Source organism: Plantactinospora sp. DSM 117369 (assembly GCF_053764795.1).
Genome location: NZ_CM132446.1, coordinates 9,904,457 through 9,953,659 on the forward strand (window position 1 = coordinate 9,904,457; position 49,203 = coordinate 9,953,659).

Consider the following 49,203-nt stretch of genomic DNA (forward strand, 5'->3'; position numbering starts at 1 on the left):
GAGCGGGGCCCGGGCGATCGCCGCCATCATCTCCGGGGTGGGACGGGTGAAGGTGTCGCTGCGCAGTTCCACGGTGGTACGGACGATCGTGGACGTCATCGGTGCGCCTCCTGAACGGCGGGGCCGGGAATCGGCGAGGGCGGTGGGACGGGCTGGCTCGCGGCGCGCTGGGCGAGCAGGGCGCCGCAGAGCACGATCACGCCGCCGAGCAACTGGACCGGGCTGAGCCGCTCGCCGAGTACCAGCCAGGCGACCAGGGCGGCTATCACCACCTCGACGGTGGCGATGACCCCGGCCACCGGGGCGGAGAGCAGGCGTACCGCGCCGATCCCGGTGGTGTAGGCGAGCACCGTGCTGACCACGACGATCCAGCCGACCAGGACGAGGACCGGCAGGACCGTACCGGCGACGCTGGCCTCGCCGAGCAGTGTCGACCACGGCAGTTGCCAGGGCTGGGCGACCAGGCCCAGCACCACCGCGCCGACCGCCATCCCGCCGGCGGCCAGCGCCAGCGCGTCGCCCTCGCCGGCCAGCCGGTCCGACAGCACGAAGAAGGACGCCTGGCAGGCGGCCGACCCGATGCCGGCGAGCAGCCCCAGCAGGTCCAGTTGCAGTCCGCTCCAGACCTGCACGACCACGGCGATGCCGCAGACCGCGAGCAGGGCACCGGCGAACGCCTCCCGGGGCAGCCGGGTACGCCGGACCAGCACCAGCCACCCGATCACCAGCGCCGGGGCGAGGTATTCCAGCAGCAGGGCGATCCCGACCGGCAGCCGGGACACCGCGAAGAAGTAGCAGACCTGGACCCCGGCGATGGAGAGCAGGCCGTACCCGACCAGCAGTGCCCGGTGCCGGCGGACCAGGGTGCGCAGCGCCGGACCACGGATCGCCAGGGCGAGCGGGACCAGCAGCACCGCCGCGCCGGCCAACCGCAGCCAGACGGTGTCCAGCGGGGTGAGGCCGGCGTCGATCACCGCCTTCGCGGCCGGTCCCGAGGTCCCGAAACTGAACGCGGCGGACAGGGCCAGGGCCAACCCGGGTACGGCCGCGCGGGGCACGGCGGGCCGGACGGGTGTGGAGGTCGCGGTCATCTCAGCTGTTCTCCCATTCGAACTGCGCGGTCAGCCGCCGGAGTTCGGCGTCGGCGACCCGGACCGCCACGGCCGGACTCTCGGCGCAGGACAACACGTGCCCGACCCGGTCGGTGAAGTCGCCGCGCGGCCGGTAGTGGTCCCCGGCCCGGGGCCGGGCCACCACCTCGACCGTGCGCGGATCCGACCCCGTCGGCGCGGCCGGTACCCGGCGGAACCGACCGGCGCGGTCGAACAGCAGGAACCGGATCGAGGCCGCCCGCCGGTGCGCGGGCACCGGCGGCGCGACGGCCTCGCCGACCACCTGGGCGAGATGCTGGCCGATCAGGTCGATGCCGGTGGCGAGTTGGACCAGCCGCGGAATGTTGCCGCCGGCCAGTCGCGGGTTCACCTCGATCACGTACGGGCCGTCGGCGGCCAGCCGCAGCTCGACGTGGACCGGGCCCCAGCCGATGCCGAGGGCGGCGACGGCCCGTTCGGCGGTACCGCGTACCGCCGCGTCCAGCTGGTCCGGCAGGTTCGCCTCGACGTCGTGGCCCACCTCGACAAACCAGGGCGGGGAGCCGAGGTGTTTGCGGACCACCACCAGCGCCCGGCCGTTCCAGACCTCGACCGACACCTCGGGACCATCGACGAAGTCCTCGACCAGTACGCCCGCGATCCGGGGCATTCCGCGCTCGTTCACCCCGCCGGCCAGCAACTCCGCCGCCGCGCCGGCACACTCGGCCGGATCCGCGCAGAGCCGTACCCCGACCGAGCCGGAGCCGTCGACCGGCTTGACCACCACCGGGCCGCCCCGGCGCTCCGCCGCCGCCCGGGCCTGCTGCACGGTCGTGCAGAGCCGCCAGCCCGGCACCGCGACACCGGCGGTCGACAGCACCCGGCGGGAGAGTTCCTTGTTCCGGCACCGGAGCACCGCCTCGGCCGACGGGTGCGGCAGACCCAGTTCCTCGGCGGCGCGGGCGGCGACGACCACGAAGTACTCGCTGCTGCTGGTGATCCCGGCGACCCGCTCCGGGCCGACGCTGCGGCACCACCCGGCGACCTCGGCCGGGTTGCCGGTGTCCAGGGTCGCCACCTCGTCGTACCGGTCCAGCCAGGGCCGGTAGCGGCCGGTCTCCCGGGCCAGCAGCGCGGTCCGGTACCCGAGCGCGGTGGCCGCCTCGGCGAACAGCCCTCCGGTGCCGGTGGTGTTGCTCTCCACGAACACGGCGTACCGGTCAGACACCGACGCCCTCCTCGACCAGCGGGCCGACCGGCTGCTCGACGGCGGCCGGGGCGACGGTGCCCCCGTCGGGCTGGTCGTCGTCGACCCGGTCGTCGTTGCCCTGGACGTCGCCGCCCTCGGCGTCGACCTGGTCCAGCAGGCGCTGCCGCCAGTGCGCCGCGACGTCGAGGTGCCCGGCCGCGGCGGCCGCCCGGCCCCGCAGCCCGGCGTGCAGCCGTGGCCACAGGGCGGCGAAGGACTCCGGCCCGGGCCCGCCGCCGAACCGGGCGGCCCGGACGGCCTCACCGACGTCGAGCGTGTCGAGCAGCTCCGCCGCCCGCCGCTCGATCGGCGGGCCCGGCTGGACCGGACGGCCGGACTCGATCCCGGTGATCAGCCGGCCGACCACCTCGTGCGCCCGCCGGAACGGATGGCCCTCGACCACCAGCCGGTTCGCCACCGCGGTGGCGGTGGTCCAGTGCCCGGCGGCGTGCCCGGCCATCCGGTCGACCCGGGGCCGGGCGCCGGAGAGGTGCATCCGGAGCAGTCGGAGCACGTCGATGGTGTGCGCGTACGCCGGCCACGCCTCGGCCATCGCCTCCGTGCCGACCTCGATGGAGTTGGTGAACGGCGCGGACCGGGTGGCGGCGAGCACCGCCGTCTGGGCGCCGAGCACCCGGGCCGCTCGGCCGCGTACGTGTTCGAGCAGGTAGGCGTTGCGCTTCTGCGGCATCGCCGAGCTGGATCCGACGAGGTCGTCCGGCAACCGGAGCAGGGCCGGCTCGGCGCTGGTCCAGAGTTGCAGGTCGAGCGCCACCCGCGAGGCGGTCACCGCGACCGAGGCGGCGATCGCGAGCACCGCCGAGACGGAATCCCGGCTGGCCACGGCGTCCAGCGCCACCGGGTGCGGCGCGGCGAACCCGAGCAGCCGGGCGGTCAGCTCCGGGTCGATCGGCAGGTCGGTGCCGGCCATCGCACCGGCGCCGAGCGGGCAGCGGGACAGGTGCGGGATCTCGGCCAGCAGCCGGTCCGCCTCGCGGCCCAGTGCGGCCGCCACCCCGGCCAGGTAGTACCCGTAGGTGATCGGCACCGAGGGCTGGAAGTGGGTGAATCCGGCGAGTACGGCCGCCCGGTGCCGGCGGGCGGCGTTCAGCGCCACCGCCTCGGTACGCAGCGTCTCGCGCAGTACCGCCGCGTGCCACTCCCGGAGGCGTAGCGCGCAGATCGTCGCCTTGAGGTCGTTGCGGGACCGGCCGCTGTGCAACCGGCCGGCGACCTCGGCACCGGTGACCTCGGCGAGGTGGGACTCGTAGAGCAGGTACAGCCCGCGTGGCGCGTGCCGGCCGCGCAGTGCCCGGTAGCCGTCCCGGTCCAGGTCGTCGATCGCCGCGATCAGCCGGCCCGCGTCGCCGGCCCCGATCAGCCCCCGGCTGCGGAGCATCACCAGGTGGGCCCGGTCCACCGCCGTCATCAGGTGCAACTCGTCGTCGATCGCCGCGTCGGCCGTCTCGCCGAAGACGATCCGGCGCGCTCCCGGCAGGGCCGCCCGGGTGAGTCGCCCGGTCCCCGGGCCCGCCGCGTCAGCCACCATGCACCCCGCCGGCCGCCGCCTCCACCAGGCCGGCGGCGTACGCCGCCGGGCGCCGGTCCCAGTGCAGGTAGCTCCACCCGTCGAGGCCGTCGCGCGGGTCGTCGACCAGCCGGGGCGCGGCCGGGACCTCGGGCTCGGTGTTCCGGTGCAGCCACTCGTCGGAGTAGACCGTGTCCTGGTAGCGGTGTCCCTCGTCGGGCAGCAGCACCACGTGCAGCCGCCCCGGGTCGCGCCGGGCGTACCAGGAGGCGACGGCGTAGCCGGCGCCGCTGGTCGGACCCATGTAGACGGCGTGCCGGCGGTGCAGTTCCCGGGTGGCGCGCACGGCGTGGCCGTGGGAGAGCCAGTGCACGTCGTCGAAGACGGTGTGGTCGACGTTGGCCGGCATCAGGCTGTTGCCGAGCCCGCGCAGCGGACGCGGCCCGTCCGGCTGGCCGAAGATGACGCTGCGGTGGGTGTCGACGCCGACCGCCCGCAGCTCGGGGCAGACCTCGCGGAGGAACCGGGCCGTACCGCACATGCTGCCGCCGGAACCGACCGTGCCGACCAGTACGTCGATCCGGCCGAGCCGTTCGAGCAGCAGGTCCGCCACGGCCGAGTACGACAGCGGGTTGTCCGGGTTGCGGTACTGCTCCGGGCAGAACGCCGCCGGGTCGTCGCGCAGCAGCCGGACCACCCGGTCCAGCCGGGGTTGCTGGTAGCCGCCGCCCGGCGCCGGCTCGGTGACGATCTCGATCTCCGCGCCGAGGTCCCGCAGCCGGGCGGCCAGCCGGTCGTCGATGACCGGGTCGCTGACCAGGGTCAGCCGCCAGCCGTGCAGCGCCGCCTCGATCGCCAGGGCCAGCCCGAAGGTGCCCGAGGTGGTCTCCACGATCCGCCCGCCCGGGCGGAGCCGGCCGTCGGCGGCGGCCCGCCGCAGGATGTACCGCGCGGGTACCAGCTTCATCAGGGTGAACGCCGCGCCCACCAGGTTCGGCCCCAGCCGGACCAGCTTCGGCATGGCGATGGCGTCGGAGTAGGTCCCGGAGAAGACGTCCGGGTACGTGTCGGCGGCCCGGCCGGTCATCGGTGCACCGCCCGCCAGTGCGACTCGTACGGCGCGTACCGGTAGGTCTCGGCGATGCCGAGGCTGGCCAGTCCGGCCCGGCACCGTTCGCTGGCCGCCCGCGCGGCGCGCGGATCCCGGCCGTCGAAGAGCACACCGGCGACGGTGCCACTGTGCGCGACCTGTACGCCGACCGCGCCCACCGCCTCGGCGAGCCGACGCAGCTCCGGCATCAGCGGCAGCGGGACGAACCGCTGGTTGATCTCGGCGCTGCGGGTGGCCACCCGACCGAGCAGTACCGGGTCGCCGTGCCGGACGGCGTGCCGGGTCGCCCCGAGCAGCGCGCCGAGCTGGGAGATCTCCGCCGGGGTGTACTCGGCCGGCGGCAACTCCAGGGTGTCCACTCCGGTCGGTGCGAGTACGCACCCGACGACCAGCAGCGGCGGCAGCTCCGGGCCGAGCACGTCGAGGACCCGGCCCTCCCGGTGGGCGAAGAGCGGCACCGAGCCGGAGAACATCACCGAGTCGGCGGCGTACTCCGCGGCGATGGCCAGCCGGGCCACCGTACGGCCCGGGAGCCGGTGGCCGGCGGCGTCCGAGACCGCCCGGATGGTGGCCACCACGTCGGCGGTGGACGAGCCGAGCCCGAGCCCGACCGGGATGTCCGAGCTGAGCGAGACCTGGCAGCCGTGTTCGACTCCGAGCAGGTCCAGGGTGAGCCGGGCCGCCCGGCCCGCCTTGGTCTTCCATTCGGGCTGGACCACGATCCCGGCCTGGTCCGGCGACAACTCGGCGCTGGCCACCGCGGCGACGTCCGGCAGCGGAAGGGTGACCAGGGCCCGCACCAGCGAGCCGTCGATCCAGAACGCGCCCTGGAGCAACTCGCCGTGGTGCCCCCGGCACATCCCGAGGCCGGTGCGCGGTGTCGGGTCGAGGTTGTCGACCGCGGGGTTCCCCCGCCAGTCGATGATCCGTTCGTCGAGGAGCGACATCAAACCCCCAGCCAGGTTACGGACACGTCGTCGGCCGGCAGTCCGGGCGCACGCGGGAGTCGGCGCAGGTCGCGCGCCAGATCGGATCGTGGGTCGTGGATAGCGGTGGCACGGGTTGCCGTCGTCGAAACCCGTTGTCGAACACCGCAGCCCCCGTGCGTCGGTGCCGGAACATTCCGTTCGGTTGGCGAGTCTAGGGGAGCCGACCGAACCGCGACAAGCCTTATCCGGATTTGGCGTCGCGCGTTTCGATGTGACGCTCGGTCAGCGGGCGCCCGGGTCGGGCCGGAGCGAGAGCGGCGTCCGCTCCGGCCGGACCGTCCACGCCGGACGCCGATCCCCCGGGCGCTCGGGCGGCCGACCGGAGCGGAATGCGGTTCGACATGCGGATCGTGGTCGGCCGATCGGTCCGGTCGGTCGTCGGGCACCCGGCGCCGGATGCCTACCCGAGCCGGCCGTCCCAGGATTCGGGAGATGGGGCGCAGGAGACAATCTCACGTTCCGTATGCCTCGATCCCGACCACGAGGGGGCGCACACAGAGTGCAGAGGGAGGCGGGATCAGCCAAACGTGATCATCTGACTACGTTGGGTACTGATGGACCTCGATCGACCGCCACCCGACCGGGGAGACGGGTTGCCTACCGTCCTATCCGGGGTCTAACGTCCGGCCGAGGTAATCGCATCCGTCGATTGTTCACGGAATGCGGACCGTTGTATCCCGGCCAACGTCGCATGCGGGGAGGCGACAGGCGATGGCGTACTGACAGTTCTCTCGATCACCCGACGAATTACGTCGGAGGCACCGTCGGCGACAATTCCCGGCGAGCGCCCGAACGGCCGACCCACCGAGTCCCCGGGCACCCGCGACCCAGCCGCGCGCAACGGCTGTTACCTGCGGTTTTTCCTGGCCGACCATCGGTGAAGAGCCACGCTCCACACCAGCCACAGTGGCGTGGCTGACCGCCCATGTCGACGATCGTAGGTCTGGCTACGAGACGTCGTGCCGTACTCCACTCGGCCAGGATGGCTCAGGTGAACACGATGAAAACGGATTATGAACCCCTGTTCCAGGTACGTGCGGAAACCGGGATAGCGGCGCCGCCGGACGTGGTGTACGCGATCGTCACAGACCTTTCCCGAAGTGGCGAATGGAGCCCGGAATGCATCGGCGGGAAATGGATCTCCGGCATTCCCGGCACCGTCGGCGCGATCTTCCAGGGAGACAACCGGCGCGATCCCGAGGTGGTCGCCTGGGCACCGGTGGTACGCGGAACCTGGAGCACCACCTGCGAGGTGGTCGACGCCGAGCCGGGCCGGATCTTCAGCTGGGCGATGCGGGACAGTTCCGGGTGCCGGCAGGACAGCGTCTGGACGTACGAGTTCACCGGCGCTGGCGACGGCGGTTGCCGACTGGTCCACCGGTTCCGGATGGGCGCGCCGACCGAGGGCATCCGGTCGATCACCGCCGGGCTCACCCCGGCCGACCGCCAGCGGTTCTTCGCCGACTGGACCGGCAAGTTGGCCGACGACCTGGCGACGACGCTGGCCCGGATCAAGACCGTGATCGAGACGAGCGGGACCGGGCCGGAGTCCGGCACCCCGCGCTGACCCAGGAAGGATCGACATGCTGCTGCAACGGATCGGCAACTCTGGCATCGGGCTGGGTACCCTCCTCGACCGGGCCGCCGCCCGACACCCGGCCAACGTCGTCGTCCTCGACCACGACCTGGACGTCGCGCCCGAACTGGGCCGGCGGTGCACCGTCGCCGAACTCGCCGACCTGGTGGACGACGTCGCGTCCCGGCTCTGGGCGGCGAAGGTCCGCCCAGGTGAACGGGTGGTGGTCTACAAGTCCGACGGCTTCGACATCCCGCTCCTCGCCTTCGCCGCGGCCCGGATCGGCGCCGTACCGGTGCTGCTCTCACCCAAGCTGGACGGCGGTACGGCCGCGGAACTGCTCCGCCGGGCCCGGCCGGCGTACCTGCTGACCGACCGCGCCAAGCTGGACGCCGAACTCCCGCCGACGGTGCACGAACTGGCCGAGCGGGTGCTGCTGGCCGCCGGTGAGCACCCGGACGCCGTCGGGCTGCACGGGCTGGCCGGTACGCCCCGGGTGCCTGCGGTCACCATGCCGCCGGACCACCCGGCGCTGGTGACGCACACCTCCGGGACGACCGGGATCCCCAAGATGGCGGTGCACACCGGCCGGACGCTGCTGGCCCGGTACCGCCCGCAGGCGACGGCGGCGGCGCTGGTGCGGCGGCGGGAGACCGTGGCGGTGCACGTCTCGTTCGTGCACTCCCGGATGGTCAGCGCGATGGCGATCACCCTGCTGCGCGGCGCGCCACTGCTGATCCTCGCCGACGAGGACCCGGCCCACGTCGCGGAACTCTTCGCCCGGCTGCGCCCCGGCGTCATCGAGGCACACCCGAACTCCTTCATGCTCTGGGAGGAACTGGCCGACGACCCCCGCGAGCCGCTGGCCAACGTGCGGTACTTCAGCAGCACGTTCGACGCCATCCACCCGCGTACGATCCACCGGCTGTTGAACGCCTCCCGTCGCCGCTCGCCACGGTTCGCCCAGCTCTACGGCCAGAGCGAGACCGGCCCGGTGGTCGGCCGGACGTACACCCGGCGCTGGACCGGCGGCACCGACGGCCGCTGCGTCGGCATGCCGTTCCCGGGGATGACCGACGTCCGGGTCGTCAGCCGCGACGGCAGGCCGCCCTCCCCGTCGTCACCGGGCTACATCGAGGTACGCAGCGACGGGCGCGCGGTGACCTTCCTCGGCGAGCCGGAGCGCTACCGGCAGCAGGTCGACGGCGACTGGTGGCGGATGGGTGACGTGGGCTACCGGACCCGCTGGGGCTGCCTGCACCTGCTCGACCGCGAGGTCGACATCGTCCCCGGCTTCGGCAGCACGCTGGTCGCCGAGGACACCCTGCTGGCCCGGCTGGCCGACCTCACCGAGGTGGTCGTGGTCCCGGACCCCGACGGGCGGGCCGTACCGGTGGTCTGCACCCGCAACGACCGGCCACTCGACCTGGAGGCGTGGCGGACGGCCGCCGCCGACCTGCCGCCGATGGCCCCGCCCGTGCACTGGCGGCTCAACGAGCTGCCGCACACCGCGACCACGAAGATCAAGCGGCTCGAACTGGCGCGGATCCTCGCCAGCCGGAACGGCGACCGGTAGCGGCGCCATGGTCAGCTACGACATGGCCGGACGGGTCGCCGTGGTCACCGGGGCGGCCGGCGGGATCGGCGCGGAACTGGTCCGGGCGCTGGCCCGGCAGGGTGCCAGCGTCGCCGCCGTCGACAACGACGCCGAACGGCTGCGCGCGGTCACCGCGACGATCCGCGCTGCCGGAACCGTACTGGCGTTTCCCGGCGACGTCACCTCCAGCATCGCGGCCGAGGGCCTGACCGGTGCCGTCGAGGGCCGGCTCGGGCCGATCGACTTCCTGGTCAACGGGGCGGGCGTGCTGCACACCGGCGAGGCCCGGACGCTGACCGACCTGGCCTGGGCGACCACCTTCGCGGTGAACACCACCGGGGTGTTCAACGTCTCCCGGGCGGTGGTGAACCGGATGGTGCCGCGCCGGCGCGGGGCGATCGTCACCGTGGCGTCGAACGCCGCCGGCACGCCCCGGGTCGGGATGGCCGCGTACGCCGCCTCGAAGGCCGCGGCCACGATGTTCACCAAGACGCTCGGTCTCGAAGTGGCCCGGTACGGCATCCGCTGCAACGTGGTCGCGCCCGGATCCACCGACACCCCGATGCTCAGCAAGCTGTGGACGGACGGCAACGGGCGCCGGCAGACGATCGAGGGAACCCCGGACGTCTTCCGGCTCGGCATCCCGCTCGGCAAGCTCGGCCAGCCGTCGGACGTGGCCAGCGCGGTGCTGTTCCTCCTCTCCGACCAGTCCGGCCACATCACCATGCACGACCTGACCGTCGACGGTGGCGCCACCCTCGGCGTCTGATTGGAGCGAGCCGACGTGGGGATTCCGCACCGCATCGCCTACGCCATGCCGGTCCCCCGGGACCTGCCCGACAACATCGCCGACTGGACCCCGAGACCGGACCGGGCGGTACTGCTGGTCCACGACATGCAGCGGTACTTCCTCCGGCCGTTCGCGGCCGGCACGGCACCCCTGGTCGACCTGGTACGCAACGTCGCCGCCCTGCTCGACCGGTGCCGGGAACTCGGCGTCCCGGTGGCGTACACCGGGCAGCCGGGCGGGATGAGCGACGCGCAGCGCGGCCTGCTGAAGGACTTCTGGGGGCCGGGCATGACCGCCGAGCCGGCACACCGGCAGGTGGAGCCGGCGCTCGCGCCCCGACTGGGCGACTGGTTCTTCGTCAAGTCCCGCTACAGCGCGTTCCACCGCACCGGCCTGCTCGACCGGCTCCGGGCCGAGGGCCGGGACCAACTCCTGGTCTGCGGCGTCTACGCCCACGTGGGCGTACTGATGACCGCCTGCGACGCCTTCTCGCACGACATCCAGCCCTTCCTCGCCGCCGACGCCGTCGCCGACTTCGGTGCCGAACAGCACCGGATGGCGCTGGACTACGCGGCCGGCCGGTGTGCCGTGGTCGCACCGGCCCGGACACTGCTCACCCAGCTATCGGCCGTGCGGGTGCCGGGTTGACGGCCCGCGACGAAAGGACCCTGTGATGACGTTCTCCTCGGCACCGGCCGCCGCCGGGCCGCCGCGCGGTGCCGCCGATCCCGGTCCGTCGGTGCTGGACCGGGTACTGGCGGACCGGCCCGGCCCGTTCGCCCTGCTGCACCGGCCGGAGCTGACCGGACCGGGCCGGGTCGAGGTGCTGCTCGGCCGGGTACACGCGCTGGAGCGGCTCGCGGACGTGCCGCTGCCCGACCCGGTCCCCGGCGGCTCCGGGCCCGGGACCCTGGTGCTGGTCCCCTACCGGCAGATCGCCGAGCGGGGCCACGCCACCCCCGACGACGGCACGCCGCTGCTGGCGATGACCGTCGACCAGCACGCGGTGGTCCCGGTCGCCGAGGTGCGGCAGCGGATCCCGGACGCGCCGGTCACGCTCTCCGGCGGCCACTTCGACCTGGACGACGACGGCTACGCGGAGCTGGTCCGCACGGTGCTGGCCGACGAGATCGCCACCGGCCAGGGCGCCAATTTCGTGCTCAAGCGGTCGTTCCTGGCCGACATCACCGACTACACGCCCGGGACGGCGCTGACCGTCTTCCGGCGGCTGCTGGCCGACGAGTCCGGCGCGTACTGGACGTTCGTCGTGCACACCGGGGACCGCACGCTGGTCGGGGCCAGCCCCGAACGGCACGTCAGCGTGGTCGACGGTACGGCCACGATGAACCCGATCAGCGGGACGTACCGCTATCCGGCGTCCGGTCCCACCCTCTCCGGGGTGCTCGACTTCCTCGCCGAGGCGAAGGAGACCGACGAGCTGCACATGGTCGTCGACGAGGAACTCAAGATGATGGCCCGGATCTGCGACGACGGGGTACGGGTCGTCGGGCCGTACCTGAAGGAGATGGCCCGGCTCGCCCACACCGAGTACCTGATCGAGGGGCGTACCCGCCGGGACGTGCTCGACGTCCTCCGGGAGACCATGTTCGCCCCGACCGTCACCGGGAGCCCGGTGGAGAGCGCCAGCCGGGTGATCAGCAAGTACGAGCCGGCCGGTCGCGGCTACTACAGCGGCGTCGTCGCGCTGATCGGCCGGGACGGCACCGGCACACGCACCCTGGACTCGGCGATCCTGATCCGCACCGCCGAGATCGACCGGACCGGGCGGCTCCGGATCACGGTCGGCTCCACCCTGGTCCGGCACTCCGAACCCGCCGCCGAGGCGGCGGAGACCCGGGCGAAGGCGGCCGGGCTGCTCGCCGCCTTCCAGGCCCGACCGGCTCCCCGGTTCGGGACGCATCCGGCGGTCCGGCACGCGCTGACCCGGCGTACCGAGCGGGTCGCCGGGTTCTGGCGCGGCTGCTCCGCCGGGCGGGGCGGCGGGCTGGCCGGGCGGCGGGTGCTGGTGGTCGACGCCGAGGACAACTTCACCTTCATGCTCGGCCACCAGCTCCGGGCACTCGGCCTGCGGGTCACCGTCCGGCGGTTCGACGAGCCGTACTCGATCGACGACCACGACCTGGTGGTGCTCGGTCCGGGCCCGGGTGATCCGCGCGCCGTGGGCCACCCGAAGATCGCGCACCTGCGGCGCACCGCCCGGCGGTTGCTGGACGAGGCACGGCCGTTCCTCGCCGTATGCCTGAGCCACCAGGTGCTCAGCGACCTGCTCGGCTTCCGGCTGGCCCGGCTGGACGCGCCGAACCAGGGCGTGCAGAAGGAGATCGAACTCTCCGGACGTCCGGTCCGGGTCGGGTTCTACAACAGCTTCGCCGCGCAGAGCGAGGCGGACCAGGTGCGCTGCGCCGACCCCGCCGGCCTGGTCGAGGTGGATCGGGACCGGACCACCGGCGAGGTGTACGCACTGCGCGGGGCGAGGTTCCGCTCGATCCAGTTCCATGCCGAGTCGATCCTCACCGAGGGCGGCGTCGACATCCTGCACGAGTTGGTCGGCTCGGTACTGCGTACCCGGCTCGCCGAACCGGTGGCGGCGCGGAGCTGACCCGCGCGGGACGGCAGACAGACCGAATCCGGATGTCTAACATCTGGATTATGCGGATAAGCGAAGGGGTCGAATGGGGACTGCACTGCTGCCTCACGCTCGCCTGGATCGGCGACGACGAGCCGGTGTCGGCACCACGCCTGGCGACCTGGTTCGAGTTGCCGCCCGCCTATCTGAGCAAGTGCCTCCAGGCGCTCGTCCGCGCCGGCATCCTGAGCTCCACCCCCGGGGTACGCGGCGGGTTCCGGCTCGCCCGGCGACCGGCGGAGATCACGGTGATGGACGTGGTCACGGCGGTCGAAGGCCCCGAGCCCGCGTTCCGGTGCACCGAGATCCGGCAACAGGGCCCCGGTGTCGACCCGTCGGCGCCGGAGTTCCGCCGGCCCTGCGCGATCACCGCGGTGATGCGCCGCGCCGAGCTGGCCTGGCGGCGGGAACTGGCCGGGCAGACCCTCGCCGACCTGATGTCCGCCGCACCGCCGCAGGCGGCCGAGCGGGCCCAGCAGCGCCACCGGCTGCTCCGCGGCTGACCACCACCCGGCCCAGCACAGGAGAAGGTAGATGTCCCGGCTCTCGATTCCGTCCGACCGGTCCGCCCCGCAACGGCGAGCGGCAGCGCAGGACCGTGGCCTGAAGCCCACCCTGGTGCTGGCGATGGGGACCTTCGCGGTCGGTACGGACGCGTTCGTCGTCGCCGGATTCCTGCCGGAGATGGCGGACACCCTGCACGTCTCCACCGCCGCCGCCGGACAGTCGGTGACGGTCTTCGCGCTCTCGTACGCCGTACTCGCCCCGCTGGTCGCCACGGTCACCGCCCGGGTGCCGCGCCGCCCGCTGCTGGTCGGGGCCCTGCTGGTGCTCTGCGTCGCCAACCTCGGCTCCGCGCTGGCCACGAGCCTGCCGATGCTGATCGCCACCCGGGTCGCCGCAGCGGCCGGCGCCGCCGCGTACACCCCGAACGCCGGGGCGGTGAGTGCCGCGCTGGTCCGTCCGGAACTGCGGGCCCGGGCCCTCGCCGTGGTGGTCGGCGGGCTGACCGTCGCCACCGCGCTCGGCGTACCGCTCGGCGGCGTGGCCAGCCAGTGGCTCGGCTGGCGCGCCGCGCTCGGTACAGTCGCCGGGCTCTGCCTGCTGGTGGCGGTCGGGGTACGACTGATCATGCCCAGCCTGCCCGGCAACCCGCGTACCCCGCTGCGCACCCGGTTGGCGGTGCTGCGCCGGCCCGGGGTGCTGACCGTACTGCCGCTGACGGTCCTCGGGATGGCCGCCTGCTACACCGGTTACGCGTACGCCGTCCCCGCGCTGGGCGCGGCCGGGATCCCGCCGACCTCGGTCAGCCTGATGCTCTTCCTTTACGGGGTCGGCGCGGTGGTCGGCAACCTGCTCTCCGGCTACACCACCGATCGATGGGGGCCGACCCGGGTGCTCGGCACCGGATATCTCGGCATGGTGACCTGCCTGGCCCTGCTCGGCTGGGCGGCCGGCGGCGGCAGCGTCCCCCCGGCGGTCGTCGGCGTCCTCGTGCTGGTCTGGGGGGCGAGTAGCTGGTGCCAGACGCCTCCGCAGCAGCACCGGCTGATCGAGGCCGCCCCGCAGGAGGCACCGCTGGTGGTGTCGCTGAACTCCTCCGGCATCTACCTGGGCATCGGCCTCGGCACCACGGTCGGCGGCCTCGCCATCACCTCCGGTGCGGCCGCCGCGTTCGCCGTCGGCGCGGCCGGTGCGCTGGCCGCGCTGCTCTTCCTGCTGGCGACCGCGCCGGCACGGCGGGCCGGGAGCGCGACCGGATGACCCCGGCACCGCTGACCACCCGGGCCGCGTACGTCGAACGGCTCGGCGCAGCCACCGAGATCCGGTACGGCGACCTCGCGATCGCCGGCCCCGGGCCGACCGACGTACTGGTCGCCGTCGACGCCACCGTGGTCAACCCGGTGGACACCTTCGTCCGGTCGGGCGCCTATCCGACCCCGGTGCCGCTGCCCTTCGTGATCGGCCGTGACCTGGTCGGCACGGTGGTCGCCGCCGGTCCGGGCGCACCCGGGTTCGCCGCCGGTGACCGGGTCTGGTGCAACAGCCTCGGTCACGACGGCCGGCAGGGTGCCGCCGCCGAGCGGGCCGTCGTGCCGGTCGACCGGCTCTACCGGCTGCCGGACGGGGTGCCGGCGGAACTCGCGGTGGCGGTGGTGCATCCCACCGCGACCGCGTACCTCGCGCTGTTCACGCACGGCCGGCTGCGGCCCGGCGACACCGTCGTGGTGGCCGGTGCGGCCGGCAACGTGGGCAGTGCGCTGGTGGTCCTGGCCAGTACCGCCGGGGCCCGGGTCGTGGCGACCGCCGCTGCCGACGACGAGGCGTACTGCCGGTCGCTGGGCGCGGCCGAGGTCCTCGACTACCGCGACGAGCGGTGGCCCGAACGGGTCCGCGCGCTCTGTCCGGACGGGGTCGACCTCTACCTCGACACGTACGGCCGCAACGACCTGGAGAACGCGGTCGAACTGCTCGCCCACCGGGGCCGGGTGGTGCTGCTGGCGGGACTGCGGACCCGACCGGTGCTCCCGGCCGGCAGCCTCTACACCCGGGACGGGGCGGTCGTCGGGTTCGTCATCTCGCGTGCCTCGACCGCCGAACTCGGCGCGGCGGCTCGGATGATCAACCAACTGCTCGCCGCCGGACGGCTGCGCCCACGGGGCACCGAGATCCTGTCCCTGCGGGAGGCGGCCGAGGCGCACCGCCGGGTCGAGGCCGGCAAGCTGCGCGGCACCCGGCTGGTCCTGGCGCCCGGGTGCTGACCTGAGAGTGGCTCAGGTCACAACCTGACCGATCGGTCAACTCTCTGACCGATCGGTCAGGCATGCTCGGGTCCGGAGGTGAGCCGGATGGCGCGCAGCAGCAGCCGGACCCGGGACGAGATCCTGGTCGTCGCGGCCCGGCAGTTCGCCCGGATGGGCTTCAAGGGCACCTCGCTGCACGACATCGCGGTCGAGGTGGGCTGCTCGAAGGCCACCCTGCTGTACCACTTCGACAGCAAGGAGGCGATCCTGCTGGCGCTGGTCGCGCCCGCCGCCCGGGACCTGGCCGCCCTCGACGCCCGGCTCGCCGGGCTCGCCGCGCCGGATGCCCGGGAGACCGCCATCGACGGCTTCGTCGACCTGGTGCTCACCTACCGGCGGGAGGTCGCGCTGATCTACGACGACCCGGCGCACCTGCTGGAACAGCCGGCCTTCACCGACCTCGCCTCCGTCACCGCCCGCCTGGTCGACGCCGTGGCCGGGCGCTGCACCGACCCGGCCGACCGGATCGCCGCCGAGGTAGTGCTCGCCGGCATCTCGGCGGTGGTGATCGAGCACACCGACGACGACGAGGCCGACCTCCGCCGGGCGCTGCTCCGGGTGGCCCGCCGCGCGCTGCGTCCCGAGGCCGACGTACCCACCGCCGACCGCACGGCGCGGCACTGAACCCGCACCGCCCCCTCCACCACCAGTCCGACCCCTCGACCGAAGGAAGCGACATGGCGACCCTCCTCTACCGACTAGGCCGGGCATCGTTCCGGCGCCGCCGGCTCGTGGTGGTCCTCTGGCTCGTCCTGCTGGCCGCGCTCGGCGGGGCAGCGGTGGCGTTCATGGGCCCCACCTCGACCAACTTCTCCATCCCCGGCACCGAGTCACAGCGGGCGATCGACGCGCTGAAGCGGGAGTTCCCGGAGGCGAGCGGCGCGACCGGCACCATCGTGGTCGCCGCGCCGGAAGGCCAGCAGCTCGGCACGCCGGACCGCCGGGCGGCAGTGGCCGAGCTGGTACGCGAGGCCGGCACCCTGCCCGGCGTGGTCGGCGCGCTCGACCCGTTCACCACCGGGGCGCTCTCCCAGGACGGCCGGCACGCGCTCGTACAGGTGCAGTTCGCCCACCAGGCCGACGAGGTCACCGAGGCGCAGCGCGAGGCGTACGAGCAGAGCGGCTCGGCGGCGACGGCGGCCGGGCTGCGGGTCGAACACGGTGGTGAGGTGATGTCCAGCGTGCCCGAGGTGGGCGGCACCGAGGGCATCGGCGTGCTGATCGCGCTGGTCGTACTCGTCGTGACGCTGGGTTCGCTGGTCGCGGCCGGGATGACGATGCTCAACGCGCTGATCGGGGTCGGCGCCGGAATGGCCGGCCTGTACGCGCTCAGCAACACCATCGAGCTGACCAGTACCGCACCGGTGCTCGCCCTGATGCTCGGCCTCGCGGTCGGGATCGACTACTCGCTCTTCATCACCTCGCGCTACCGGCAGAACCTGCTGGAGCAGCTGGAGCCGGAGGAGGCGGCCGGGCGGGCGATCGGCACGGCCGGCTCGGCGGTGCTCTTCGCCGGGGTCACCGTCGTGATCGCGCTCGCCGGGCTGGCCGTGGTGAACATCCCGTTCCTGACGATCATGGGACTCGCCGCCGCCGGAACCGTCGCGGTCGCCGTACTCGTGGCGTTGACGCTGCTGCCCGCGCTGCTCGGCTTCGCCGGCCGGCGCATCCTGCCGCGCCGGCTGCGGCGCACCGCGACCGGCGCGGTGCCGGCCGCCGCTACCGAGGGGTTCGGTTTCCGCTGGGCCCGGCTGGTCATCCGGCTGCGGGTGCCGCTGATCCTGGTCGCCGTGCTCGGGCTCGGCGCGCTCGCGCTGCCCGCCGCCGACATGCGGGTCGCGCTGCCGGACCACGGCACCGCCCCGCACGGTACGCCGCAGCGCGAGGCCGCCGACCTGATCACCGAGGGCTTCGGGCCCGGGTTCAACAACCGCCTGGCCCTGGTGGTCTCCAGCGACTCGCCCGAACGCACCGGCACGGTCGCCCAGGAGGTCACCGCCGTACTCCAGGGCACCGAGAACCTGCTCGCGGTCAGCCCGCCCAACCTGAGCCGGGATCGGCTGACCGCCCTGCTGGCGGTGATCCCGACGACCGGCCCGACGGACCCGGCGACCGAGACCCTGGTGCGCCAGATCCGGGAGAAGGTCGGCCCGATCGACCGGCTCGGCGACACCGACGTGGCGTTGACCGGCCAGACGGCGGTCGGGATCGACGTCTCGGCGAAGCTCGCCGACGCGATGCCGTGGTACCTGCTGCTCGTGGTGGGCCTGTCGGTACTGCTGCTGATGTTGGTGTTCCGGTCGCTGCTGGTACCGCTGAAGGCGGCGCTGGGCTTCCTGCTCACCGTCGGGGCCACCTTCGGGCTCACCGTGCTGGTCTTCCAGCAGGGCCACCTCAGTGAGCTGGTCGGGTTGGACACCCCGGGTCCGCTGGTCAGCTTCCTGCCGATCCTGCTGATCGGCATCCTGTTCGGCCTGGCCATGGACTACGAGGTGTTCCTGGTCTCCCGGATGCGGGAGGACTTCGTGCACGGTGACACCCCGACCCAGGCCACCATCAACGGCATGGGGCACGGCGCCCGGGTGGTCACCGCCGCCGCGCTCATCATGACCTCGGTCTTCGCCGGCTTCGTGCTGCTCGACGACCCGGTGATCAAATCGATGGGTTTCGCCCTCGCCATCGGGGTGGCGATCGACGCGTTCGTGGTCCGGATGACGATCGTGCCGGCGGTGATCTCGCTGCTCGGCCGGAGCGCCTGGTGGCTGCCCGGCTGGCTGTCGAAGCTGCTGCCCAACGTCGACATCGAGGGCGAACGCCTGCGCCGGCACCTGGCCACCGACGCCGAACCCGAACGGGTCCCCGCCGGGGTCTGAGCCCCGCCCGATCGTGGGCTGTTACTACCCCTGGCGGGGCAGTAACAGCCCACGATCCGTTGCGGAGCCGGTCAACCCTGGAGTCGGCGCCGGCCGCATCCGCCAGCGGCGGCGAAGCCGCTGGTCGGCACGTTTTCCGAACGAGGCAAACTTTTCGCTGTCCCCGGCGTCTGAGGGAGCGGGAGGTGTGCCGTGGGTCGGGCGTCCGAGCGGGAATTCACCGCGTTCGTGCACGAGCGGGGCGACGTGCTGCTCCGCGTCGCCCAGGCGCTCGCCGGTGACCGCTACGCCGCCGAGGACCTGCTGCAGAACGCGCTGGCGAAGGCGTACGCCCGGTGGCCCCGGATCCGGGGCGACGCGGAGCCGTACGTCCGGCAGATCCTCTACCACGACCAGGTCTCGGCCTGGCGGCGGCGCGGACGGCGGGCCGAGGTGCCGCATGCCGAGGTGCCGGAGCCACCTGCCGCCGACACCCAGCACGACCACGACACGGCGGTCCGGATGATGCTCCGGGACGCGCTGATGATGCTGCCACCCCGGCAGCGGGCGGTACTGGTGTTGCGCTATCTGGAGGACCAGACGGTGGAGCAGACCGCCGCGGCGCTCGGCTGCCGTCCCGGCACCGTGGCCAGCCAGGCGTCCCGGGCACTGAGCAAACTCCGCGAACTCGTGCCGGAGTTCGCGGAGCTGACCCAACGGGCGGAGGCACTGCGATGAGCGAGCGCGCGGACCGGCTGCTGCGGGAGGCCGTACGCGAGTTGGCCGGCAGCCCCCACCAGCCGCCGAACTTCGCCGCCACCGCCATCGTCCAGGGCCGGCGGATGCGCCGACGCCGGCAGACGATCGCAGCCGCGGCGGCGTTCGTCGCGATCGGCGCCATCGCGGCACCGTACGTCTGGCTCCGGCCCGACCCGCAGCCACCGGCCCTGGGGATCGGCGGACCACCGGCGGCGACCACGCCGGCGAGTTCGCCGACGCCCCGGTCCGAGCCGCCGGGCGACTGGCGGAACGGGCCGGTGGAGTTGCCCGGCGGTGCGCTGCTGCTCAGTGCCGGCTCGACCCGGCAGGCGGGCCCGACCTGGGCGTACGACGCCGCCCGGCGCCGCTACGTCAGCGTCCCGGCGAGCTACACGTCGGTCCGGGTCTCTCCGCGCCTCCCGGTTGCCGCGGTACGCAGCTCCGACCGCCCCACCGACGTCGCGCTGTACGACCTGGCGACCGGCAAACCGGAGTGGTTCCGGACCGGCAAGACGGTCATGGGCGTCGAGTGGTCGCCGGACGGACGGCGACTGCTGGCCACCCTGCAGGACAGGAAGACCGGGATGTACACCATCGGGCTGCTCACCCCCGACGCCGGAGGCTTCCAGTACTACCCGGTCAAGACGCGCCTGGTGTCCTGCCTCGGTGTCTGCCGGTTCACCTGGGCTCCCGGCGGCCGGGAGGTGGCACTGTCGCAGGCCGAAGCGGTCGTCGACGCCCCGAAGGTGGTTCCGCCCGGCCTACAGCTCTTCGCAGCCGACGACGGCATGCCCACCCGGTTTCTGCCGATCCAGGGCGGTGTCGCCAGCTCGGCGGCGTGGTCTCCGGACGGCTCGCTGGTGGTGGTCTCGGCATCGTCGGATTCGGCGGCCCGGGGCGAACCGGCACCGCCAACCAAGGAGAAGGTGGCCGCGCAGCTCGTCTCGACGCAGACCGGGAAGGTGGTACGGCAACTGCCGAGCGCCGACGTAACCTGGATCACGCCCAGCCGGCTGCTCTATCTGGACCCGGCCCGGCCCGGCGGGCTCACCGCGGTGCTCGTCGATCCGACCGGTGCCGAGCACGAGCGGGCCGAACTTCCGCTCGAACTGGTCAGCAGCGACGACATCAGGTTCGCGGCCAGGTGATCGTCGGGTAACGATCCGGTACGCACACCGCGGATCGAGCAGGTTCTGCCCCCAATCCGGATGGGCGAGCGGCTAATGTCGCACGGACGTCCGGCCGGGGTGGGTGCGGTGAACCAGGCCCCGATCCGCTGCCCACCGGCCGGCGTCCGAGCGCTCAGCCAACTCACAGGTTGCCCGGGCCGGTTACCTTGCAGTCGTGGCAGCGGGGACTCTGATCTTCCTCATCATCGGCGGCGCCGGAGTCGCAGTGCTGGTGCTCGCCCTGCTCGGTACGGAGTTGGCGCACCTCGGCAACCCGGACATCGACGGCCCGATCAGCCTGGAGACGATTGCCGGGTTCGCCGGCGTACTCGGCTTCGGCGGAGCCATCGCCAACGAGGTGATCGGCGGCCGTACCTTCGGCCAGGTCGCCGCCGCCGGTGGCCTGGGCGCGCTGGCGGCGGTGCCGGCGGGCTGGCTCGCGGCCCGGCTCTCCCGGGCGGCCCGCAACATGCACACCGACGCCACCCCGACCCGCAACGACCTGGTCGGGGCCCTCGGGGTGGTGGTCACCCCGATCCCCAACGCCGGCTACGGCGAGGTGCGGGTCCGGGTGGGTGGCCAGCCGGTGAAACTCAACGCCAGAGCCGAGCGGCCGATAGCGCTCGGCGCGCAGATCTTCGTCGTCGAGGCGCTGACCGAGACCAGCGTCCTGGTCGAGACCTACTGACTCCAGGCCGGTCCGTACGCCGAGCGCCGCCACTCGGACACCGGCACCACCCCACCCCGAACACCATGTCCACCCCCACGAACCTCGGCAGTCGACCGCGCACGTCAACCCCCAATCCGAAATGGACGGTGCCATGCTGATCCTCATCGCCATCGGCGGAGCAGTGCTCCTGGCCCTCATCCTCGTCATGTTCGTGCTCTCCCGGATCAAAGTCGCCGGGCCGAACGAGGCTTTCATCGTCACCGGCCGCAAGGGCCGTACGACGCAGAGCGCCGACGGCAGCCGCTCCACCGACATGTCCGGGCAGAAGGTCGTACTCGGCGCCTCGGTCTTCGTCCTGCCGGTGGTGCAGAAGCTCCAGTCGCTCGACCTGTCCAGCCGGCGGATCGACGTCAGCATCAAGGGCGCGGTCAGCAAGCAGGGCATCCGGGCCGAGCTGCACGGCGTGGCGATCGTCAAGGTCGGCGGCACCGAGGACGCGATCCGCGCGGCGGCGCAGCGGTTCCTGCACCAGCAGGACGAGATCGAGAGCTTCACCCGCGAGGTGCTGGCCGGTGCGCTCCGCTCGATCGTCGGCCGGCTCACCATCGAGGAGATCATCCGGGACCGGGCCGCCTTCGCCAGCGCGGTCGCCGAGGAGGCCGAGCACTCGATGACCAACCAGGGTCTGGTGCTCGACACCTTCCAGCTCCAGGACATCCTGGCCGAGGGCTCCTACCTGCAGGACCTCGGCCGGCCCGAGGCGGCCCGGGTGCTCAAGGACGCGGCCATCGCCGAGGCCCGGGCCCGGCAGGTCGCCGAGCAGGAGCGGCTGCTCGCCGAGGAGGCGATCGCGGAGGCGAACCGGAACCTGGCGCTGAAGCAGGCCGGCATCCAGGCCGAGATCGACGCCGCCAAGGCCAAGTCGGCCGCCGCCGGCCCGCTGGCCCAGGCCGAGCGGGACCAGGCGATCCTGACCGAGCAGCAGAAGGTCGCCGAGCGCAACGCCGAACTGAAGCAGCGCCAGCTCGACACCGAGGTCCGCAAGCCGGCCGACGCGGCCCGGTACAAGGTGGAGCAGGAGGCCGAGGCGTCCCGCAACGCGGCGGTGCTGGCCGCCGACGCCGAGCGGCAGGCCACCATCGCGGCCGCGCAGGCCGCCGCCGAGCAGGCCCGGCTGACCGGTGAGGGCGAGCGGGCCCGCCGGGCGGCCCTGGCCGAGGCGAACGCGATCGAGGGTGCCAAGGAGGGTGAGGCCGAGCAGCGCCGGCGTACCGCCATCGCCGACGCGGTCGAGCGGGAGGGCCAGGCGGAGGCCGCGGCGATCCTCGCCCGGGGCCAGGCCGAGGCGGAGGCGATGTCCCGCAAGGCCGAGGCTTTCGCGTCGTACGGCGAGGCGGCCGTGCTCGACCTGCTGGTCAAGGTACTGCCGCAGGTGGTCGAGGCGGCGAGCGCCCCGGTCGGCGCGATCGACAAGATCACGGTGATCTCCACCGATGGCGCCTCCTCGCTGACCAAGTCGGTGGCGGCCAACGTGGCCCAGGGACTCCAGCTCGGCAGCGACCTGACCGGGGTCGACCTGACCGGGCTGCTCGCCCGGCTCGGCGCGGCCCGCGGCAACGTCGACCAGATCGTCGACGGCACGCTGACCAACGGCGGCAAGGCGGTCGAGCCGAAGAGCTGACCACCCGGGGACGTTCCACCCCGCGGCCCGGTACCGGAGTTGCCGCTCCGGTGCCGGGCCGCCTGCTGTTTGCGCGCGGGCCGGCTGCTCCCGCACGGGCTCCGGAGCGAGCCCCGCCTCCCCACGGTCACCCCCGCCGCGAGTCCCGGAACCCGGTCCAGCAGTCCGGCCGGCGGTGCCGGTGTGGTGATCGCCGCTCTGGGCTCCCTACTCCGACCGGGCGTACAGGGTGGTGAAGGCCAGGGACTGCTGGGTCAGCCGGTCGCCGGCACAGGTGTAGTTGGACGGGGCGGTCGAGGCGGTGAAGGGCCGCCAGCGTCCGGGCGTACCGGCACCGACCCGCAGCCGCACCTCGGCCGCGGATCGTACGTCCCGCAGCTCGATCCGGTCGCCGACGAGCGCGTAGCGGTAGCTGACCCTGCCCCGCAGTTCGAGCACGACCTCCTGGCCGCCGTGACTGCTGGAGAAGACCGTGCCGTCGCCGTAGTCGGCGATCCCGGCGCCCTCGGCGCTGAGCGAGAGCGTCGACCCGGTGCCTCCGGTGAAGCTCAGCCGGCCCACCTCGGGCACGTCCACCTGCTCCTGATGCTCGGTGACCCGCCAGGTGCCGACCAGGCAGCCGGGCGCGCCCGGTGCGCCGCTCGGCGTACTCCCGGCCGGCGGGTCGCCGCCGGTGGCGGGGGCGGGATCCGTCGGGCCGGCGCCGGTCGGGTCCTGCGACCCGCCGTCCCGGAGTACGACCACCAGCACGATCGCGACGACGAGGGCCACCAGCGTCGACACCAGCGCCACCATCGGGACCAGGAAGGAGCGGTCGCCCGGCCGACCCGAGACGTCCACGATCACCTCCCCGCCTGTCGTACGCCGGATAGGACGGTATCGCCAGTGGACGCGGCGGGCGAACCGTCCGTTCCGGCATTGACACCGCGCTGGCTTCTACGGCGACGTCGACCGGGCGCTACGCCGGGAACTCGCGGGTACGTCGATCGCCGACGTGCTGGACCAGACCCTGGAGACGGGAGAGTCATGAGCAACGGCGTACGCCATCCGGTCGTCGTCGGAGAGCACGTCGTCTGCTGGCTCACCCGGTTCGCCGATGCCGCGCGGCTCGACGATCACCTCCGGCGCCTGGACCGGTCCACCCGATGGCGGGACGAGGTGCTGCCCGAGCTGCGCGCCGCGCTCGTCGCCCCGCCGCGACAGCTACGGTTGGCTCCGACGACCCGCTCGGCGCTGCGCTGACCGGCACCGCCCGGGTGCTGCCCCGGTACCGCCCCGAATGTCGGTCCGCGGCGAGATCGGTCGGACCGCCAGACCGGCCCGTCAGTCGGTGATGCCCTGTTCCCGGGCCCAGCGCAGCAACTCGGCCTCGGCCTCGTCCCGGTCCAGCGGGCCCCGCTCCAGACGCAGTTCCTTCAGGTACCGCCAGGCTCGACCCACGATCGGCCCCGGCGGTACGCCGAGCAGCTCCATGATGGCGTTGCCGTCGAGGTCGGGGCGTACCCGGGCGAGGTCCTCCTCCGCCTGGAGGCGCGCGATCCGCTCCTCCAGCGCGTCGTAGTCGGCGGCCAGCGCGGCGGCCTTGCGGCGGTTCCGGGTGGTGCAGTCGGAGCGGGTCAGCTTGTGCAGCCGGGGCAGCAGGTCACCGGCGTCGGTGACGTACCGGCGCACCGCCGAGTCGGTCCACTCGCCGCGCCCGTACCCGTAGAACCGCAGGTGCAGCCCGACCAGTGCGACCACCTGGCCGATCACGTCCTTGGGATAGCGCAACGCCTTCATCCGCTGCTTGGTCAACCGGGCGCCGACCACCTCGTGGTGGTGGAAGCTGACCCGGCCGTCCGGCCCGACCGCCTTGGTGGCCGGCTTGCCGACGTCGTGCATCAGTGCGGCCATCCGGAGGACGAAGTCGCAGCCCTCCTCCTCCAGCCGCACCGCGTTGCTCACCACGATCAGGGTGTGCTCGTAGACGTCCTTGTGCTGTGCGTGCTCGTCGATCTCCAGCTTCAGCCCGGACAGCTCCGGCAGGAACCGGTCGGCGAGGCCGGTGTCGACCAGCAGGCGCAGCCCGGTGATCGGGTCGGCCCCGCAGAGCAGCTTGGTGAACTCGTCCCGGATCCGCTCGGCGGTGATCCGGTCGAGGTCGGCCGCCATCGCCCGCATCGCCTCCCGGACCTCCGGCGCGACGGCGAAGCGCAGTTGTGCGGCGAACCTGGCCGCGCGGAGCATCCGCAGCGGATCGTCCCCAAACGACTCGGCCGGGGTGCCGGGGGTCCGGATCACCCGATCGGCGAGGTCGGCCAGCCCGCCGTGCGGATCGGTGAAGTCGTGCCCCGGCAGGCTGACCGCCATCGCGTTGATGGTGAAGTCCCGGCGCCGCAGGTCGTCGGCGAGGTCGGTGCCGTACCGGACCACCGGGTTCCGGCTCACCTGGTCGTACGACTCGGCCCGGAAAGTGGTGATCTCCAGCCGCAGCCCGTCCCGCTGGGCGCCGATCGTGCCGAACTCGCGCCCGGTCTCCCAGGTCGCCTCGGCCCAGCCCTTCAGCAGCCGCAGCGTCTCGTCCGGGTGCGCGTCGGTAGCGAAGTCGAGGTCCTCGCCGAGCCGGCCGAGCAGGGCGTCCCGGACCGAACCGCCGACCAGGTGCAGCTCGTGACCGGCCCGGGCGAACCGGCGACCCAACTCGTCGGCGACCGGCGAGACCCGGAGCAGTTCCGCGACGGCATTGCGCTGGGCAGCGCTCAGGGCCGACCGGCTGGCGGACGGCGTCGACGGGGCGCTGTGCGGGGCGGATGTTTCGGACATGGGATCGCCAGCCTACTGAACCGTCCGGCACCGGCTGGCGCCGGGCACACCAACTGACCGGCGACGCGGCCGGGCGGCCGGGTGACCGGGTTGACTAATGTTCCAACAGTGCCGGCGGGCGCCCCTGCCCGCCGTACCCCTTGGGAGGCTGAGATGGCTGGCGGGCTGTACCGCAGCGCCAACGCCATGCCCGACGGCGTCCCGCCGCCCCAGGACGGCGCGACGCTGATCTCCGCGTCGCCGGCCCTGGAGAGCACCGCACCGCCGCCGGAGACCGCCGGCAGCGCCGCCGGCAACAGCGCGATCATGGCGATCGGCAGCCTGGTGAGCCGGGGTACCGGCTTCCTGCGCACCCTGATGGTGACGGCCGCGCTGGGCGCCTTCGCCGTCAACGACGCGTACGCCACCGCGTTGATCATCCCGCAGATGGTCTACGAGTTCCTGCTCGGCGGCATCCTGACCAGCGTGCTGGTGCCGGTGCTGGTACGCCGGCGCCGGGTCGACGCCGATGGCGGCCAGGCGTACGCCCAGCGCCTGCTCACCCTGGCCGTGCTCGCCCTCGGCGTGGCCGCGGTGCTGGCCATCGTGGCCGCCCCGGTGCTGACCGAGATCTACGCCAGCGGCCGCGGCGACGACTACCAGGGCCTGGTCACCACACTCTCCCGGCTGCTGCTGCCGATCATCTTCTTCTCCGGGCTGAGCGCGCTGGTCGCCGCGGTGCTCAACACCCGTGGGCACTTCGCGGCGCCGATGTGGACACCGATCCTCAACAACCTCGTGATCATCGCCGCCTGCGCGCTCTACATCGCCATCTACGGCGCGCAGATCATCGAGCCGGACGAGATGAGTCCGGGTCGGATCCTGCTGCTCGGCGGCGGCACCCTGCTCGGCATCGTCGTCCAGGCCGTCGGCCTGCTGCCGGCGCTGCGCAGGGTCGGCTTCCGCTGGCGGTGGCGGTTCGACTTCCGGGAGCTGGGCCTGCGCGAGCTGGGCCGGCTCGGCGGCTGGATGTTCTGCTACGTGGCGGTCAACTCGGTCGGCCTGATCGTGCTCTTCAACCTGCTCAACCAGGTGGAGGGCGAGTCGGCCGGACCGGCCATCTACAACAACGTCTTCCTGCTGCTGATGATGGCGCACGGCATCATCGCAGTCTCGATCATCACCGCCCTGATGCCCCGGATGAGCGCCGCCGCCGCCGATGGCCGGTTCGAGGACATGGCGAGCGACCTGTCCCGTACCGTCCGGACCGTCACCGCCGTACTCGCGCCGATCGCGGTCTGCTACGCCGTACTCGCCGAGCCGATCGCGGTGAGCCTCTTCGACTACGGCGCGGCCCGGGGCGACGCGGGTGCCATCTCACCGGTGCTGCTGGTCGCCGCGCTGGCGCTGATCCCGTTCGCGGTCAGTCAGGTCTTCACCTTCGCGTTCTGGGCGCTGCCCGACACCCGCATGCCGGCGCTGATCAACATCCCGGTCGTACTGCTCCGGATCCTGGTGCAGGTGCTCGTCTTCGCCGCGTTCTCCACCTCGGTACTCGCCTCCGGGATGATGTTCGGCAACGCCGTCTCGTACGTCGCCGCGGCGGTGATCTCCGCCTGGTTGCTGCGCCCCCGGATCGGCCGGATCGGCCTCGGCGCGATGTTCAACACCTTCGGCCGGGTACTCGTGGCGGCCCTCGGCGCGACCCTGGTGGGCCTGCTGGTGGTGACCCTGCTGCCGGGTCAGGCGACCGAGAACCGCTGGCTGGGCTTCCTGGAGGTGGCGATCGGCGGAGCGGCGATCGGCGCCACGTACCTCGGACTGGCCCTGCTGCTGCGGATCCGGGAGATAACCACGGTGGTCGGCATGGTCCGCCGCCGGCTCGGCCGGTGACCGGTCGGAGTGCGGACTGGGGACGTACCTGTGGATAACCCGGCCGGTCCGGCTCTCGACACCGACGTGCCGGCGCTGCGGAGCACCGTTGCGGTGTGACCGACGTGACCGCCGTTCGGCAACCACCCGGATGCTGTCGACCTCGGGCGTCCGGCATACTTCCGGCGCACGGGGGAAGGTGCCGGGTGCACGCCGACGCCCCGGACGACAAGGGTGCCGGGCGGGGGCGGCGGGGCCGGCACACCGACCCGGTAGCAAACTGTTGAAATTAACCTATAGATTACTAAAAGCACGGGCCATCAAGGTGGCTGACAGCGGACGATCCAGCGCGCTTCCCGACACATCCGCCCAGCAGGTCCACGTACGGCCGCAAGATGACGTGTCGGGGATCAGTCAGACCCGGGTAAGGTCGCTCTCGACGAGTGCGGCGAGCGCCTAGGCTAGGAGTGCCGGTGGCCGTCCGATTTCCTTCGAAGGCGGAGCGGGAAGCCAGATGCCTAGCAGCACGGGTCCATCGATCGACACGATCACCGAGGGAGGACGGGTGACCCAGGTCGGCGAAGGTCAGGAGGCGGACGAGGCAGCTCCGTCCGTGATGACCTTCGGTGCCCCCGCCGTCGGTGAGATCCTGGCCGAACGGTACGAGCTTGCCGAACACATCAACGACGACAGCGCGGGCCGGCAGGTCTGGCGCGGTGTCGACGTGGTGCTGCGCCGACCGGTCGCCGTGGTGCTGCGCTATCCCGGCGGCGACTCGGCGAAGGAGATGCTCCAGGCTGCGGTGGCGGCCAGCCGGGTGATCCACCCCAACCTGGTCGGCGTCTACGACGCGATCGACGAGGAGGAGCGGGCGTACGTCGTCCGCGAGTGGGTGGACGGCCACTCCCTGCGTGAACTCGTCGCCGAGGGCGTACTCGACCCGGCCCGGGCCACCAGCATCGCGCACGCCGTCTCCGGGGCGATCTCCGCAATCCACGCCACCGGCATGGTGCACGGCAACCTGCACCCCGGCACCGTGATGGTCGGCGACGACGGCCGGGTGGTGCTCGCCGACGCGCGCACCGACGGCGCGGACACCCCCGAGACCGACGTACGGGCGGTCGGCGGCATCCTCTACTACGCGTTGACCGGCCACTGGCCGCACACCGAGGCGTCCCTCACCGCCGGCTCGACCCGGCGGTCCCGCTCGCCGCTGCCGGACGCGGTCCGGGACGCGAGCGGCACCATCGCGGCCCCCCGGCAGGTCCGGGCCGGAGTCCCCGCCTACCTCGACGACCTCACCATGGACCTGCTCGACTCGCAGCTCGCGGTGCCGTCCTCGGACGTCCTCGCCGCCGAGCTGGGCCGGCTCGACGCCGCCGCCGAGGAGCACTACCTCGACAGCGGGCCCCTCCGCTTCACCTCCGGCGACGACGGCGGCCCCGACCTGCCGACGCCCAGCAACCGCAGGATGCTGATCGGCATCGCCGCCCTGCTGGTGATCGCACTGGTCGGGCTCTCGCTCGGCATCAACGCGCTGGTCGGCGATCGGAACTCGACCGACGGCCAGGCCGGACCGACCCCGAGCACCGGGACCAGTACCCAACCCGCAGTGGCCGGCGACCCGGAGCCACCGGCCGCCACCCCGCGCAAGGTCGACCTCACGGGCAACCAGGTCCGGGTTATCGACCCGGACGGCACCCGGAGCGAACTGGACGAGGTGGAGAAGGCGGTTGACGGCGACGTCAACGAGGGCTGGGAGACCGAGACCTACCGGAACGGGTCGAAGTTCGGGAACAAGAAGTCCGGCATGGGCATCCTGATCAACCTGGGTGAGCCCCGCGAGGTCACCAGCGTGCAGGTGGACTTCTCCGAGAGCGGCGTCTCCGCCGAGCTGCGCTCGGGCACCAAAGACTTCCCGGCGACCGCCAGCGGCGACCGGGCTCTCGTCGAGGCGTACAGCACCCGGATCGGCAACGCGTACGAGAAGAGCGACCGGACCAAGGTCTTGTTCAGCCAGTTCGCGCCGGGCCAGAAATACCAGTACCTGATGCTGTGGATCACCGACCTGCCGGAGACCGAGCCGGGTTCCGGCCGGTGGAAGATCGGCGTTCAGGAGATCACGGTCCAGAGTCGGTGAGCTGCCGGTCGTCCCAGTGCGTGCGTGACTCGGTTATCGTGCGGCCATGACCGGCGGGTTGGGTTCCGACGCTGCCGGCCGGGCCGGCTCGCCCTCCGCCCGCCCCTGGGCGCCGACCGACCCGGCCCGGCCGGCAGGCCCGACCATGGGCAACACCGACCCGCACGGACCGCAGACCGGAGGCCGGACCGACCCTACGACCTGGCCGGCCTCCTCGACCCGAATCGGCTCAACCACCCGCCCCGACGCCCCCAGGGCGTCCGACGGACTCACTCCGTCCGGGATCGGGTCGTCGACGGACGAGCCGGGTCCGGCCGGGGCGCCGCCGCGCACGGACGCGACAACGCCGGCCACGGACGTGTCGAACCAGGTTGACGGGGTGACCCGGGCCGCCGGCGGTGCATGGACCGGCGACCCGGAGCGCAGCGACGCCGAGCTGCTCCGGGCACACGTCGACGGCGACCGGGACGCCTTCGCGACCCTTTTCCACCGGCACCGGGACCGCCTCTGGGCGGTGGCGCTGCGTACGGTGACCGACCGGGAGGAGGCGGCGGACGCCCTCCAGGACGCCCTGCTCTCGGCGCACCGCTCGGCGGCCCGGTTCCGGGGCGAGGCTGCCGTCACCACCTGGCTGCACCGCATCGTGGTGAACGCCTGCCTCGATCGGATCCGCCGTCGGCAGGCACATCCGACCGTGCCGCTGCCGGACAGCACCCGCCCGCTCGACACCGCCCGATGGCAGGGTGGCGTCGAGCCGGCCGCGCCGGCCATCGACCACGACACCACGCTCGTCGTACGGCAGGCGCTCGCGGAACTCCCGGTCGAGCAGCGGGCCGCGCTGGTGCTGGTGGACCTACAGGGCTATCCGGTCGCCGAGGTGGCCGAGATCCTTGGTGTCGCCGAGGGCACCGTGAAGAGCCGGTGCGCCCGGGGACGGGCCCGACTCGCCGTGCTGCTCGGCCACCTCCGACCGGCGACCGGTCGCGATCCCGCGCCGAGCCCCAGGGTGCCGTCGGTCACCAGCGGGAACCTCGGCTCCGGTGGCGGCGTCCGATCGGAATCGATCCGGCTCGCGGCGGACAGGCAGGTGGCACCGGACCGGCGTTTTGGCCGGACCGACCAGGACCAGGAGGAATCGTGACCGGGGGCCAGTTCCGGGAGGTCGATCTCGACCTGCTGGCCGACTATGTCGGTGGCGCGCTGGACGGCACCCCGGACGAGGTCGAGATCGCCCGGCTGGTCGACCAGGACCCGGCCTGGGCGGAGGCGTTCGCCGACCTCACCGCCGGCCTCGACGCGGTACGCCTCGACCTGGCGGGCTTGGCCGCCGCGCAGACCCCGATGCCGCCCGTGGTGGTCGACCGGCTCAGCTCGGCGCTGGCCGGCGCTGCCACCCCCGGCACCTCCGACCCGGCCGCCGCAGCCCAGGACCAGCCCGCCGAGGCGCCGGACGAGGCTCTGGCGGAGTCGGCCGACGAGCCGGACGACGCCTCGGCGGAGCCGGTCGGTGTCCCGGCAGCGGGTGCCGATACCCGGTCCGGTGCCATTCCGGACTCCGGGACCGGGCCGTCGGGCGGATCCCCGTCGGGCGGACCGACGCGTCCGAGCGGCCGGCCCCGTCGACACCTGCCCGGCGTACCCGCGCAGCCCGGCGGCGCGCAGCGTCCCGGCCGACCGGGTCGGCGGCGGCGCTGGACGCGACGGATGGCCGGTCCGATCCTGCTCGCCACCGTGGTCGCCGGCTTCGCCGGGTTCGCCGTCAGTGGTCTCGTGGACGGCGGCGACAGCGCCGGTGACCAGCCCGCCGGTACGGCGATGAACTCCGGCGAGGACGCGGCCGCACCGCAGGTCCTCGGCTCCGGCCCGCCCCGGACGGTGGTGGAACCGTCCGTCGAGCGGGTCCTCTCCACCGGCACCGACTACACCCCCGACTCGCTGCCGGACACCGTCTCCCACCTGACCAAGCAGGCTGCCCCGACCACGCCGGCCACCCGGTCCGCGCCGCAGAACCGCAGCTCCGGCCCGGTGCGGGAGGACGCCGCCCCGGCTGCCAGCCCGTTCTCGGCCGCCGGCGCCTCGCCGTGCTGCCTGCCGACGGGGGCCGGCAAGTCGCTGGAACGCCTGACCGACCGGTCCGTACTCGCCGCCTGCCTCGACGCGATCACAACGGCCCACGCGCAGGGCCCGGTCGCGGTCGACCTGGTGGACTACGCCACCTTCCAGGGCCGGGCCGCGCTCGTCGTCGTCTTCACCGACCGCTCGGGGGCCCGCTGGGCCTGGGTGACCGGTCCGAACTGCGGCTCGCCCGCTGCCGACCTCATCTACCAGAGCCGGGTAGGGTAAAACAACGCCTCATCGGCTGTTTGGTCGACGCAGTGACATGACCCACCGGATGACCGGCTCGGGAATCCCCGGTTCGTACGATGACGTTCTGGCTTGCAGGCGCCGGTGCCGTACGTGGCCGGCGCTCGGACCGCCGTCGGCGCCTGGCGCCGGTGGCGCAGAGACACACATCGGGAGACGGCAGTGGACGAGGTCCGCAACCTGATCATCATCGGCTCTGGGCCGGCCGGTTACACCGCGGCGGTCTACGCCGCGCGCGCCAATCTCAAACCGCTGGTCATCGAGGGTGTGCAGTCCGGTGGTGCGCTGATGACCACCACCGAGGTGGAGAACTTCCCCGGCTTCGCGGACGGGATCATGGGTCCCGAGCTGATGGACTCGATGCGCAAGCAGGCCGAGCGGTTCGGGGCCGAGTTCGTCACCGACGACGTGACCCGGGTCGAGCTGGTCGACACCGGCGTACCGGGCGAAGGCAGGGTGAGCACGGCGTACGTCGGTGAGACGGCGTACCGGGCGAAGGCGGTCATCCTGAGTACCGGTTCGGCCTGGCGACCGCTGGGTGTGCCGGGCGAGCAGGAATATCTGGGGCACGGTGTGTCGTCCTGCGCCACCTGTGACGGCTTCTTCTTCCGCGGCCAGGAGATCGTGGTGGTCGGCGGCGGCGACTCCGCGATGGAGGAGGCGACCTTCCTCACCAAGTTCGCCAGCAAGGTGACGATCGTGCACCGCCGCGACGAGTTCCGGGCCAGCAAGATCATGGCGGACCGGGCACTGGCCAACGACAAGATCCACGTCGAGTGGAACAGCGTGGTCGAGGAGGTGCTCGGCGACGACGGCAAGGTCTCCGGGGTACGCCTGCGCAACGCGCACACCGGCGAGGCCAAGACGCTCGACGTCAGCGGCGTGTTCGTGGCGATCGGCCACGACCCGCGCAGCGAGCTCTTCCGGGGTCAGGTGGAGCTGGACGACAACGGCTACGTCAAGGTCGAGGCGCCGAGCACCCGGACCAACATCCCCGGCGTGTTCGCCGCCGGTGACCTGGTCGACCACACCTACCGCCAGGCGATCACCGCGGCCGGCACCGGCTGTGCCGCCGCCCTCGACGCCGAGCGGTTCCTCGCGACGCTCGACGAAGACTGAACACCAACGCACGAAGCAACCCCCGAGGAGGACTAGTGGGAGCAACAAGCGCCGTCACGGACGCCAACTTCGCCAGTGACGTGCTGCAGTCCGATACGCCGGTACTGGTGGACTTCTGGGCCGAGTGGTGCGGGCCGTGCCGCAAGGTCGACACCCTGCTGGAAGAGATCGCCGGCGAACTGGGGGACAAGGTCCGGATCGTCAAGCTCAACATCGACGACAACCCGGAGACGGCCCGTGCCTACCGGGTGCTGTCGGTGCCGACCCTGACGATGTTCAAGGGCGGCGAGCCCGTCCAGTCCATCGCCGGGGCCCGCCCCAAGAGCGACCTGATCAAGCTCATCGAAACAGCGCTGTAGCGCACGCCACCGCCACGCCGACGCGCCCGTCTCCGGATCCTCGGACGCGGGCGCGTCGGCGTTCCGGCCGGCGGGACCGGCCACCGGTCGAGACTGATCCGCCACAATCGCGGCCAGCACGCGTCGGGCACCGGCCGAACGGGTATATCCCCAGCTCATCGGCGGGATTGGCCGGATACCGTACGGTCAACGACGGGCGGGGGCCGGAGCGCCACGGTACGCTCCGGAAGCGTTCCTCCTCGCGACGGTGCGCCGGCGCCGCCGGGCCGGACCCCGTCGACCGGTCCATCGGGGCCGCCCGGAGGAGCCACGAACCGTCCGCCGCCGGACCGGTCGCAGGGCCGATCCGGCACACCCGCCCGACAGCCGGGCAGTCAGCCGCAGGCACGCAGAGGGAGGTTGTCCGTGCGTCCGATCCGACGTGGTGACCGGGGACGCGCGGTCACCGAGATCCGAGCCGTCCTGGTCGGGCTGGGCCTGCTGCCCGCCGGTGGGCCGCCCGGCGCCGACGAATTCGAGGCGGAGACCGAGCGAGCGGTACGCGCCTTCCAGCAGGACCGTGGGCTCAGCGTCGACGGTCAGGTCGGCCCGGAGACCTGGCGGGCGCTGGACGCGGCCCGCTGGCGCCTCGGTGCCCGTACCCTCTACCAGGCGATTCCCGACCCGCTGATCGGCGAGGACGTGCGTACCCTCCAGGAGCGCCTGCTGGAGATGGGCTACGACGTCGGTCGCGCCGACGGCGTGTACGGGGCCCGAACGGCCCGCGCGGTCGCCCAGTTCCAGCGCGAGGTCGGGCTCCCCCCGGATGGCGCCTGTGGCCCGCACACCATGAACGCGCTGCGCCGGCTCGGCCGGAAGGTGGTCGGCGGCCGGCCGACCCTGCTCCGCGAGTCCGACGCGTTCCGCCAGTCCGGCCCGAACCTGGTCGGCAAGGTCATCGTGGTCGACCCCGGTCACGACCCCTTCGATCCCGGGTTCGTGGTGCAGGACGGCACGATGCGGTGGACCGAGGCGGACCTCGCCTACGACCTCGCCGCCCGGCTGGAGGGCCGGCTCGCCGCCGCCGGCATGCGGGTGCACCTCACCCGGGGCCCGGCGCCGGCCGCGCCGCTGGCCGACCTCACCCGGGCCGACCTGGCCAACGAACTCGGCGGCGACCTGCTCATCTCGCTGCACATCGACGGGCACGCCAACCCGGAGGCGGACGGGGTCGCCACCTACCACTACGGCACCGCCAACGGGGTCACCTCAAGCGTCGGCGAACGGCTGGCCGGGCTCGTCCAGCGGGAGATCGTGGCCCGGACCGGGCTGCGCAACTGCCAGACCCACGCGAAGACGTGGGAGCTGCTCCGGCTGACCCGGATGCCGGCGGTACGCGTCGACGTCGGCTACCTCACCTCACCCACCGACCGGGCCCGGCTGATCGACCCCCGGTTCCGGGACCGGGTGGTGGACGCCATCGTCGCTGCGGTGCAGCGGATGTACTTCCCGGTCGAGGAGGACGTGCCGACCGGCTCGATCGACGTCAGCGAGCTGCGGGCGATGGTGGCGGCCGGCGCCGCCGCCCACGACTGACCGGCTGCGGCCGGCCGGTGAACCGTCAGCCGTGCACCGTCAGCCGGCGGCCGAGCGGGTGGCGGGGCGTACCGGGCGGAGCAGTCCTTCCGGGCTCATCGAGCCGAGCAGCTTCTCCAGCGCGTACTCGACGTCGGACTTCCAGGACAGTGCGGTACGCAGCTCCAGCCGGAGGCGGGGAAAACGCGGATGGGGTCGTACCGTCTTGAAGCCGACGGAGAGGAAGTAGTCGGCCGGGGCGACACAGCCGCCCGCGCCGTCACCGGCGTCGCCGAACTTCGCGTCGCCGAACGCCTCGATCGCCTTGATGCCCCGCTTCGTCAGGTCCCGCGCGACCCCCTGGACGAGCATCCGGCCCAGCCCGCCACCGGCGAAGGTGGTGATGATGTGTGCCGTGGTCAGCAGTGCGGCGTCCGCCGAGACCGGCGAGGTGGGAAACGCCATCGACCGGGGGACGTAGGCCGGCGGGGCATACATCACGAATCCGGCGGGCATACCGTCGACGTACGCGAGCTTTCCGCAGGAGCCCCATTCGAGCAGCGTCTGCGAGACCCAGGCTTCCTTCTCCAGGCCGGGGTCGCCTGCCTCGCGGGCACGTTCGGCCGCCACCGGATCCAGCTCCCAGTAGACGCACCGGCGGCAGGGCCGGGGCAGGTCTTCGAGAGTGTCGAGGGTCAGACTGACCAGACGTCGCGACATCGGCGCATCCCCACAAATCGTCCCCGGGGTCCAAAGACCGCAAATATCGCCATCTCCGGTCCCTACCCCCAACGAGCGATCGTACGCCGGAACCTCCCGGCTCGGGAGAGGACGGGTCGACTACGCACCGTTCCCCCGGCTCAGCCGGTGACCGGGCAGGTCAACCGGTCCGACATGTGGACGGACCGCCGGGCCGAGGACCTTACCGGGTGATCGGGATTACGATCGAGCGACGAGCGCCGACCGGCGGAGTTGCCGGACAGCCCCACCGACCCGCCCGCACGGCGGGGATCGAGCGGACCGGGACGGAGAACGGGCGCGGCGTTCGAGGTGCCGAGGGCGCCCGGGCGGGATCAAACGACCTGTTTCGGGAATGCGTTTCGGTGACCGTCCCGGCCATCATCATGGGGAGGCACGACGAGCGCAGGGAGGCGGGACGAGCGGGCAGCGGCGCCGGCATCCCCCGGCTCGGTCGCGGGCGTCGTGACGAGGAGAGAGCACAGCGAGGAGGCGGCATGACCGGCACGACGCTGGACGACTACACGGACCGCTATGCCCGGCGGGTACGCGGGATGACGGCATCGGAGATCCGAGCTCTCTTCGCCGTCGCCAGCCGTCCGGAGGTCGTCTCGTTGGCCGGCGGCGCACCGTACATCGCCGCGTTGCCGCTGGACGCGGTCGGCGAGATGCTCAACAAGCTCGCCGCCGACCAGGGCGCGAGCACCCTGCAGTACGGCATCGGCCAGGGCACGCTGGAGCTGCGGGAGCGGATCTGCGAGGTGATGGCGCTCTCCGGCATCGACGTCGGCTGCGGCGCCTCCCCGGAGGACGTGGTGGTGACAGTCGGCGGGCAGCAGGCGCTGGACCTGATCGCCCGGCTCTTCCTCGACCCCGGCGACGTCGTACTCGCCGAGGGGCCCACCTACGTCGGCGCGCTCGGTGTCTTCCAGAGCGCCCAGGCCCAGGTGGTGCACGTCCCGATGGATGCCGACGGACTGATCCCGGAGGCGCTGGAGCTGGCCATCGCCGAGGTCGCCCGTTCGGGTCGGCGGGCGAAGTTCCTCTACACGATCCCGACGTTCCAGAACCCGGCCGGCGTGACGCTGAGCGAGGAGCGCCGGGAGCGGGTGCTCGACATCTGCGAACGGGCCGGCCTGCTGGTGGTCGAGGACGACCCGTACGGCCAGCTCGGCTTCGACTGCGAGGCGCCGCTGCCGCTGCGGGCACGCCGCCGGGACGGCGTGTTCTACCTGAGCACCTTCTCCAAGACCTTCGCCCCCGGGCTGCGGGTGGGCTGGATCCTGGCCCCGCACGCCGTACGCGACAAGCTGGTGATCGCCAGCGAGGCGCAGATCCTCTGCCCGAGCGCCTTCGCCCAGGCCGCCGTCACCACATACCTGTCGACGATGCCGTGGCGGCAGCAGCTCAAGATCTACCGTGAGCTGTACCGGGAGCGCCGGGACGCCCTGCTCGACGCGCTGGCCGACTACATGCCGGCCGGCACGAGCTGGACCGAGCCGGGTGGCGGGCTGTTCGTCTGGGCGACGCTGCCGGAGGGCCTGGACGCCAAGGCGATGGTGCCCCGGGCCATCGCCGCCCGGGTCGCCTACGTGCCCGGCACCGGCTTCTACGCCGACGGCACGGGGGCGGGCCACATGCGGCTCAACTTCTCCTTCCCGCCGCCGGAGCGGATCCGCGAGGGTGTGCGCCGGCTGGCGACCGTGATGGAGCAGGAGGCCGCGATGCGCGAGGTCTTCGGCACTGTCGGCGCGCCGCCCCGCCGTCGTGGGCAGGCCGGCGCGGACGTGCCAGGTCCCGACTTGGCATGATCTCCGGCATGGGTACGCACTCTGCCGACGATCCGCTCCAGGCCGCCGAATGGCCTGACCTCGTACCTCGCGACACCACCGCCGAGCTGCGTGTCCTGGTGCTCGCCGGCGGACTCTCCTACGAGCGGGACGTGTCGCTGAAGTCCGGCCGGCGGGTGCTCGACGCACTCCGCTCGGTCGGCGTGGAGGCGGAACTCCGCGACGCCGACGTCTCGCTGCTGCCACTGCTTCGGGAGGATCCCCCGGACGCGGTGGTGATCGCCCTGCACGGGTCGACCGGAGAGGACGGCTCGCTGCGTGGCGTACTCGACATCTGCGACGTGCCGTACGTCGGCTGTGACGCCCGGTCGTCCCGACTGGCCTGGGACAAGCCGTCGGCGAAGGCGGTGCTCCGCGAGGACGGCATCCCCACCCCGGACTGGGTGGCGCTGCCGCACGACCGGTTCTCCGAACTCGGTGCGGTGGCGGTGCTGGACCGGATCGTCGACCGGCTCGGACTACCCCTCATGATCAAGCCGGCCCAGGGCGGCTCGGGTCTCGGCGCCGCCGTGGTCCGGGATCCCGGCGCGCTGCCGGCAGCGATGGTCGGCTGCTTCGCGTACGACTCGACGGCGCTCGTCGAGCGCTACGTACCCGGAATGGACGTGGCGGTCTCGGTGGTCGACCTGGGCGACGGCCCGCGTGCCCTGCCCGCCGTCGAGATCGTCCCCCGCAACGGCGTCTATGACTACGCCGCCCGCTACACCGCCGGGCTCACCACCTGGCACGCCCCGGCCCGATTGTCGGCCACCGTGGCGGCCCGGGTAGCGGAAACCGCCCTCGCGGCCCACTCCGCGCTCGGGCTCCGCGACCTGTCCCGGGTGGACCTGATCGTGGACGAGGACGACCGGCCGCACGTGCTGGAGGTCAACGTCTCGCCGGGCATGACCGAGACCTCGTTGCTCCCGCTCGCCGTGAACGCCGCCGGACTCGACTTCGGCGAGCTGCTTCGTACCCTGGTCGCCCGCGCCTCCCAGCGCCGTACCCTCGGCCGCCCCTGACCCACGACGCTCGCCGGCTCCGCGCACTGGCCCACCCGCCGAGGGCCAGCAACCGCGCGAACGCGCCCGGCACCGGGCGGGACCATGCCGCGCTGGTCGAGGAGCGGTGCCTCGTCGTCGCCCGGCTGGCTAATAGGCCCGGGTGGCCGGATCACCGGGTGACTCGCGGGCGCCCGGATCGGTGGCGTCCGTCGAGTCCGCCGGCTCTGGTATCCCCGGCCCCGCCTCCGCCTCGGTCACCGTCGGCGTAGCCGGGGGTGGAGCAGCGGCGGCTGGCTCGGTCGACGTCGCCGAGCCGGTTACCGGTGCGACGGCGGATGGCCCCGTGCCGCCCTGCTGGGCCAGGCTCGACGGTGCCTGCCACTGGATGCGGGGCGGCTCGGCCAGCGGGCGTCCGCCGAACTCGGCGAGCCAGGCTGCGACCAGCGCCAGATTCTCCCGCCACTGTGGCTCGGGGATCGGGGGCAAGATGTCGTCCCACAGGGACAGGAAGGTGCCGCGCAACTGGAGCCGCCCGTACGGCCGCGCCAGGAACCACAGGTGCAGGTGTGCGGCACCGTCACCCCAGCGGTTGACGTGTACCCGGGCGACCCCGTCCAGGGACCGTACGGCCCGTTCGAGCCGTACCGTCATCACCCCGAGTTCGGCAGCGAGCAGGTTGGGCAGGTCACCCAGGTCCAGATGCGAACGTGACTCGAGGATCAGCACCATCGGCAGCCCGGTCGGCCGATCCATGGCGCGTACCCGCCAGCGTTCGCTGACCCAGATGTAGGCGTCGTCGGGGGCGTTGCAGGAGTGGCATTCGCCGGAACCCTCGCCCTTGCGCGGCGGCTCGACCGCCACCGGCTCGTCGAGTTGCTTGACCCGGAACTCGCCTTCGAAGGGGAACGAAGGCCACCTGGTGAAGTCTGGTACAGCGGGAGGGGTGTGGGGCACGACGCTGACCCTAACCGAGTTCGGGACCGCTGTCCCTACCCTGTTTCGGCTGCCGATCATCGACGTCGCGGCGTGGCATCCGTACCACTTCCGCCGTCTCCTGGTCGACGCACGGACGACGCGAACCGCTCCCGGTACGGCGGCACCGAGCCGGCTCGCAAGGGCCACCAACCCGATTCGCGGCGCACCGCCGTAACGGCTTGAACAGGTTCGCCCGGCGGCTCGACTCGGGCCACCGTCCCGCTCGTCGGTTCCCGGTGTGTCCGGCGCCAGCCGCGTCCCCGCCTGTTTCGGCGTCCGGTGGTCCTGCGGCCTCCGTCCTCGGGTTCACAGGTGTCCGCCGCCCTCGGGTCACTCATCCGCCCTCCTGGGGCTGCCTGGTCTCCGGCGCGCCGTCCTCCGGGCCGGTGCCGACACGAACAGAGGCCCCTCCGGGCGGATTTCACCGCCGTCATCCACAGGCCGACACCGCGTTCCACGCGCTGTTTCACGTGAAACGGGGGATGCCTGTGGACAACCCCTGTGGATTACTTCTCGCCGTCTCCGGGCACGCGTCGCATCCCATCCCCGTCCGCGCTATGTCCGTTGTTGGTCACCGAGCGGACGGTGGAGAAGCGGTAGCCAAGCCGCCCGTCGCCGCGTCGCGATGGCACCCGCCGGGCAGCCGCTCCGGAACGGATCCGGCCCGGGACAGGCATCCGCCTCCCGGGACCGCTGAGATCTCCGCAGCAGCGACAACTCCTCCGGGTCGGGGTGGAAGGCGGGGCTGAGCCGGCTGCCGGGCCTAGCCAACACCTGGCGGCGTTCCGAACCCACACCGTGCAGAACTCAATCGCGATCCCACGCACCGGACGAGGCGGAGAGGCAGAGCCACCGACCCTGAAGGGGAGATGGCGGACAGCAGACCCCTGGGCGTATTCCAGCCGAATCCATCCCCGCCGGCCGACCGCGTCCCCGCGTGGTGGCAGTCGACCGGCATCCGTCCACATCACCGGCACCCAGAAGGGGCGCCCAGCGCTGCCGCCGTTCGTCGGCTGTCGTCCCGGCGCCCGGAGCATTCGGACGGCGGTAGTAGCCGTCGGATGCCAACGGGTGGCCATCGGACAGCGGCCTCCGGTTGGCCGTGGCGGGCAGCCAGTGGTGAGCGTGCCGAGTTGCGGGCGTCCGCTGGCGGCTGCCGCCAGTCTCCGCGACCGGGCACGGCCGCAACTCATAGCTCGCGGATTGCGCACGGCTGGCGGCTCCGGCACATGGATCCCCACTGACGGCCGAGAGCTGACGGCCGAGGGCTCAGGACCGAAAGCCGAGGGCCCAGATCTGAGCCCGAGAACCGAAGACCGAGAACCGAGACTGGCGGCTCGCGGTGCCCGCGCCATCGACCTCCGGATTGACCATCCGGCCCGGCAACCCGACGCCAATCCCCAGACCCCTCGCCGCCGCCGCAGGTCCCAGAGACGAACCGGCCAGGCCCGCGCAACGGCTTGACGTCCGCCCGCTGCGGGTGCGCTGGTTTCACGTGAAACCAGCGCACCGACTCCTCGGGTCGACGATGCGAATGGCCACCACCCCGATCCAGCCGGGATGGTGGCCATTCGCGCGCTGTCGAGCCGGGTCGCCCACCTCGCCCGAACGGCGGGTGCGGGCCTGCGCTCAGACCGACTCGTCGGGCTCGGCCTCCGAGCCCGTCATTCCGATGAGGCCGACGATCCGCTCAAGGTCGTCCACGGTGGCGAACTCGATGGTGATCTTCCCCTTGTTACGCCCGATGTCGACCTTGACCCGGGTGTCGAACCGGTCCGACAGCCGGTCCGCGAGATCGGTCAGTCCCGGGGCGTGCACCTTGGCGCGCCGCTTTGCCGGGCTGGGGCGGCTGGGGGAGGTCTCGGTCAGCTTCACGACCTCCTCCGTGGCCCGTACCGAAAGCCCTTCGGCCACGATCCGCCGGGCGAGCTCCTCCTGCGCTGCCGAGCTATCGAGGCTGAGCAAAGCCCGGGCGTGGCCGGCGGAGAGCACTCCGGCGGCCACCCGCTTCTGCACCTCGGCGGGGAGGTTCAGCAGCCGGATGGTGTTCGAGATCTGCGGGCGGCTGCGGCCGATCCGCCGAGCCAGCTCCTCGTGCGTCGCGCCGAACTCCTCCAGGAGCTGCTGATAGGCGGCCGCCTCCTCCAGAGGGTTGAGGTTGGCCCGATGGATGTTCTCCAGCAACGCGTCCCGGAGCATCGCGTCGTCCCGGGTGTCCCGGACGATCGCGGGGATCGACTCCCGACCAACCGCCTGTGCCGCACGCCAGCGCCGTTCGCCCATCACCAGCTCGAACCGGTCGCCGGGAAGCTGGCGTACCACGATCGGCTGGAGGAAGCCGACCTCCTGGATCGAAAGCTTGAGCTCCTCCAGGGCCTCCTCGTCGAAGACCTGCCGTGGCTGCTTCGGGTTGGGCACGATCGCGTCGAGCGGAATCTCGGCGAATCGGGCTCCGGGAACGGGCGCCAGCTCCGGCCCGGTCGGCTGCACCGGAGCCGAGGGCACCGACGCGGACCAGGAGGATTCTCCGGGCAGCGACGGCGCGGCCTCCGGTCGACCGGCCGGAGGCTCCGCCGTCACCACCCCGGCCGCTGGTTCCGGTGTTGTGGGAATCAGCGCGCCCAGTCCACGACCCAGCCCGCCCCGCGGACGGTTCTTCATGCCACGCCTCCCGACGCATCAACCAAGCTATGCATTGCGGCCAACAGACTCTTTGACCCCACGCATGGCGATCTCCTGGGCCGCCTCGAAGTAACTCGTGGCACCCCGCGAACCGGGATCGTAGGTCATCACCGACTGGCCGTAGCTCGGAGCCTCCGACACCCGCACGTTGCGCGGAATCACCGCCTGCAGCACCTTGTCGCCGAAATGGTTCCGGACGTCCTGCTCGACCGCGTCCGCGAGCCGGGTCCGCCGGTCGTACATGGTGAGCAGGATCGTCGAGACCTCAAGGGTCGGGTTCAGGTGCTGCCGTACCAGGTTGATGTTGTTGATCAGCTGGTTGAGGCCCTCCAGCGCGTAGTACTCGCACTGGATCGGGATCAGCACCTCCTGGGCGGCGCAAAGCGCATTCACCGTGAGCAGGCCGAGCGAGGGCGGGCAGTCGATGAAGACGTAGTCGAACTGTGCCGGGTGGCCGGCGATGGCTCGGGCGAGGCGGGACTCCCGGGCTACCACCGAGACCAACTCGATCTCGGCACCGGCCAGGTCGATGGTGGCCGGTACGCACCAGAGGTCGGGAATCCCCTCGACCGGCTGGGCCACCTCGGCCAGCGGCACGTTGTCGATCAGGCAGTCGTAGACGTCCGGTACGCCGGCGTGGTGCGGCACGTTCAGTCCGGTCGAGGCGTTCCCCTGCGGGTCGAGGTCCACGACGAGGACGCGGTTGCCGTGCAGCGCCAGGGCCACCGCCAGGTTGACCGTGGTGGTGGTCTTGCCGACGCCTCCCTTCTGGTTCGCGACACACATGATCCGTGGCCGGTCCGGACGCGGCATCGTCACCTCGCCGCTCGGGTTCAGGATTTGCACAGCGCGCATTGCCTCCATTGCCAACGGGGGATCGTCCTGTTCGCGCGACGGGGTTTCACGTGAAACGTACGCGTCGGACGCGGCGTCCTCGGGGAAGGTCTCCGGTACCGCTGACGGCGTGTCGGCCGGGGACTCGGGCTCGACGATCGGGCGCGGGGCCAGACCCGTCCCGTCAGCGCGGGCCGGTGCCGGCGACCCGCCCGGGGCCGCCGGAGCCTGAGCGCCGACAGGCGGCGCAACCGGCGCCTGGGCGCCGGGGCGTGGGGCCGCCGGCTGCGGCGGTACGTCCGTCGGCGCCGAGAACGTCGGTGCCGACGCCCGCCCGGCCGGCCTCGGATGCTCCGGACCTTTCCCGGACGGGTCCGGCCCCGGTCCGGGCACCGGCTGACGGGGCAGATCCGCTGCCGGCCCCGGGCCGGCTGCCTCTGCCACGAACGGCGAACCCACCGGGGGGTATCCCGGCCCGCCGTGCCCGGGTGCACCGGGCGGTGGAGTGACCCGGGCGGTACCGCGACTCGGACCAGGTGGCGGTGTGGAGTCATACCCCGTCGGTTGGCCGTCGGAGCCGTCGCCCCGTCCCGGCGGCCGAGCCCGGCCGCTGGCAGACCAACCTTCGTAGTCGGTTTCACGTGAAACATCGGCGCCGCCGGAGTGGTAGCCCCCGGAGTCCGTCATCTCTGGATCGTCATACCTACCGTTGTCATGCACCGTGTCATCCCTGCCAGCTTCGGATGGTGTCGGCCCGGTCAGCGCCCATGCCCGCGCCTTGGGCGTTAGCGTGCGGTCCGGCAAGAAGCAGCGAAGGCCTGAGGCGCCACCCGCTGCCCGGTCTACACTATCGACGCGCGGTCAGCCTACGGCCGCTGGGCACATAGGGCCACGGCTGTCCGCAGGATGAAAACCCGCCGTTCCGGAGATCTGTCTCCGGGGACCTGGTCTGATCAGCGGATTCGACGCCTCAGCTCGACCACCAACAATTGTGGCCCGCCACACCGCCGAGACGGGACACCCACGCGCCGCCCGGGCCGCCATCCGATTCCCGGAATCCCGCCCGCCAGTGAGCCGCTCTCCGATCCCACACCACGTGGGATCGGAACCGCCACGACGGCTCGCGCTCCCGCCCCGCGGATACAGCCGACGACGAACGCCACTGCATCAACGCTTATCGAAGCAGGTCTGGCAGCTCATCGCCGACACCTGCGGAAGCGTTTCCGTCAAAGTGCCGCCGACGCCTCACCAAGAGGGTCCTGCCGGTCGACCGCCGTTTGACGCTGCCGGGGCTGCGGTACGCGTACCGACGCCATCCCCGCCGCCGTCGCCGCCTGGATGCCCAACTCGGTGTCCTCGAAGACCAGACAGGACTCCGGGGGTACGCCCAGCCGGCCCGCCGCGAGCAGAAAGCCCTCCGGGTCCGGCTTGGCCATCGTGTAGTCCTCGGCACAGACCAGCACGTCGAACTTCTCCAGCAGGCCGAGCGTCTTCAGGGAGGCGGTGACCGACTCCGTGGTGCTGCCGGACACCACGGCGAGCGGAAGTCGCCGGTAGGCCCGGTCGATGTGCTGCCGCACCTCGGGTACTGCAGTGAGGCGCGGCAGCAGCTCCCGATAGAGCTCCTCCCTGCGCCGGGCGACCGCCTCCGGCGGCATGGTGAGACCCTGTTGCTCGTTGAGCGTGGCGATGATGTCGACCACCGTCCGCCCGCCCCAGGCGTAGAAGAGGTCCTCCGGAAAGTCGCACTTCCACTCCGCCAGCGCCTGCTGCCAGGCGACGTAGTGCAGCGGCATGGAGTCGGCGATGGTGCCGTCGCAGTCGAAGAGGTACGCGCGGAACTCGCCGGACGGCAGGGGCAGCATCACCGGCACAGGGTATAGCCGGCATGCTCCCCGTCGAGTCCCCGGACCGGTACGCCCGAAGCCGCGCGACGGGGCACAGCAGGTGGACGGCCACCGCCGCCCGTCGGCGTGAGGTCGCTACCGGGCCGCGCTGCCCCGCCGACCGCCCGGTGCACCCGGGGCCGCCGGTCGACCGGTGCGCTCCCGGACCACCTCCACGACGGTCGTCGGCGGGTCGACAACTCCGAGGCCGGCCTGCCGGACGACCGGTGCCGACCCACCGAGCCGGCGTACCGCCTCGGCGTGCTCGGCCACCTCCTCGGCGGCACTGGCTCCCTTGAGCGCCAGCAGACGCCCGCCGGGGACGGCCAGTGGGAGACACCAGCCGGCCAGCCGGTCGAGCGGGGCGACGGCCCGGGCCGTCACGACGTCGGCCGGCACCCGCAACTCGGCCGGGAGGTTGGCCAGATCCACCGGCCCGCCGGCCCCGACCGGAACCGGGCTACCAGGCTCGACCGGAAGCGGGCCGCTGGACCGGCCGCTCCGGCCGGCTCGCCGCCGCCGGAGAGCGGCACGCTCACGCCGGCTCGCGGCAAGTTCCTCCGCCCGGGCCCGGACCACGGTCACCGTCTCCGCGAGGTCGAGTGCGGTGACCACCTCGGCCAGGAACACCGCCCGCCGGGCCAGCGGCTCGACCAGCGTGATGGCCAGGTCCGGCCGGGCGATCGCGAGGACGATTCCCGGAAGCCCGGCACCGGAGCCGACGTCCACGACCGAGGCACCGACCGGCAGGAGTTCCGCCACCGCGGCGCAGTTGAGCAGGTGCCGGTCCCAGATCCGGGGCGTCTCGCGGGGGCCGATCAGGCCGCGCAGAACGCCGGGGCCGGCCAGCAGTTCCGCGTACGCGGCCGCGAGCGGGAGCCGCTCCGCGAAAAGGGTACGGGCCGGCTCGGCAAGTTCGGCCGGAAGCGGTACGGCCGGCGAGCTGTCGCCTCCGGCCCGGACAGCCGACGGCCCGGGCGGCGGTTCGCCACCCGGGCCGGAAACGGATCGGTACGTCATCGACCGCTCAGTCGACCGGGCGTACGACGATCCGGCGGTTCGGCTCGACGCCCTCGGACTCGCTCTCCACCCCGGCGATGGCGTTCACCACGTCGTGCACACACTTGCGCTCGAAGGCGGACATCGGCTCCAGCCGGACGGCCTCGCCGTGCTGCTTGACCTTCTCGACCGCGTTCTTGGCCACCGCGGAGAGCTCCTTGCGGCGGGTTGCCCGGTAGCCGCCGACGTCCAGCAGCAGCCGGCTGGGCGATCCGGTCTGCCGGAACACGGCGAGCCGGGTCAGCTCCTGGAGCGCCTCCAGGGTGGCGCCGCGCTGCCCAACCAGCGCCTGCAGGCGCCCGCCGACCACCTCGACCACGGGTCGTCCGGCGGAGACCAGCTCGTCGATGTCGCCGTCGTAGTCGAGGATGTCGAGCAGCCCTTCGACGTAGTCCGCGGCGATCTCGCTCTGCCGGAACAGGTCGGCGTCGCTGGTCGCCCCGGCCGGCTTTCCGCCGTTGCTGGCCTGCTCGACCTCGTCGCCCTCCTCCTCGTCGTCTACGTCGTCGTCCTGCCCCGGACCGGCGTCCGCGACGTCTCCGGCAACCGCAACGGCCTCGGTGGTTTCGGCGTCCGCGGGCGAGCCCGCCGGCAGGACCGGGTCGGTGTCGCCGATGGGCTGCTCGGCGCGCGGAATACTGGTGTCGGTCACCGTCTCATCTCCGTACTCTCTCGGCCGGACCGTACGGTCCCGCTGGTTCCCCGGGCCCGGCGGGAGATCGCCGAGTGCCACGGGCACGTCTGCACGGGCAACGCTGCCCGTCGTCACGAGGCGCGGCGGATTCCGGTCCGGCGCCAGCGCTGGTGGCAGCACGGCCCGAAGTCCTATCGGGCCACCGACCGACAGTTACGACCGGTGGCCGCTCGCGTCAACCCTGACGCTTCGCCGGACGCCCCTTCTTGGGGTTGACCGGCTTGGCGCCCGGCTTGGGAGCCAGCGCCTTGGTGTCGACGGCCGGCTTCTCCGGCTGCGCACCGTTGGCCTTGGACCGCCCGAACCGCCCGGCGGGCTTCGCCGGCTTGCCGGGCTGCACCGGGTTACGGGAGTCAGTGCCCCGCCGACCGGCGCCGCCGCCGGCTCCGGTGGGACGCCGAGGGGCGGACTCGCCCGGCTTCGGCAGCCGGGGGGCGGTCTGCGGCGGCGGGTACTTGCGCAGCACCCACTGCTGCTGGCCGAGGGTGAAGAGGTTGTTGGTGACCCAGTAGATGACCACACCGATCGGGAAGATCGCGCCGGAGACCAGCAGTGAGGCGGGGATGCCGTAGAGCATCAGCCGCTGGATCATGCGCTGCTGCGGGTCCTCGGCCCAGCCGGTCTTGAGGATCATCTGCCGGCTGGTCAGGTAGGTGGTGGCGATCATGATGGCCACCAGGACGCCGGCCAGGATCTTGACCGACGTGCCGCTGGCGTTCAGCCGGGCCAGCTCCGCCGCGCTGGAGCCGAACTTGCCGGCGATCGGCACGTCGAAGAGCCGGGCGTGGGTGGCGCTCTCGAACTGGTCGATCGTCCAGCCGTACCGGGTCTTGCCCTGGTTGGCCGGGTCCAGCCGGCGGAGGACGTGGAAGAGGCCGATGAAGACCGGAGCCTGCAGGAAGATCGGAAGGCAGCCCATCAGCGGGTTCGCCTTCTCCTTCCGGTAGAGCTCCATCATCTCCTTCTGGAGCGTCTCCCGGTCACCCTTGTGCTTCTCCTGGAGGGCTTTGAGCTGGGGCTGGAGCGCCTGCATCGCCCGCTGCGACTTGATCTGCTTGACGAAGATCGGGAAGAGGATCACCCGCAGGGTGACCACCAGGAAGATGATCGCCAGGATCCAGGACCAGTTGGTGCCTAGGACCGCCCCCGCCGACACTCCGATGGCGTCCCAGGCGGAGTGCCACAGCAGCAGGATCCACGAGATCGCCCAGTAGATCCAGTCGAGACTCAATTCGGGGCTCCAGTCACATCGGCATGGCGGCGTGCGCCCGGCTCCGGCACCGGGTCATATCCACCGGGGTGGAAGGGGTGGCAGCGCAACAGCCGCCGGACCGCCAGGACGGCTCCCCGGAGTGCACCATGCCGCGCGACCGCCTCCAGGGCGTACGCGCTGCAGGACGGGTAGAACCGACAGCGGGCCGGCAGCGCCGGGCTTATCCAACGACGGTACGCGACGATGGCTCCGGCCAGCACTCGGGCACCGAGTGTCATCTCGGACGTACCGTCGGACGACGTCGTCATCGGGACCGCCGGGAGGACTTCCGGGGGGCGAGTGCCGCCGCGATCGCGGCGTCCAGATCGGTGCCGAGCCGCGCGTACGCGGCGTCGGCGGCACCGGGCAGTGCGCGTACCACCAGGGTGGTGCCGGGGGGCAGACCCGGCAACCGGTCGCGGACCAGGTGTCGCAGGCGGCGCCGGACCTTGTTCCGGACCACCGCGCCACCCACCGCCTTGGACACGACGAAGCCGGCCCGGGCGGGCGCGGGCTCGTGTCCCGCACCAGCGCTCCGAACCGGCTCCGATGCCGTCGTGGTCGTCGGGGAAGACGTTGGTGCCGGCGTTCCGGCCGAATCGAGATGGACCACCACGGTTCCTCGACTGGCACGGCGCCCACCCCGGATCGCCGCGGCGAAGTCACTGCTGCGCCGCAGTCGCTGTGCGGCCGCCAGCACGACTGCCTACATCCCCGGACCGGCCTTGCCAGCCGTCAGGCCGACAGGCGGGTGCGACCCTTGCCACGGCGGGCCGAGATGATGGCGCGACCAGCCCGGGTGCGCATGCGCAGCCGGAAGCCGTGGGTCTTCGCGCGCCGGCGGTTGTTCGGCTGGAAGGTGCGCTTGCTCACGTCAGGCTCTCCGTCGTCGTACGCCCCGGTCGTGCGACAGCGGGGTCGTGTGATTGTCTGGCGTCGACCGCCGGGACGGCCGGGTGTCGATGCCGTCCAGGCGTCAGCCACGGCCCGTGCCGGGCCGCGGTCAACAGTCTCCCATCACCCTAGCAGAGGGCGACAGAGCAACCGTTGGAGCCTACGCAGCCCGACAACGGCCGTCAAACGTCATGATCGCAACCGGCTCGGCCGCGCCGCCGGCACGGGGCTCCGGACTGTCGGGCGACAGGCGTGGACGTCGGGACCACCGTCCCGCCAGGCGGGGTTTTTCGCTGATGTCGGCAAGGCCCCGGGGCGCCGACGGTTGAAGGGTTGTGGACAACGCTGTTAGCGTGCCCGATTGCACGTCAGCGTCAGGGGGTGGGGATGCCGCTGACGGGCAAAACCGGACAAGCTCGTCGATCGTTCGACAGATGAACCCGCGTCAACGCAGGTCGGGCCGGGGGCAGCCGACACGGACGCCCGGCCGGGCGACACAATCGGTCGATACACAGGCTGTGGATAACCTGTGGACGGCGCCGGCACCCGCCGAGCGCCGCGTCGTGCCTGTTCGAGCACGTCAGCAAGCCTGGAACGGTCGACCGGGACGGCAACGGCGGCCGGAGACGCAGAGGCGATGGGGGTGGCGCGACG

43 protein-coding genes (1 of these 43 running past the window's edge) are annotated in these 49,203 nt (G+C 72.5%); 24 read left to right on the forward strand and 19 right to left on the reverse strand.

Going from position 1 to position 49,203, the window contains the following annotated elements; all coding sequences use genetic code 11:
- The 6 genes in view from ltaE to ACSMXO_RS42680 are tightly spaced (at most 1 nt apart) and all read right to left on the reverse strand, a layout consistent with a single transcriptional unit that may run on beyond the window.
- Positions 1 to 99: the beginning of a low-specificity L-threonine aldolase gene (gene ltaE, locus ACSMXO_RS42655; RefSeq protein ID WP_346262408.1), read on the reverse strand. Its footprint begins 966 nt before the window's first position; the window shows 99 of its 1,065 coding nt (coding positions 1-99); its start codon is at positions 97 to 99; its stop codon lies off the left edge, out of view.
- Positions 96 to 1,091: an EamA family transporter gene (locus ACSMXO_RS42660; RefSeq protein WP_346262407.1), complete on the reverse strand. Its 996-nt coding sequence runs from the start codon at positions 1,089 to 1,091 to the stop codon at positions 96 to 98. The genes ltaE and ACSMXO_RS42660 overlap by 4 nt, the downstream gene beginning before the upstream one ends.
- A gap of 1 nt (position 1,092) precedes the next feature.
- On the reverse strand, positions 1,093 to 2,319 hold the full coding sequence (locus ACSMXO_RS42665) for an ATP-grasp domain-containing protein (protein ID WP_455416240.1): 1,227 nt from the start codon (positions 2,317 to 2,319) through the stop codon (positions 1,093 to 1,095).
- Complete coding sequence (locus tag ACSMXO_RS42670) at positions 2,312 to 3,889, reverse strand: argininosuccinate lyase (RefSeq protein WP_455416241.1); 1,578 nt, start codon at positions 3,887 to 3,889, stop codon at positions 2,312 to 2,314. The genes ACSMXO_RS42665 and ACSMXO_RS42670 overlap by 8 nt, the downstream gene beginning before the upstream one ends.
- On the reverse strand, positions 3,879 to 4,955 hold the full coding sequence (locus tag ACSMXO_RS42675) for a cysteine synthase family protein (RefSeq protein ID WP_455416242.1): 1,077 nt from the start codon (positions 4,953 to 4,955) through the stop codon (positions 3,879 to 3,881). The genes ACSMXO_RS42670 and ACSMXO_RS42675 overlap by 11 nt, the downstream gene beginning before the upstream one ends.
- Positions 4,952 to 5,926, reverse strand: a complete 975-nt coding sequence (locus ACSMXO_RS42680) for a GHMP family kinase ATP-binding protein (RefSeq protein ID WP_346262403.1) — start codon at positions 5,924 to 5,926, stop codon at positions 4,952 to 4,954. Before ACSMXO_RS42680 ends, ACSMXO_RS42675 begins: the two co-directional genes overlap by 4 nt.
- 1,042 nt (positions 5,927 to 6,968) lie before the next feature.
- Between ACSMXO_RS42680 and ACSMXO_RS42685 the strand changes: the two genes are divergently transcribed.
- From ACSMXO_RS42685 to ACSMXO_RS42750, 14 genes are all read left to right on the forward strand, one after another.
- Positions 6,969 to 7,535 carry an SRPBCC family protein gene (locus tag ACSMXO_RS42685; protein WP_455416243.1) on the forward strand — a complete coding sequence of 189 codons (567 nt, stop codon included), beginning with the start codon at positions 6,969 to 6,971 and terminating at the stop codon, positions 7,533 to 7,535.
- Positions 7,536 to 7,551: 16 nt separating this feature from the next.
- Positions 7,552 to 9,120 (forward strand): class I adenylate-forming enzyme family protein, encoded by a 1,569-nt coding sequence (locus ACSMXO_RS42690; RefSeq protein ID WP_455416244.1) that lies wholly within the window; start codon positions 7,552 to 7,554, stop codon positions 9,118 to 9,120.
- A gap of 7 nt (positions 9,121 to 9,127) precedes the next feature.
- Entirely contained in the window at positions 9,128 to 9,910 is a 783-nt protein-coding gene (locus ACSMXO_RS42695; RefSeq protein ID WP_346262400.1) for a 2,3-dihydro-2,3-dihydroxybenzoate dehydrogenase, read from the forward strand.
- 15 nt (positions 9,911 to 9,925) lie between these two features.
- Positions 9,926 to 10,579, forward strand: a complete 654-nt coding sequence (locus ACSMXO_RS42700) for an isochorismatase family protein (RefSeq protein WP_455416245.1) — start codon at positions 9,926 to 9,928, stop codon at positions 10,577 to 10,579.
- Between the two features lie 25 nt (positions 10,580 to 10,604).
- Positions 10,605 to 12,551 carry an anthranilate synthase family protein gene (locus ACSMXO_RS42705; RefSeq protein ID WP_455416246.1) on the forward strand — a complete coding sequence of 649 codons (1,947 nt, stop codon included), beginning with the start codon at positions 10,605 to 10,607 and terminating at the stop codon, positions 12,549 to 12,551.
- 50 nt (positions 12,552 to 12,601) lie between these two features.
- Positions 12,602 to 13,081 (forward strand): RrF2 family transcriptional regulator, encoded by a 480-nt coding sequence (locus ACSMXO_RS42710; protein WP_455416247.1) that lies wholly within the window; start codon positions 12,602 to 12,604, stop codon positions 13,079 to 13,081.
- A gap of 31 nt (positions 13,082 to 13,112) precedes the next feature.
- The gene (locus tag ACSMXO_RS42715; protein ID WP_346262396.1) at positions 13,113 to 14,342 is read left to right on the forward strand and encodes an MFS transporter; all 1,230 of its coding nucleotides are present in this window, start codon (positions 13,113 to 13,115) and stop codon (positions 14,340 to 14,342) included.
- Complete coding sequence (locus ACSMXO_RS42720; RefSeq protein ID WP_346262395.1) at positions 14,339 to 15,340, forward strand: NADPH:quinone reductase; 1,002 nt, start codon at positions 14,339 to 14,341, stop codon at positions 15,338 to 15,340. The genes ACSMXO_RS42715 and ACSMXO_RS42720 overlap by 4 nt, the downstream gene beginning before the upstream one ends.
- Before the next feature lie 87 nt (positions 15,341 to 15,427).
- Positions 15,428 to 16,006, forward strand: coding sequence for a TetR/AcrR family transcriptional regulator (locus tag ACSMXO_RS42725; RefSeq protein WP_455416248.1), 579 nt, complete (start codon positions 15,428 to 15,430; stop codon positions 16,004 to 16,006).
- Positions 16,007 to 16,059: 53 nt separating this feature from the next.
- Positions 16,060 to 18,255, forward strand: coding sequence for an MMPL family transporter (locus tag ACSMXO_RS42730; protein WP_455416249.1), 2,196 nt, complete (start codon positions 16,060 to 16,062; stop codon positions 18,253 to 18,255).
- A gap of 192 nt (positions 18,256 to 18,447) precedes the next feature.
- Complete coding sequence (locus ACSMXO_RS42735) at positions 18,448 to 18,972, forward strand: SigE family RNA polymerase sigma factor (protein ID WP_346262392.1); 525 nt, start codon at positions 18,448 to 18,450, stop codon at positions 18,970 to 18,972.
- A complete protein-coding gene (locus ACSMXO_RS42740) occupies positions 18,969 to 20,141 on the forward strand; it encodes a WD40 repeat domain-containing protein (protein WP_455416250.1) in 1,173 nt (390 codons plus the stop codon). The genes ACSMXO_RS42735 and ACSMXO_RS42740 overlap by 4 nt, the downstream gene beginning before the upstream one ends.
- Before the next feature lie 196 nt (positions 20,142 to 20,337).
- Positions 20,338 to 20,850 carry a hypothetical protein gene (locus ACSMXO_RS42745; RefSeq protein ID WP_346262390.1) on the forward strand — a complete coding sequence of 171 codons (513 nt, stop codon included), beginning with the start codon at positions 20,338 to 20,340 and terminating at the stop codon, positions 20,848 to 20,850.
- 133 nt (positions 20,851 to 20,983) lie between these two features.
- Positions 20,984 to 22,513: a flotillin family protein gene (locus ACSMXO_RS42750; RefSeq protein ID WP_346262389.1), complete on the forward strand. Its 1,530-nt coding sequence runs from the start codon at positions 20,984 to 20,986 to the stop codon at positions 22,511 to 22,513.
- A gap of 207 nt (positions 22,514 to 22,720) precedes the next feature.
- On the opposite strand, the gene ACSMXO_RS42755 is transcribed toward ACSMXO_RS42750, so the two are convergent.
- The gene (locus ACSMXO_RS42755; RefSeq protein WP_455416251.1) at positions 22,721 to 23,353 is read right to left on the reverse strand and encodes a hypothetical protein; all 633 of its coding nucleotides are present in this window, start codon (positions 23,351 to 23,353) and stop codon (positions 22,721 to 22,723) included.
- 186 nt (positions 23,354 to 23,539) lie between these two features.
- Between ACSMXO_RS42755 and ACSMXO_RS42760 the strand changes: the two genes are divergently transcribed.
- Positions 23,540 to 23,755, forward strand: a complete 216-nt coding sequence (locus ACSMXO_RS42760) for a hypothetical protein (RefSeq protein WP_346262387.1) — start codon at positions 23,540 to 23,542, stop codon at positions 23,753 to 23,755.
- An 81-nt stretch (positions 23,756 to 23,836) separates the two neighbouring features.
- Here ACSMXO_RS42760 and ACSMXO_RS42765 read toward each other — a convergent pair whose 3' ends face one another.
- Positions 23,837 to 25,315 (reverse strand): CCA tRNA nucleotidyltransferase, encoded by a 1,479-nt coding sequence (locus ACSMXO_RS42765; protein ID WP_346262386.1) that lies wholly within the window; start codon positions 25,313 to 25,315, stop codon positions 23,837 to 23,839.
- 153 nt (positions 25,316 to 25,468) lie between these two features.
- Between ACSMXO_RS42765 and murJ the strand changes: the two genes are divergently transcribed.
- The 7 genes from murJ to ACSMXO_RS42800 all read left to right on the forward strand — a co-directional run bounded on the left by murJ (position 25,469) and on the right by ACSMXO_RS42800 (position 34,723).
- Positions 25,469 to 27,187 carry a murein biosynthesis integral membrane protein MurJ gene (gene murJ / locus ACSMXO_RS42770; protein WP_455416252.1) on the forward strand — a complete coding sequence of 573 codons (1,719 nt, stop codon included), beginning with the start codon at positions 25,469 to 25,471 and terminating at the stop codon, positions 27,185 to 27,187.
- 493 nt (positions 27,188 to 27,680) lie between these two features.
- Entirely contained in the window at positions 27,681 to 29,306 is a 1,626-nt protein-coding gene (locus ACSMXO_RS42775) for a protein kinase family protein (protein WP_346262384.1), read from the forward strand.
- A 379-nt stretch (positions 29,307 to 29,685) separates the two neighbouring features.
- Positions 29,686 to 30,447 (forward strand): RNA polymerase sigma factor SigM, encoded by a 762-nt coding sequence (gene sigM, locus ACSMXO_RS42780; protein WP_455419446.1) that lies wholly within the window; start codon positions 29,686 to 29,688, stop codon positions 30,445 to 30,447.
- A complete protein-coding gene (locus ACSMXO_RS42785) occupies positions 30,444 to 31,649 on the forward strand; it encodes a hypothetical protein (RefSeq protein ID WP_455416253.1) in 1,206 nt (401 codons plus the stop codon). Before sigM ends, ACSMXO_RS42785 begins: the two co-directional genes overlap by 4 nt.
- A 183-nt stretch (positions 31,650 to 31,832) precedes the next feature.
- Positions 31,833 to 32,789, forward strand: coding sequence for a thioredoxin-disulfide reductase (trxB, locus tag ACSMXO_RS42790; RefSeq protein WP_346262382.1), 957 nt, complete (start codon positions 31,833 to 31,835; stop codon positions 32,787 to 32,789).
- Between the two features lie 35 nt (positions 32,790 to 32,824).
- Positions 32,825 to 33,148, forward strand: a complete 324-nt coding sequence (gene trxA, locus ACSMXO_RS42795; RefSeq protein ID WP_130461256.1) for a thioredoxin — start codon at positions 32,825 to 32,827, stop codon at positions 33,146 to 33,148.
- 405 nt (positions 33,149 to 33,553) lie between these two features.
- Positions 33,554 to 34,723: an N-acetylmuramoyl-L-alanine amidase gene (locus ACSMXO_RS42800; RefSeq protein WP_346262381.1), complete on the forward strand. Its 1,170-nt coding sequence runs from the start codon at positions 33,554 to 33,556 to the stop codon at positions 34,721 to 34,723.
- A gap of 39 nt (positions 34,724 to 34,762) precedes the next feature.
- Here ACSMXO_RS42800 and ACSMXO_RS42805 read toward each other — a convergent pair whose 3' ends face one another.
- Positions 34,763 to 35,422 carry a GNAT family N-acetyltransferase gene (locus ACSMXO_RS42805; protein WP_346262380.1) on the reverse strand — a complete coding sequence of 220 codons (660 nt, stop codon included), beginning with the start codon at positions 35,420 to 35,422 and terminating at the stop codon, positions 34,763 to 34,765.
- Positions 35,423 to 35,937: 515 nt separating this feature from the next.
- Between ACSMXO_RS42805 and ACSMXO_RS42810 the strand changes: the two genes are divergently transcribed.
- Both ACSMXO_RS42810 and ACSMXO_RS42815 read left to right on the forward strand, forming a co-directional pair.
- Entirely contained in the window at positions 35,938 to 37,251 is a 1,314-nt protein-coding gene (locus ACSMXO_RS42810) for an aminotransferase-like domain-containing protein (RefSeq protein WP_346262379.1), read from the forward strand.
- Positions 37,252 to 37,259: 8 nt separating this feature from the next.
- A complete protein-coding gene (locus tag ACSMXO_RS42815) occupies positions 37,260 to 38,291 on the forward strand; it encodes a D-alanine--D-alanine ligase family protein (RefSeq protein ID WP_346262378.1) in 1,032 nt (343 codons plus the stop codon).
- A gap of 129 nt (positions 38,292 to 38,420) precedes the next feature.
- On the opposite strand, the gene ACSMXO_RS42820 is transcribed toward ACSMXO_RS42815, so the two are convergent.
- The 10 genes from ACSMXO_RS42820 to rpmH form a co-directional block, all read right to left on the reverse strand.
- Complete coding sequence (locus ACSMXO_RS42820) at positions 38,421 to 39,227, reverse strand: hypothetical protein (RefSeq protein WP_455416254.1); 807 nt, start codon at positions 39,225 to 39,227, stop codon at positions 38,421 to 38,423.
- A gap of 1,650 nt (positions 39,228 to 40,877) precedes the next feature.
- Entirely contained in the window at positions 40,878 to 41,909 is a 1,032-nt protein-coding gene (locus ACSMXO_RS42825; protein WP_455416255.1) for a ParB/RepB/Spo0J family partition protein, read from the reverse strand.
- A 27-nt stretch (positions 41,910 to 41,936) separates the two neighbouring features.
- Complete coding sequence (locus tag ACSMXO_RS42830) at positions 41,937 to 42,923, reverse strand: ParA family protein (RefSeq protein ID WP_455419447.1); 987 nt, start codon at positions 42,921 to 42,923, stop codon at positions 41,937 to 41,939.
- Between the two features lie 1,067 nt (positions 42,924 to 43,990).
- Complete coding sequence (locus tag ACSMXO_RS42835; RefSeq protein ID WP_455419448.1) at positions 43,991 to 44,629, reverse strand: HAD family hydrolase; 639 nt, start codon at positions 44,627 to 44,629, stop codon at positions 43,991 to 43,993.
- 117 nt (positions 44,630 to 44,746) lie between these two features.
- Complete coding sequence (locus ACSMXO_RS42840) at positions 44,747 to 45,670, reverse strand: 16S rRNA (guanine(527)-N(7))-methyltransferase RsmG (protein ID WP_455416256.1); 924 nt, start codon at positions 45,668 to 45,670, stop codon at positions 44,747 to 44,749.
- A gap of 7 nt (positions 45,671 to 45,677) precedes the next feature.
- Positions 45,678 to 46,361 (reverse strand): Jag family protein, encoded by a 684-nt coding sequence (locus ACSMXO_RS42845; protein ID WP_346262374.1) that lies wholly within the window; start codon positions 46,359 to 46,361, stop codon positions 45,678 to 45,680.
- 217 nt (positions 46,362 to 46,578) lie between these two features.
- On the reverse strand, positions 46,579 to 47,634 hold the full coding sequence (gene yidC / locus ACSMXO_RS42850; RefSeq protein WP_455416257.1) for a membrane protein insertase YidC: 1,056 nt from the start codon (positions 47,632 to 47,634) through the stop codon (positions 46,579 to 46,581).
- Complete coding sequence (gene yidD, locus ACSMXO_RS42855) at positions 47,631 to 47,894, reverse strand: membrane protein insertion efficiency factor YidD (protein ID WP_346262372.1); 264 nt, start codon at positions 47,892 to 47,894, stop codon at positions 47,631 to 47,633. The genes yidC and yidD overlap by 4 nt, the downstream gene beginning before the upstream one ends.
- A 26-nt stretch (positions 47,895 to 47,920) precedes the next feature.
- Entirely contained in the window at positions 47,921 to 48,355 is a 435-nt protein-coding gene (gene rnpA / locus ACSMXO_RS42860) for a ribonuclease P protein component (RefSeq protein ID WP_346262371.1), read from the reverse strand.
- Between the two features lie 35 nt (positions 48,356 to 48,390).
- Positions 48,391 to 48,528: a 50S ribosomal protein L34 gene (gene rpmH / locus ACSMXO_RS42865; protein ID WP_318399805.1), complete on the reverse strand. Its 138-nt coding sequence runs from the start codon at positions 48,526 to 48,528 to the stop codon at positions 48,391 to 48,393.
- Positions 48,529 to 49,203: the final 675 nt, after the last annotated feature.

Coding starts and splice junctions, on each gene's coding strand:
- ACSMXO_RS42675 (WP_455416242.1), bottom strand. CDS start 4,955: ATGACCGGCCGGGCCGCCGACACGTACCCGGACGTCTTCTCCGGGACC.
- ACSMXO_RS42760 (WP_346262387.1), top strand. CDS start 23,540: ATGAGCAACGGCGTACGCCATCCGGTCGTCGTCGGAGAGCACGTCGTC.
- ACSMXO_RS42715 (WP_346262396.1), top strand. CDS start 13,113: ATGTCCCGGCTCTCGATTCCGTCCGACCGGTCCGCCCCGCAACGGCGA.
- ACSMXO_RS42765 (WP_346262386.1), bottom strand. CDS start 25,315: ATGTCCGAAACATCCGCCCCGCACAGCGCCCCGTCGACGCCGTCCGCC.
- ACSMXO_RS42670 (WP_455416241.1), bottom strand. CDS start 3,889: ATGGTGGCTGACGCGGCGGGCCCGGGGACCGGGCGACTCACCCGGGCG.
- ACSMXO_RS42750 (WP_346262389.1), top strand. CDS start 20,984: ATGCTGATCCTCATCGCCATCGGCGGAGCAGTGCTCCTGGCCCTCATC.
- ACSMXO_RS42695 (WP_346262400.1), top strand. CDS start 9,128: ATGGTCAGCTACGACATGGCCGGACGGGTCGCCGTGGTCACCGGGGCG.
- ACSMXO_RS42725 (WP_455416248.1), top strand. CDS start 15,428: ATGGCGCGCAGCAGCAGCCGGACCCGGGACGAGATCCTGGTCGTCGCG.
- ACSMXO_RS42690 (WP_455416244.1), top strand. CDS start 7,552: ATGCTGCTGCAACGGATCGGCAACTCTGGCATCGGGCTGGGTACCCTC.
- ACSMXO_RS42810 (WP_346262379.1), top strand. CDS start 35,938: ATGACCGGCACGACGCTGGACGACTACACGGACCGCTATGCCCGGCGG.
- ACSMXO_RS42710 (WP_455416247.1), top strand. CDS start 12,602: ATGCGGATAAGCGAAGGGGTCGAATGGGGACTGCACTGCTGCCTCACG.
- ACSMXO_RS42705 (WP_455416246.1), top strand. CDS start 10,605: ATGACGTTCTCCTCGGCACCGGCCGCCGCCGGGCCGCCGCGCGGTGCC.
- ACSMXO_RS42825 (WP_455416255.1), bottom strand. CDS start 41,909: ATGAAGAACCGTCCGCGGGGCGGGCTGGGTCGTGGACTGGGCGCGCTG.
- ACSMXO_RS42680 (WP_346262403.1), bottom strand. CDS start 5,926: ATGTCGCTCCTCGACGAACGGATCATCGACTGGCGGGGGAACCCCGCG.
- murJ (WP_455416252.1), top strand. CDS start 25,469: ATGGCTGGCGGGCTGTACCGCAGCGCCAACGCCATGCCCGACGGCGTC.
- ACSMXO_RS42740 (WP_455416250.1), top strand. CDS start 18,969: ATGAGCGAGCGCGCGGACCGGCTGCTGCGGGAGGCCGTACGCGAGTTG.
- ACSMXO_RS42840 (WP_455416256.1), bottom strand. CDS start 45,670: ATGACGTACCGATCCGTTTCCGGCCCGGGTGGCGAACCGCCGCCCGGG.
- ACSMXO_RS42730 (WP_455416249.1), top strand. CDS start 16,060: ATGGCGACCCTCCTCTACCGACTAGGCCGGGCATCGTTCCGGCGCCGC.
- ACSMXO_RS42815 (WP_346262378.1), top strand. CDS start 37,260: ATGGGTACGCACTCTGCCGACGATCCGCTCCAGGCCGCCGAATGGCCT.
- yidD (WP_346262372.1), bottom strand. CDS start 47,894: ATGACACTCGGTGCCCGAGTGCTGGCCGGAGCCATCGTCGCGTACCGT.
- ACSMXO_RS42835 (WP_455419448.1), bottom strand. CDS start 44,629: ATGCTGCCCCTGCCGTCCGGCGAGTTCCGCGCGTACCTCTTCGACTGC.
- ACSMXO_RS42685 (WP_455416243.1), top strand. CDS start 6,969: ATGAAAACGGATTATGAACCCCTGTTCCAGGTACGTGCGGAAACCGGG.
- ACSMXO_RS42775 (WP_346262384.1), top strand. CDS start 27,681: ATGCCTAGCAGCACGGGTCCATCGATCGACACGATCACCGAGGGAGGA.
- ACSMXO_RS42660 (WP_346262407.1), bottom strand. CDS start 1,091: ATGACCGCGACCTCCACACCCGTCCGGCCCGCCGTGCCCCGCGCGGCC.
- ACSMXO_RS42720 (WP_346262395.1), top strand. CDS start 14,339: ATGACCCCGGCACCGCTGACCACCCGGGCCGCGTACGTCGAACGGCTC.
- ACSMXO_RS42805 (WP_346262380.1), bottom strand. CDS start 35,422: ATGTCGCGACGTCTGGTCAGTCTGACCCTCGACACTCTCGAAGACCTG.